We start from the raw sequence: 56,662 nt of genomic DNA on the forward strand, positions 1-56,662 counted from the left end.
TAGACAGCTCGCACTCCACTCGGAGGTCTTCGTTTTGTCACCTCACCACGCCGTCACCAACGTCCGTGGTCAGTACAGCTAGCCGAGCGCTGCTGAGCGACGGTCGCCATCGCCAGCTCCAGCGGGTGGAAGGCGGCTAACTGGGCGGTCTCCACCGAGTTGATCAGGCGCTTGGTCATCTCCATCGCCGCGGAATCGGCCTGTGCCAGTTCGTCGAGAACGACGAGCGCACGGTCGACCGCGGCGCCGGGCTCGGCGAGGTCGGTGACCAGGCCGACGTCTGCAGCGTCGGACGTCGCAAGTCGTTTGCCGCGCAGCAGCAGTGCGGCGGCGCGCTGCCTGCCCAGCTGGTGGGTCAGCCGCCAGGCCAAGCCGCCGTCCGGGACGACCGCGCGAGCGACGAACGGAGCACTGAAGAACGCGTCGGTTGCGGCAACGACGAGATCACACGACAGCGCGAGGCTCCACCCGAGGCCCACCGCGGCGCCCTCGACCGCGGCGACGGTCGGTACCGGGAGCGCTTTGAGCTGCTCCATGACTCGCTGTGCATGCTCGACCCGGCCCGCCGGTGCGAGCGGGCCCCCACCGTGCGCCGGACCGATCTTCAAATCCCCGCCCGCACAGAAAAATCCGGCTGCACCGGCCAGCACGACGCCACGCACATCGGGGTCGGCAGCCACCGAAGTCAACTGCTCGGACAACTCGGTCCACGACTCATATCGCAATGCGTTGCGCTGCGCCGGGCGGTTCAGCACCAGCAGCGCGACGGCGCCCCTGTCCTCGCGTAACACCAGCGGTGTCGTGCCATCGGACATCACGTCACCGATTGAGAAACTTGTCGATCGCGGCCCGGTGCTCTTCAGTGGTGAAACACTCTGTCTCCGCGGAGATCCCGTAGTCCAGGATCGCCGTCACCGCGCGCTCGGCATGCAGGTTCAACGTCCGCTTGGTGTCTTGGACGGCACGTGGCGGCAGAGCCGCCAGCCGGTGCGCCAGCGCCAACCCCTCCTGTTTGATCGCGTCGTGCGATACCACCCGATTGGCCAGCCCGAGTTCGACGGCCTTGGCCGCCGGAATGCGTTCACCCAGCAAGAGGTATTCCTTTGCCTTCATCAGGCTCATCATCAGTGGCCAGAGCACCGAGCCACCGTCACCGGCGACCAGCCCGCTGGCGACGTGGGTGTCGGCCAGGAATGCGCGGTCCGACATCAGCGTGATGTCACACAACACGGCGATGCTGCAACCGAATCCGACGGCGGGACCATTCACGGCGGCGACGATCGGCAGCGGAAAGTCGATCATGTCGCGCACGATGCGGCGGGCGTCGCGCATCCCCTCGCGCCGGGTGACCGGGTTGTTGACATGCGTCTCCAGCCACTCCACCAGGTTGCCACCCGCCGAGAAGTAGTCACCCGTGCCGGTGATGAGCACGGCGCGGGCCTCGGAGTCCTCGCCCAGCGTGGTCCACAGCCGGGCGAACGCGCCATGCATCGCATTGTTGACGGCATTGGCATCACCGGGGTTGTTCAGGGTCACGATCCGGACGGGACCGTCACTGGCCACCAGGATCTCGTTACATCCAGTGAGGTCCGAAGAGCCGATCGGCAGTTCTGTCAACGGCAGCTAATCCTTTCGGGAGTCAGACGGCATCCACGCCGACCGACGGGTCTGCACGAATGCATCACGATCCGAGTTCACCGACCAACGCGGCGAACGCTTTTCGAGGAAGGCGGAGAACGCCTCGATCTGTTCGGAGGTTCCGATCGACGACCAGTAGCCGCTGACGTCGACCGCGGGCAGGGCACGTGCCATTTCGCGCTTCATCGCCGCACGTGCCGCGGGGCCGGTGTTGCGGACCCGCTCCAGTAGCGCCTGTGTTTCTGCGGCGAGGCTGTCGTGGGGCACGACCTTGCCGACCAGCCCGTAACGCTCGGCGTCGGCGGCGTCGAGCCAGTCATTTTCGTAGATCATGTGGTTGGCGCGCAATGTTCCGATGCGTTGCGGGATACGAGCGGCGACGAAAGCTTCGTAGACCCCGCGGGTCAGATCGGGAACCCGGAGGCGGGCCCGGTCCGACGCGATCACGAGGTCGGCGAACAGCGTCATCACCAGGCCGCCGCCCATTGCGATGCCGTTCACGGCGCACACCACGATCTTCGGAATCTTGCCGAGTACTTCGAAAGGTGTCGCGTCGTACGCCTCGGTGAACGCGTCCCACGACCGGTCCGGATTGCTCACCGAGTTCATGTCGCCACCGGCGCAGAAGACGTCGCCGGTTCCGGTGATGATCAGGAACTGGAGGTCTGGTTCGTCGGCGACGATCATCGCGGCGCGTTTGATCCCGTGGTAACCGTCGGCGGTGACCGCGTTCCGTTTCTCCGGACGGTTGATGGTGACGGTGAGCGTGTCGCCGGCGATTTCGCCGATCAGCTCGGGTGCCCCCAGGTCGACCGTCAAGGCGTCCGGTAATCCGGTCATGAGATCACGGCAACGAGTTCGCCGACGCCGTAGGTGCCCCCGACTTCCACCTTCCACGACACCACGCCGGACGCTGGTGACTCGACGTCCATTTCGGCCTTGTCGGTGGCGATGGCATACAGGGGATCACCTTCGACCGCGGACTCGCCGTCGGCGACGTACAACTCTGTCACCTCGGCTTCGGTGATCGCATCTCCCGGTTTGGGCATCCGAACCTCTGTCACACGACCCTCCTCACGGCGTCGACGAGCTGGGCCGCGTTCGGCCGACAGGCCGCCTCCAAGGTCGCGGCCCGCGGAACCGGGGTATAGGTGCCCGCCACGCGCTGGATCGGCGCCGCGAGCTCGCCGAACAATTCGGCGCCGACGGCGGCGGCGATTTCGGCGCCGGGCCCGCAGAAGCCGACCGATTCGTGGGCCACGACAAGGCGTTTGGTCTCTCGCACCGAGTTCAGAACGGCCTGGAGGTCCAGCGGGACGAGGGTCCGTAGATCGACGACCTCGACCGAGATGCCGTCGCTCTCGAGCGTTTTCGCCGCCTCCAGGGCCGCGTGCACCATCACGCCGTACGTGCAGATGGTGACGTCGCTACCGGCGCGCTTGACATCGGCCTGTCCGAGCGGAATGACGTAGTCGGCCACCGGAACCGGGCCCTTGCCGCCGCCATAGTAGAGCTTCATCGATTCGATGAACAGGCACGGGTCGTCCTCTCGCAGGCACGCATTGAGCAGACCGGCGGCGTCCGCTGCGGTACTGGGCCAGACGACCTTGAGCCCCGGGGTGTGCATCGCCCAGGCCTCGACGGCTTGCGAATGCTGGGGGCCGGCACCGGTTCCCACCATTGTCCGGATCACCAACGGCGCGCCTCGACGGCCGCCGGACATGTAGCGGACCTTCGCCGCGTGGTTGGCGATTTGGTCCATCGCCACACCGAGGAAGTCCATGAACATCAGTTCGGCGACGGGGCGCAATCCGGCCAGCGATGCACCGAGCGCCGCCCCGATGATCGACGACTCCGCGATCGGAGTGTCACGCACCCGCAGCTCGCCGTACTTGGCCGAAAGCCCGGCGGTGATCTTGAACATGCCGCCGCCGGAGCGATCGCCGATGTCCTCGCCCAGCAAGATGATCGACTCGTCAGCGGCCATCGCTCGGTCGAGGGTGCGATGGATGGCCTGCACCAACCCGAGGTCCTCGGTCTCCCCGTCGGGCAGCGGCACACGCGTCGCCGTGCCGGTGGCCAACTCAGACCCGTTGTCCGCGAACACATCACGCGTGAGTTCCTCGGCCTCGGGTGGATCGGCGTCGCGGGCGGCCGCGAAGGCGGATTCGACCTTTTCCGATACTTCGGCGTCGATCCGATCAAGATCGTCGGCGGTGGCGATCCCCTCCTCGACCAGTCGCCGCCGGTAGCGATCGAACGGCGGGTCGGCGCGTTTGGCAGCCAGTTCGTCGGGATCGGCGTAGGCCATGCCGTCACCGAAGTAGTGGCCCTGCAGCCGGTAGGCGACCGCCTCGACGAATGTGGGGCCGTCGCCCGTTCGTGCGCGCCCGACCGCCTCTGACACGGCGTCGTGGACGGCCTGGGGGTCGGTGCCGTCGACCGTCACGCCGGGCATCCCGTACCCGCCCGCACGGTCGGACAAGTCAACGGTCCGGGTGTACCGCGACATTGCCGTGCACTCCGCCCACGCGTTGTTCTGGCAGAAGAACACCACCGGCAGTGACCACAGCACCGCCATGTTCATCGCCTCGTGTACGTAGCCGATGCTGGTGGCGCCGTCGCCGAAGCTGACCAGTACCACCTGCCCGGTGCCGCGGACCGACGCGGCCAGTGCGATGCCGTTCGCGAACAGCGGACCCGCCCCCACGATGCCCGTGGTCCACGCGATGCCATGGTCGGGATCGGAGATTCCCATCGCGCCGGCCTTACCTCGAGACAGCCCGGTGCTGCGACCGAGGATCTCGCCGAAATAACCGGCCAGGTCGATGCCCTTGGCGACGACGTCGCCCAGGCCCCGGTACGTGCTGACGAGTTGATCGGTGTCGGACAGCGCCAGCGCGGCACCGGCCGACATCGCCTCCTGACCGTCGACGGGCCAATAACTCATCGCGATCTCACCCGAAGACAAGCCTTTTCGGACCCGCTGATCGGCGTGATGCACCTTGCTCATCAGGCGGTACAACTCGATCGCGCGATCGTTGGTCGATGACTGCGCCTCGGTGTCCAACTGGGTGGCCATTGAATCTCCTTGCCCGCGCACTTCGGCTGCGGTGATTCTACAACATGACGAAATATGTTCAGTCGTTCTGTTTCTTGACGCCCTTCACTTGATCGGCGAACAGCATCCGATCGAAATAGCACCGCTCGAGAATCAATCCTTCGCCGTCGAATCCGAAAACGTTGACGCTGAGCATGTCGATGCTGGTGCCCGCGCAGGTCGTTCTGGTCTCCACCACCAGCCCGTCGGGGCCGTGATAGATCGCCTCGGCGGCGTAATGCATCCACGGCAACTCGTCCCACTGTCGCAGGATCATCGTCCTGACCGCCGCGTCACCATCGTAAACGGTTGCACTGGGCACGATTTCGTACCGGGGGTGAGCGAAGGTGGCCATGATCGCCTCGAGATCGCGAGCGTTCTCGCCTGCGACGTGGCGCAGCACAATCTCCTCGCGGACCCTGCGCAGCCGGTCCTCACTCATCGGGGTTCGAACGTCGGGAGGTTGCGCCCGTCGTCGAGCGGTAACCATGCGACGGACACCTCGTCACCCACCGCCGGGGACGGCCCGAACACGTTCGACATGATGCGCGCCCCCTCCGCCAGGTCGACCAGGACGACCGAATAGGGCACCCGGTCGGCGAATGCCGGATGCGCGCCGCGGTGGTGCACGCTGACCGCGTGGACCACGCCCTGCCCGCTCAGTTGCTCCCACTGCAGCGCGAGGCCTCCGCAGTGCGGGCACACGTGGCGCGGGTACCACACCAGCCGTCGGCAGGCGTCGCAACGCTGCATGACCAACCGATGCTTTTCGGTGGCCGCCCAGAACGGTGCCGACACCGCACTGGGCCGCGGCACCGGGAACCCTTCGCTCATAGCACTGCCTCTATTCCGATGATGACGGTGGAGGTCGCCGACAGCACACCGCCGGTGCCGTGTGCCAACGCGGTTTGCGCGCCGGGAACCTGTCGCTCACCGCATTCCCCCCGCACCTGGCGGACGGCTTCGACAAGCAGGAAGGCACCGAACGCGCCCGGATGCGTGTACGCAAGCCCTCCCCCGGTGGTTTGGCCGGGAAGGGCACCGCCGGGCGCGAGCACACCGTCGGCGACGAACGGTCCGCCCTCGCCCTTCTTGCAGAACCCGAGATCCTCCAAGGCCAGCAACACGGTGATCGTGAACGAGTCGTACAACTGCACGACGTCGATGTCGCCGGGACTCAGGCCGGCGGCGGCGAACGCCGCGGGTCCCGACACCGCACCCGGAGTCACGGTCAGGTCGGGCATCTGCGTGATCATGGCGTGCGATGCCGCCGACGTCGCGCCGAGCACGTAGGCCGGGTCGTCGAGGTCGCGGGCCCGTGCGGCGCTGGTGAGAACGATCGCGGCGGCGCCGTCGGTGACCAGGCAACATTCCAGCTTGTGGATGGGTTCGGTGATGTAGCCGGAATTCAGGACATCGTCGACGGTGATCGGATCGCGTTGATTGGCGCGGGGATTGCGTGCCGCCCATCGCCGGGTGTCGACCGCGATCTGCGCGAGCTGTTCGGCGGTGGTGCCGTACACCGCCATGTGCCGGTTGGCGGCAAGCGCGTACGCACTGAGCGGAAGCATGACGCCGAACGGGGTCTCCCATTCCAGCCGTTCGGGGGTGGCGAACACCCCGAGGCCCTTGTCGCCGCGCTTGCGGGCCGCACGTGGGGTCGACGCGTAAACGATGACGACGGTTTCGGCGAGGCCGGCGGCGATCGCGGTGGCCGCGTGTTCGACGTACAGTCCGTAGCTCGCGCCCCCGGTCTGGGTGGTGTCGGTGAATCTCGTTGTGATGCCGAGGTATTCGGCCAGTTCGACCGAGTGCATGAGAGTGCCGCCGGTGCACGTGCACAGACCGTCGACATCGGAGAGCGACATGCCCGCATCCGCGAGTGCCGCGGTGATGACGCGGGCCTCGAGCTCACGTAGCGGCATGTCGATGACGCCGGACGGCGACACCTCATCGGCCACGCCGACGATGGCGGCGGCGCCGCGAAGGTTGTCGTTCACGTCAGCTCCTGTTCGAAGAGTTCGCGCAGTGCGGGCTGGCTCACCTTCAGCGATGGAGTCCGGGGCAGCTCATCGACGACCAGCAGCCGCGCAGGCACCTGATATCGGGTGAGCCGCTGACGAACGAAATCCATCAGCTCCTCGGGCTCGACGTGGGCGCCGTCAGCGAGTTCCACCGCGCCAACCGGCACAGCACCCAGTCGCCTGTCGGTGATACCGGTGACTCCCGCGTCACGCACGGCGGGGTGGCTGCGCAGGGCGTCGACAACATCGGCGGGGGCAACCTTGAATCCGCCGCGGATGATCACGTCGTCGGCGCGGCCGTCCACGAACAGGAAACCGTCCTCGTCAAGGCGGCCAAGGTCGGTGGTCCGCACCCATTCACCGCCGCGAGTCCGCACCTCGATGCGCCCTTGGACTCCGGCCGGCACCTCACGACCATCGTCGGTCGAGACGATCCGGACCTCGCGACCGCCCTGCGGGCGGCCGACGCTGCCCCGCTTGGTCTTCGCCCACTCGCGGTGCAACGCCAGGTTCCAGCCGGCGACGCCGCCGGCGAACTCGGTGGCCCCGTAGGAGGGCAGCACGGCGACGTCGTAGCGTTCCTCGAACGCTTCCTGCAGGTCCGCCGGAAGCGGCGCCGTGCCGGCGGTGACGACCTGCACACTGGAGAAGACGTCCGCCGGCACTCCTGCGTCGAGCACCATCGCCAGCGCAGATGGCACCAGGCTCACCGCCTTTGGCCGGTGCCTCACGACGAGATCGACAAATGCCTCCACGCGAAACCGCTCGAGCAGCGCGATCCTGCGCCCCTCACAGACGTTGAGCAGAGTGCGGAACAGCCCGGACATGTGGACCAATGGGGAACTGACGATGGCGACCCCGGAACGCAGCCGAAGGTGTCCCGGTTCGCCGCTGCCGTAGTGAGCGCCCGCGGCGTCGATAGTATGCTCAAACGCTGAATAGGACAGAGGGATTCGCTTTGGCGGTCCGGTGGTGCCGCTGGTGAGCATCTCGACTGCGACACCGGCCTGCCGCCGGCGGAACGGACCCGGACCAGGCTCGTCGAGCCCGTCGACCGTCCGCAACGCAACCGGGTCGGCGCCGACTTCCAGACCGAGCGCGCCCGAGGCCGCCGCCGTGATCGCGGGTCGACGCCAGTCCGCACCGAGTGCGATCACCGCGGGCAACCGGAGCTGCTCGATGTCGGCGGCGAGCCGGGTGTCCCCGCTGCTGGCGTTGATCGTGACGACGCAACCGTCGACAAGGAGGACTCCCAGTAGCGCCGCCACCATGGCCGGGTGGTTGCGAAGGAGCAGGCCGACCGGTGCACCGCTGCCCAGCCCCGCTGCCGTCAAACGGTTTTCCACTGCGGACGCGATATCACCGATCGTTTTCCAGTCGGTCCAGCTGCCTTCGTACTCGATGGCCGGCGCGGTCGGATCCAGTGCCAACACGGCACGGATACGGGCTTCGATCCGCCGGCTCAAGCCGACGCTGCCGCGAGTTCGGTCGCCGCCGGAATCACCTCTTCGGCGAACAGCTTCATGGAGTCGCGGACCTTTGCGCGGTCCATCGCACCGCCCCGCGACATTCGCAACATGATGTTGCGCCAGCCCATGTCGACGACGGTACGCATCTTCTCGACGATCCGGTCCGGATCGCCCATCAGGGTCAGATGGGAGTTGAGTACCTGCTCGTAACTCTGCTTGTCGTGCTTGTCGAACCAGTCGGCGTACGCCTTGTAATCGGCCGGGATGTCCCCGCCGCGCTCGAAGGGGCTCGAATACTTGCGGTGCGTCACGATGGACAACTCGACGCTCTCGCGCGGGTATGTCCGCGCGAACCCGTCGTCTTCGTGACAGAACGCGTTCAGCAGGGCCCAGACGTTGCCGGTGGCCGCGGTGAGCCCCTTCTTCTCCTGTGTCTGAAGATAGATGTCCAACGCACCCTGCAGGTCCGGGTCGACCTGGTACGGGTTGCCGATGATGGCGCCGAAGCCCTTGTCCGCCAACCATTCGAAACTCGACGGCGTCTTCATCACCGTCCCCCACACCGGAATCGGCTGTTGCACCGGGCGGGGATGGATGGTGACATCCTGCAGTTGCCAGTACTTTCCGTCGTAAGTGACGTTCTCCTCGGTGAGCAACCGGTTGACGATCTCGACGCATTCCTGGTATCGCGCGGTGGCCTCATCCATCGGGATGCCGAACCCCTTGAATTCGTGGGCCTGGTAGCCCCGCCCGAAGCCGGCATCGAATCGACCCCCGCTGAGGTTGTCCGCCATGGCGATTCGTTCCGCGAGATGGATGGGCTCATGGAAGGGGGCGACCATGCAGGCCGTGCCGATGCGGATCCGATCGGTCTGCGCGGCGATCGCCGCCGCGACCAGCGGAAGGTCCGCCAGGGCCCCATACGGCGAGAAGTGGTGTTCGGCCAGCCATACCTCGTCGTAGCCGAATTCCTCGGCCCAGCGCGCCTCCTCGAGCACGTTGGCGAATACCTCCGCATGGCTGAGGTGATTGGGTTTGTCACCGAGGATGAATACGCCGAACCGCACGCCGCTGCCTCCGCCGAGAATATAGTTGCAGTTACTGCGACTATATTGCACGATTGAACAAATATCGTCAATCCGTTCTATCACTGGAGGCCGCGTGACCGCACGTGCGACCCTCTCCCCCGCCGCGGTCGGCACCCGGCTGCCCCCGACGACACATCGCTGGACGCCGACCGATGCCATCCTCTACGCCCTGGGTGTCGGAGCACGCCCGCCTGCAGAGCGCCATCTGCTCGACGAACACGTCGGCCCCGCCGTGTTGCCGACCTATGCGCTGGTCGCCAACTGGTGGGCGGTCAAGGATCTGCGCGCGATCCTCGACCTCGGCGCGTCTCCGATCGTGCATGCGGCGCAGTCCTTGAGCCTCGAGCGTTCCGTGGCCGCCAGCGGCGAGGTTTCCGTCGCTGCCGAGGTGACCGCGCTGTGGGATACCGGCAAGCACGCGGTCATCGAGGTGACATCGACGGGCACTGACGCCGACGGTCCCCTTTTTCACGCCTCCTCGCAGACGATGGTGCTCGGCGAGGGCGGCTTCGGCGGGACGCGTCCGGCCTCGACCGCCCCGGCACCGCACCGCGCTCCCGACGGGGTCCATGCCGACGAGGTTCGACCCGAGCAGGCGGCGATCTACCGGCTGAGCGGAGACCGCAACCCGTTGCACATCGACCCCGCCGCTGCCCGCAGATTCGGGTTCGACGATGTGTTCCTGCACGGTTTGTGCACGCTGGGCTTCGCGGCCAGGGCGCTGATCAACGTTGCCGGCAATGGTGATCCGGCGTCGCTCACCTCGATCAGCTGCCGCTTCGCCAAACCGGTGAAGCTCGCGTCCGAACTGCGCACCGAGATCTGGCGCGACGGCTCCGGTCCGGTTCGGTTCCAGACCCTGCAGGGCGATATCGTTTCCCTCAGTTCGGGCACCGCGACGTTGACAGGATGCTGACCATGGACCAACGCCGCGCCCGGGGCCGACGAAACCGCGATGCGCTCATCTCAGCCGCCATCGAACTGTTCACCAGCAACGGCTACGAGCAGACCACCGTCGAACAGATCGCCGAGCTGGCAGCCGTATCGCCGAGAACGTTTTTCCACCATTTCGCCGCGAAGGAAGACATCCTCTTTCACGGGTATGCCGAGCGCCTCACGGAAGCCACGCGTCGATTTCGCGCCGTGGACAAGGGTTCTCTGGGTGACGCACTCGCCGAGACGTCGGAAGCGGTCGCCGCGGCCATCACCGAGAACCCGGACATCTTCTTGGCCCGGGCCAGAATGTACCGCGACCTGCCTGGCCTGCGCGCCACGATGCTGCGCATCAACGACGATTGGATCGACCAGATGACGGCGGAAGTCGCGCGGCGGCTGGACGCCGATGCCACGGTCGATGTGCGGCCGCGCCTGGCGGCCACGGTGATCAACGGCGCAAATCGGGCCGCGATCGATCTCTGGGTCGGCGACGGCGGGGTGGGCAATCTGGTCGCGATGATGGCAGATGCCGTTCGCCTGGTGCGTCCGACCATCGACCGGATCGAGCGTGAGGCAAGGAACATTCGGAGTCGCCGTCGTGTCGGATGAGACGCCACCGGTCGCGGTGGTCACCGGAGGAGCGCGCGGCATCGGGGCAGCTATCGCGCAGACGTTGCTCGACGCCGGCTACCGCACGGCCGTCGTCGACGTGAATGAAAAGGCGATCGCGCGCGCACAAGCCTCAGACGCCGCGCGGGACGGCCGACTAATCCCTCTGCTGCTGTCGATCACCGATCGGCAGGGGGTAGAGCGGGCGATGGGCGAGTTGGCCGCCGCTCACGGACCGGTCCGGGCGTTGGTCAACAACGCCGGAATGACTCTGCCCGGCAGTTTCCTGGACCAGACCGACGAGGACTGGGACCGCATCGTCGCCGTCAACCTCAAGGGCGCGTTCGTGATGGGGCAGGTGGTCGCGCGCCAGATGGTTCGGGAGAAGTCCGGGACGATCGTCAACATCAGCTCGGTGTCGGCGCACGGCGTCCGGACCGGCCCGCCGGCGTACGCGGCCGCGAAAGCGGGTGTGGAGGGTCTCAGCCGACTGATGGCGGTGCAGTTGGGACCGTTCGGCGTCAGGGTGAACACGGTGGTGGTGGGAACCACGGAAACGCCGTGGCTGCTGTCGCGAAAGACCGACGACGAGCTCGACGATATGCGCGGATCGACACTGATGGGACGTCTCGGCGAACCGGAGGACGTCGCGCGCACGGTCGCGTTTCTGTGCTCACCGGCGGCCAAACACCTAACCGGCCAGCTCATCTCGGTTTCAGGTGGCCAGTGGATGCCGTAGTAACCCACAGAACGATGGAACATGCACTGATAGTCCGTTCATCACCGCATGCGGTTCGAGCCCAGGGGATTCGATGGATCTGAAGAGGATTCTGTTCGACGTCAGCGACCACGTCGCGACGATCACCATCAACCGTCCCGAGCGGCTGAATGCCACCGACGATCTGGCACGCACGGAACTCGGCTGGGCTTGGGGTCGGGTACGCGATGACTCCGACATCCGGGTGGCGATCATCACGGGCGCAGGCGACCGGGCGTTCTGCGCCGGACAGGACATCCGCGCCACCGCCGAAGGCGGAATTCGCAACAAGGTCCCTGGATCCCGGCTGCACCACAACGTGTGGAAGCCCGTCATCTGCGCGCTCAACGGTATGGCGGTCGGTGGGGCGTTGCATCAGGTAGCCGATGCCGACCTCATCATCGCCGCCGAGCATGCCGAACTGATCGACACCCATCTACAGGTCGGCAACGTGTTCGCGCTCGAGCCGGCGGTGCTGCTGCGGCGCATGCCGTTGTCGATGGTGATGCAACTGGGACTGATGAGCAGAGACGGCCGCATCACCGCGCAGCGGGGGCATGAGATCGGCCTCATCAACGAGGTGGTGCCGGCGCAGCGACTCCAGGAACGTGCCCGCGAGATCGCCTTGTCGATCGCCAAGCTGTCGCCGGCGACCGTACAGGCGTCGGTCAAGGCGATGTGGGCCAGCCTCGACGTCGGCCTGCACGCCGCCAACGACGTGGCGTACCGCTACGTCCTGCAGCACCAGATGACTCACCCCGACTATCACGAGGGGATGGCCGCGTTCGCCGAGAAGCGGGAACCCCGCTGGGTGGTCGAATGACGCCAATGCCACTGACGACACCGGTGTTCCGATACGAACCGCTCCCTTACGACGCGGTCCTACCGGCCATGCTGTCCGCCGTCGTCGGTGCCTACGGCCCAAACGATCTCGTGGTCACCGCCACCGCCGACGGCGCCGTGGAACGGATCACCTACGCCGAGGCGCAAACCCGTTCGGCCGACATGGCGGCCCGACTGCTCGCCAGCGGCGTCACCAAGGGCGTCCGCGTCGGCGTACTGGCACCCAACGGCGCCGATTTCGTCACGGCTTTCCTGGCGATCACCCGCATCGGGGCCGTCGCGGTACCGATCAACACCTTCTTCCAGCACGCCGAGTTGCACTGGGTGCTACGCGACGCCGACATCCACACCCTGCTCGCGGTGCAGACGCTGCTCGGACGAGATGTGCTCGACCGGATCGAGACCGCTACCGGCGAGTGGCAGGTGGTCAACGGACAACTGCGCACCGAGCGACTCCCCCAGTTGCGCAACGTCTTTCCCCTCGGTGAGACAACTCGCAGCTGGCCGGCCGGATGGCCCGACCCCGTCCCACCGAGCTTCCGCGAAACATGCGAGGCGACGGTGCGGGCCGCCGACGACCTGCTCGTCATCTACACGTCAGGCAGCACGTCGAATCCGAAGGGCATAATCCACACCCACGGCACGGCGATCACCCATTCCCGATTCATCGCCACCGCCCACGACTGGGACGCCAGCGACCGCATCTACGTGCCCATGGTGTTCTTCTGGGTCGCCGGACTGGTCTTCGGATTTCTCGGCCCCATGCAGGTGGGCGCCACGATTCTCACGGAGCACAAGTTCGACGCGGGGATGGTATTGCGTCTTCTAGAAAGTGAAAAAGCAACCTATACAACGGGATTCCCGCATATCGGTCCGGCGCTGAGCAATCATCGCGACTTCGCGTCGACCGACCTGTCCACCCTGCGTGAGGGCTACCAACAGGTGCTGCTGGCACCCGGACGACGCACCCCGGACCCGTCGCTGCGCGTGGCACAACTCGGGATGACCGAGACCTGCAGTTCTCACACCTGGTGGCCGCCGCACGAGCAACTGCCCGAATCCAAACGGGGCTCGCTGGGCGTCGCCGCGCCGGGCTTTGAGCACAAGATCGTCGACGATGCCGGTAACGAGGTACCCAACGGCGTCACCGGCGAAATCTGTGTGCGTGGTACGGCGATGATGCGCGGAATGGTGGGCAAGCAGTGGCACGAGGTGGTCGACCGCGACGGCTGGCTGCACACCAAGGACGCCGGCTACCGTGACGACGACGGTCACTTGTATTTCGCGGGCCGCCTCGACGAGATGATCAAGACCTCCGGAACCAACGTCGCGCCCATGGAGGTCGAGGCCGCACTGGGGCGAATCGACGCGGTGCGCATCGCCTACGTCATCGGAGTTCCCGACGCCGACAAGGGCGCGATCGTCGGCGCCGCGGTCGTGCTCAACGAGGGGCACACGGCGACGGCGGCCGATCTGGTGACCGAATGCCGAAAACGGCTTGCGGCATACAAGGTGCCGAAGAATTGGGTGATCCTTGACGATCCGAGCCTCCTCCCCTACACCACCACGAACAAGATCGACAAGGCGCGCTTGACGGCGTTGATGGCGGCCGGAGAACTCTCGTGACGTCCCTGACCGATCTCGAGGCGCGAATCGAACGCCTCGAAGCGCTCGATGAAATCCGCCAGCTCGCAGCGAAATACGCGGTCGCCTTGGACATGCGAGACCTCGACGCGCTGGTCAATCTCTTCGTCGATGACGTGAAAGTGCCCGGAAAACTGCACGGCCGTGCCGCATTGCGCGACTGGTATGACACCGAACTCCGCCACAACCTGCTGGGCAGTGCGCACGGGGTGCTCGGACACGTCATCGACATCCATGACACCCTCACCGCCTCCGGACTCGTCTACTCCCGCAACGACCTCGAGACGGAGTCGGTGTGGGTGATCGAGATGCTCGCTTATTTGGACAGCTACGAGCGCCGGGAAGGTCACTGGTACTTCCTCAGGCGCACACCCCTGTTCTGGTACGAGTCCGATATCACCGACCCACCGGTGGGCGCGCAGAAGATGCGGTGGCCGGGCCGGCCCCGGCACGACGGAAACCTGCACGACGCGTTCCCGTCGTGGCGGGACTTCTGGGACGCCGACCCCGGTCGCCGCGGTACGCCGGTTCGCGCGCCCGCACCTGTCGGCGCGTGGCTGCGCGCCCTTCGCCGCGACAGCCCCGATCCTCGTGTCGACCCGACCGGACGCGAAGCAGGGAGCCGTTGAATTGTCCGGCATCACCGACGGTTTCGCAGCGACCGACGAGCAGGAAGAGTTGCGCCGGACGGCCCGCGCATTTTTCGAGCTGAAGTCACCCGAGCACGAAGTTCGCCGCGTCATGCAGACTCCCGAAGGCTACGACCGCGAGGTGTGGCGCCAGATGGCCGACCAACTCGGGCTCCACGGGTTGGCCATTGGTGAGGAATTCGGTGGAAGCGGTTATGGCTACGCCGAATTGGGCGTGGTCGTCGAGGAGTCGGGGCGCGCCCTGTTGCCCGGCCCGTTCTTCGGCTCCGTCGTGATGGCGGGCAGCGCCTTGATGTGCTGCGACGACAAGGGCGCCCAGTCTCGATACCTTCCACGCATCGCGACGGGCGAGACCATCGCCGCGCTGGCGCTGACCGAGCAGTCTGGCCGGTGGAGTGCGGAGACGATCCACACCAGCGCGCGTCGCCGCGGACCACGATGGTTCATCAACGGCAGCAAGACTTTCGTCTTGGACGGTCACATTGCCGACCTGCTGTTGGTCGTAGCCCGGACGGACACCGGTGTTTCACTGTTCGCGGTGGATGACACCGAGGGACTGTCGCGCCGGATGCTCTCGACGCTTGACGCGACGCGGCGCCAGGCCCGAATCGACTTCGACGACACCCCGGCCGAGTTGATCGGCACTGAGGGGCAGGCCTGGCCTGCGTTGTCGCAGGCGCTCGACATCGCGGCCGCCTGTCTTGCGGCCGAACAGGTCGGGGGCGCACAGCGGTGCCTGGAAATCGCCGTCGGCTACGCGAAGACGCGCCGTCAATTCGGCAGGCCGATCGGGTCTTTCCAGGCGGTCCGGCACAAGTGTGCCGATTTGATGCTCGAGATCGAGTGCGCTCGAGGCGCGGCGCAATACGCGGTGCACACCGCTGCGCAGCGACTGGACGAACTTCCCGCCGCCGCCTCGTTGGCCAAGGCCTACTGCTCGGACGTCTACACCAAAGCGGCCGCGGCGAACATCCAGATCCACGGCGGAATCGGCTTCACCTGGGAGCATCCCGCGCACATGTACTTCAAGCGGGCGAAATCGTCGGAGCATCTTCTGGGCGATCCCGCCTACCATCGCGGCCTGCTCGCCCACCGGGTCGGGATCTAGAAGTCGGTCCCGCCGTCGATGTTGATCGCTGCGCCGGTCATGTACGCCGCCCGATCGCTCAACAGGAAAGCGATCAACTCCCCGGCCTCATTCGGGCGGCCTCCGCGGTCGAGGGCCACCCGCATGTTCCAGGCGGGATTGCTGGACAGGTGGGTGTAGATCGCGTCTTCCTCCGGCACGTTGTACTCCGCTGCCCGCTGGGCGCGGATGAAGTCGTTCACCTCGGTGTCGAACAATCCAGGACAGACGGTGTTCACCCGGATGCTGTCGGGCCCATGCGTTTTCGCGAGAATTTTCGACATTGTCAGGACGGCGGCCTTGAGCGCGTTGTACGGCGGTATCAGGACTTTCGGTGCGCGCACCGAATACGCGGCCGTCGTCACCACCGTGCCGCCGCCGGTGCGTTGCAGGTGCGGAATGATCGCGCGGCAGGAGCGCACAGTCGCCATCAAGATCATCTGGTAGTACCAGTCCCACGATTCGTCGGTGTGCTCGAGGAACGGCCCCTGCTGCTTCATCGGGCCCGCCGTCACTGCCAATCCCCGCAGATCGCCGAGCCTGTCGGCGGCCTCATCGACGGCGCGTGCAACACCGTCGCCGGGGGCCGCGGCGTCGACGCTGATCCCCACCGCACGGACGCCATGTCGGCTGGACAACAGAGACGCCTTCTCGACGGCACGCTCACCGTCGCGCGCCAGTAGCGCCACGTTGGCGCCGTCGTGGGCAAGTTGTTCGGCAGCGGCAAACCCCATGCCGGTCGTTCCTCCGACGATGACGAAGTTGCGGCCCCTCAACCCGAGGTCCACGACAAACCTCCCTCGTCATCTCGCGACACCCGCGCCCACGGAGTGTAACAATTGAACGTGATGTGTCACTATGATCAGTAGCCGCCGAGCGTCTCCGCCTGCCACCGGGACGGTGCGCCGGAACGCCTGAACACGAGCTGTCACGTAGCATAGAAGGGTTCAAAACTGCTTGATCCCAGCGACGAGGGAGCGACATGGCGACTGAGCGGGCCACGGCCGAGCTCGACGAGCAGCAGGAGTCCGACCGCCGAGACCAGATCCTCGAAGCGGCGAACTTGTGCTTCTCGCAACTGGGGATCCAACGCACGAGCGTGCAGGATGTCGCCCGGGTTGCGAACGTGTCGCGGGGCACGGTGTACCGCTACTTCGAGGACCGCACGATTCTCATCGAGGCGGCCATCGAGTACGGCGCCCAGAAGTTCTACCAGGAAGTCGCGGCGGCGATGGCGAAGAAGCCCACGCTGGCCGAGAAGCTCGGCGCCATGGCAGAAACCCACGCCAGAATCCTGCTCGACCATCGGACGCGGAACCGCCTGATGGCTGACGACGCCGAATTGATGCGGCACATGATCGCCGACGGCGATTCGGCTGTCCGGCGCACGACCGAGTTTCTCGTACCCTACGTGCGGGAGGCCCAGGAGCGTGGCGAGGTCGGGGCGAACATCGACGTCAAGGCCGCCAGTGAATGGCTTGCCAGGATCATCTACTCATTCTCGACGGTGAACAAAGCTCAGACCTTCGACATGTCCAAGCCCACCACTGTGCGTCGTTACGTCGAGAAGTTCGCGGTCAACGGCCTGCGCTGATCCTTCAATCGCGAACAGTGATACATAATCTGTAATAATGTTCTATTTGGGGCCGTAGGCTTCGAGGAGCATGAAAGCAGAGGTGGCATGGGTGAGCTGTCGCTAGCCGGCAAGAGGGTGGTCGTGGTGGGCGCATCCGCCGGCATCGGGCGCTCCTTCGCCGTGCGGGCGGGCAAAGACGGCGCCGAGGTGGTCCTCGCCGCGCGCCGCGTCGACAAGCTCGATGAGGTGGTTGCGGAGGCGGGCCGTGGAGTCACGGTAGCGGTTGACGTGCGCAACCCTGCCGATTGCGCACGACTCGCCGAGGTGGCCGGTGAGGTGCTGGACAAAGTCGACATCCTGCTGATCTCGTCGGGATACGCACCTCTGAAGATGTTCTCCGACACCGGCGCAGAGGACTGGCGAGATGTGTTTGAAACCAACGTGATCGGCGTACACGAACTCATCCGAGCCCATCTTCCGATACTCGACCCGACGGCGATCGTCGCAGCGCTGTCGTCGGATTCGGTGCGCCATCCGCACACGGCGCTCGGCGCCTACTCCTCGAGCAAGGCGGCGATGGAGCGCTGCCTGGTCTCGTGGCGTCTGGAGAAGCCGGGATACCGGTTCAGCTGCGTGGAGATCAGCGGCACCGTCCCGACGGACTTCACCTCACAGTTCGACCCCGACCTGCTCGGCACAGCGCTCACCGAATGGCTCGCACGCGGACTCGTCCAAGAGAGCCGAATGACGCCCGACGCTGTCGCAGACGTTCTCGCAGGCACTTTCGCCAGCGCCATCGACAATCCCGATGTCGGCCTGGAGTCCCTCGTTCTCAAATCACCGACGGGGCCGATGCGGTCATGACCGAACAAGTCGAGTCGGCTTGGCCGGCGCACCCCGACTACCGGATCGGCATCGAGCGCAGTCCCTTCACCGGGCAGGTGTGGCTCGGGAACCTGCTCGTCGCCGAGAGCGAAAAGTGCCTTGTGGTCACCGAAAGCGATCACGTCGACCGGCTGTACTTCCCGAAGGCGGACGTGCGATGGGAGCTGCTCGAGCCCAGCGAGCACACGACCGTTTGTCCATTCAAGGGCCGCGCTTCCTACTGGAGCCTGTCGGCCGAGGGCCAAATGATCGACAACGTCGCGTGGAGCTACCCGACGCCGCTGCCCGAAGTTGCGGGAATCGCCGACCACATCTCGTTTTACGACGACCGGCTGCGCATCGTCGTCGTGGAGCACTGGCCCGACGGGGCGTTGGTGCCCACGAGATTCCCGCTGTGGGGCGATGCCGCCGAGCTGGTGCGGCTCATCGACGTGGAACCGCGCGGCGACAACCACTTCGTCGGCCCCGCGCACGGCCCGACGCAGCGCGACGTCGTCGAAGGCGGACAGCTGCTCGCCGAAGCCATCGTCGCGGTGTCCAAAACCCTTCCCGAGCAACGGGTCACATCCGCATCGATGGTCTTCCTCAAGGCAGCTTCCTTCACCGCGCCGGTCGAGCTGTCCGTTGACCTGCTGCGTAAAGGTCGCACGTTCTCGACCGCCGAAGTTCGTGCCACGCAGCACGACACCCTCCGCGGCGCCGCCATCCTGCTTTGTGATTCGGGGTCCGGCGATGTCATCGGTCACGCGATGGCGATGCCGGACGTCCCGAAGCCGTCGGACGCCGAGCCGTTCGAAGGCTTCGGTATGCCCGGTCGCGAGATCCGGGTGGTAGACGGCGCGTACGACTCGAACCCCGATCGGGTGGGACCGCCGGAGATCAACGCGTGGGTTCGGTTCCGGGACGCACCCGACCGGCCCTACCTTCATTCCGCCTTGTTGGCTCAGTCCAGCACTCATTGGACGATCGCCGCGGGCATGTTGCCGCACAGGGGGTTTGGCGAGGCCCTTGCACATCGCACCTTGTCCACCGGGATCATGAAGGCCACAATCGCATTCCACGAAGATGCGGACGTCACAGACTGGCTGCTGTATACCAACCGCGCGTTCTGGGCCGGACGCGGACTGGTCCAAGGTGACGGCCACGTGTTCACGGAGGGCGGGCGGTTGGTGGCGTCCTACACGATCCAGGCAATGGTCCGTGAATTCCATACCCGGCCGGAAGCCATGGGCCACGACGAACGGACCGTTATGTGAGGTTGGGTGCCGATGGTCGCGAAAAAAACTGCTGTACCGACCTTCTCATCGGTGTGCGCCCTGACGCCGTCCTGTGGCGAGGCCTGTCGGCTGTATGACAGATTTACAGTTTGTGTTCTATCATCCAGCGTGGTGGACCGACGTCCTAGCGCATGGGAGAGCTGAATGAACCGTCTCACAGGCAAGGTGGCAGTGATCACCGGCGCAGCGCGGGGCCAGGGGCGCAGCCACGCCGTACACATGGCCGATGAGGGCGCCGACATCATCGCCCTGGACATATGCGCAGACATCCCCTCCAACGAGTATCCGTTGGCCACCCCGGCCGACCTCGACGAGACAGCGACGCTGGTCGAAAAGGCGGGACGGCGCGTCGTCACGGCAGCGGTGGATGTCCGCGACCGACCTACCCTGAAGAAGGTGCTCGATGACGCCGTCGCCGAACTCGGTGGCTTGCACATCGTCGTCGCCAATGCCGGAATCTGCCCACAGGGCAGCCACATTCCGTACCGCGGCTTCATCGACGCGTTCGACGTGGACTTCGTGGGCGTGGTCAATACGGTTCACCTCGGGCTCGAGCATCTCGGGCAGGGCGGGTCCGTGATCGTCACCGGATCGATCGCGGGCCTGGTCGAGCAGAAGGATCTCGCCACCGGCGGTGGACCGCAGGGACCCGGCGGTGCGGGGTACGGCATGGCCAAGAAGATGATCCGCGAATACACGAAGGCACTCGCACTCACGATGGCGCCACACGGGGTTCGGATCAACACGGTCCACCCGACCAACGTGAACACCGACATGCTGCACAACCTGCCGATGTACCGGACGTTCCGACCGGATCTGACGGACCCGTCGCGCGAGGATGCCGAACTCGTCTTTCCCGTTCTGCAGGCGATGCCCATCCCCTATGTCGAGCCCGAAGACATCTCGCATGCCGTGGTCTACCTCGCCTCGGACGAATCGCGTTATGTGACGGGGCAGCAATTGTTCGTCGATGCCGGCGCCAGCCTCAAGCTGGGTATCTGACGCGGGCCAATCGGCGAGCCGAGCACAAATTGGTTGACACCTGTCATTGACGATCGTCAGTGACAGGAATATCGTATCGCCATGCCGCCCGTCGCAGCCGCAGTCAGTACGCGTGAAGCGCGGCGACTCGAAACACGAGCACGGTTGTTCGACGCCGCGGTCGCCGAGATCGGTCGGATGGGGCTGGGAGGCGCTGATGTGAGCGCGATCGCGCGCGCAGTCGGTGTCGCGCGGGGGACGTTCTACTTCCACTTTCCAACCAAGGAGCACGTCCTCGCCGAACTGCAGCACAGCGAAGAAGCCAGAATCGTCGCAGGCCTCGAAAAGCGTTCGTCTCCACCGAGTTTGGAGTCAGCCCTTTCCGACGTGGTCGCCGAGGTCTTGGTTGCGGAGCGACGGCTCGGCGAAATGATCTTTCGCGAGATGTTGGGACTCGTGTTCTCCTCGACGCGACCCGCTGAAGCGCAGCTCGATGAGCACCCACTCGCCGACTATGTCCTCGGGGTCCTGACACGCGCACAACATGAGGGTGCGTTGTCAGCATCCGCGCAACCGCGGGATATGACCGTCATCTTTCTCAACGGGATGTTCGCCCTTCTGACGACCCTCGCGGCGTCCGCCGGCACCCGCAGAAAGCTGCTGGACCAATACGTGAAGACGATGGTGACCGGAATGGAGGCATTGTGAGGACAGGTATCGACGGATATATGGATTACCTCATCGAGCGGGACGGCGAAGCCGACGCCCTCAACCGGCGCCTCTCCAACCGCGAGGAGTACTTCGCCGACATCGAAAACAATCCCGTTCGGTCGAACCGCCACATCGACCCGGACGTGTTCAACGCCAACCTCAAACGGCGTCGGCCGGAACCCGGCCTCAGCCAGGAGATGCTCTTCGTCCTGGCCACCGCGAAGCTCAATCAGACCGAGCGTTTCGGGGTCAGCCTCGGCGAGGCCTACGGGATCAACAGCGGGAAGGATCGGCCGCTCGAGCGCGTGTACATCGAACTCGAGGAGCACTACCACACCAGGCTTCTCGCGTATGTTCTCGACATCTTCGGACTGCAATTCCAGGTGGCGCCGCCTCCGCTTGTGATGCGACAGTTCGTCAAGCTCAACGTGTTCACGCCCGAGCGACTGGGGGTAGCGGCCGTCGGCGCCGGTGAGATGGCCGGGTGCGTGATGTTCGATCAATTGCGGCGCGTGGGAGTCGAACTGTTCGCCGACGAACCGGCCGTAGCGGCACGCATTGACTCCCTGTACCGCGAGATCCTGACCGACGAAATCGGGCACGTCGGTTACTGCGCCGCCACCTGCACCGCCGCCGAACGAGCGATCATGCGTCGGCTCTATCCCTACCTGGGCCGGCTCTTCGCCCACCAGACCGCTGAGATCAGTCAGCTCGTCGACCGCGAGCAATTGCACGCCCTGCTGGACCGGCCGTTCGACGTCGAGGCGCTCTCGGCCGGCCTGCCGCACAGAACGTTCCTCGCTGCACACCCGTAACGCGGCCGCTGAGGCGACCGGTATCAATCGCGTGCCGTGATTTGCACTGGGAGCGAGTCGATCCCGATTCCAACATTGTGGACCGGTCCCGCCCCGGTCCACACCGGCGGACCTGCCAACTCGATGTCGTAGCCGGCCGCCAGAGTCCCGAGCACCACCTCGATCTCCTTATGGGCGAGGTTCGCGCCCAGGCAATAGTGCACGCCTCCCCCGCCAAAGGCCAAGTGCGGGTTGGGAGAGCGGTGAATGTCGAACCGGAAGGGATCGTCGAAAACGGTTTCGTCTCTGTTCCCCGACGGGTGCCAGAACACGACGCGGTCGCCCGCCTTCACATTCTGGCCACCGATGGTGACGTCTGTGGTTGCGGTCCGGCCGAAGATCAGCACCGGGCTCGACCAACGTAGAACTTCGTCGGCGGCAGTGCCGAGCAGACTCTGATTCGATCGCAACTCAAACATCTGATCTGGGTTTTGAAATAGTGCGATGAGTCCCAATGACAGCGCGTTGCGGGTCGTCTCGCTCCCCGCGAAGGACAGGATGAGAAAGAACATCTCCAACTCGAACCCGTCGAGCCGGGCGGCCAGCTTGGTCCACACATCATCCGCCGGGTTCGCACGCTTGTCCTTGGTGATGCGCTGCGCGTAGTCAAACAATTCCGTCAGGTACCCGGCACGATCGTCTTCGGAGTACTCGCTGTACGGATTACCCGACTTAAGGAGATGATCGGTGCGCTCGAACACCCATGAGCGATCGGATTCTGGGATGCCGACGATGTCCGCGACCAAGTGCATCGGCACCTGATACGCGACATCATGCACGAAGTCGCACGTGCCACCTGCCACTGCATCGAGTATCTGGGCAGTGCGATCGCCTATACGCTGCTGGAGTCTGCCGATCATGCGCGGCGTGAATTCCGCCGAGATGATCTTGCGCATCTCGGTCTGTTCGGGCGGATCCGAGCTGAGCAGGGTGCGCCCGGTCGGCATCAACGGATCGGGTCCCAGGAGCGGGCCGTCGGTGGCCGCGAACGTCTTCCAGTCGCGATTGGCTTGTTGGATCTCTGGGTGCGTGACGATTGACCAGAACGGGATCGGCGGTATGCCGGGGCGTCCCTCCGCTGCGGGGTGAAGGTGGACCGGCCCGTGACGGCGCAACTCGGTGAAGACGTCGTGCGGAAATCCGTTCGTGTACAGCAGCGGATCGGTGAGGTCGACGTCCAATGTCCGGGTCATGCATCCTCCTCGGTGCTGGTGCGTGCTGAGCAGCTCCGGACGACTTGTCGGACCAGCGCGCGTATGTCCGCCGCGTCTGTGGTCGCGCCGAGAAGCAGCCTTCGGTAGACGAGCGCACCTGCGAGCATGTCGACGAGCATCTCAGCGTCTGTCGACCGCAGGATTTCCCCGCGTTGCCGTGCTCGTTCGACCGCGCCGATCGCCTGCCGACGCGATTGTGCGACAAAGGATTTCAATGTCTCACGAATGGCGCCGTCGTTCGCGGCCTCCGCGAGAAGAGGGGGAAGGAGTGCCGCGATCTCCGGTTGGGTCAGAGTGTCCGCCATCCGCAGCGCGGCGGTGAGAAGATCATCGGCGAACGAGCCGGTGTCCACGTCTTCGGAAGGGCGCGTGACGGCTGCCGCGGCGTGCTGGAAGAGCTCCTGCTTGCTGGCCCACCGGCGGTAGATCGAGCCTCGACCGACTCCTGCACGTGCTGCGATTCCCTCGACTGTTGCGCCTGCCCACCCCTTGGCTCCGACCTCGGCAATTGTGGCCTCGACGATCGCGGCGTCCAACCGGTCGTCGCGCGGGCGTCCGCGCCGAGGCGCTTGGCGAACGGCCCGCACGTGCGCCGACGCTGCGGTGATTGCCATCACTCGATACTGAACCGGATGGTTCCGGAAATCAAGCGTTCCGTAATTATGGAACTGGGTTCTACGACACGTCGACGCCGGCGATCTGGGCGTTTCTTGGGGGTGCGGCGGCAAAATGCGGCCGCAACGAAAACGGCCAGAGCGAATACGCTCTGGCCCTTTCATTCTCGAAGTGGAGCTGCCGGGAATCGAACCCGGGTCCTACGGCGTTCCCTCAAGGCTTCTCCGTGCGCAGTTCGCTATGCCTCTACTCGGATCTCCTGATCACGCGAACAAGTCAGGATGACGATCCCAGTCGCTGTTTGATGTCCCGATGAGTCCCGCGACCGGACCCACCGGTTTATCCCTCTAGCTGATGCCAGACACCGGGTCGAGGGCTCTCCCGGGCTGACAGACTAGCTGTCGCTTAGGCAGCGAGAGCGTAGTCGCGCTGATTGGAATCGGCGCTTAATTGGTTGCAACGACGCTTACGGTGGTCTCTTGCCTGCACCGGCACGCTTCCCTTGATTCGACGCTCGAAGTCGAAACCGTTCAGCCCCTGTGTAGTTGTCTAACAACGCGCCCGCCGAAGTACGGCAGGACATTTCATCCTACGCGACCTACAACACCACACACCACGCGTTTATGCCCGTGTCGGCCCAAAACCGCTGGTCAGATCACGTAGTTGAGGTGATCGACGACACGCCTGCCGACCTCCTCGTCGCCGCCGTAAGCGATCGCGTCGTGATCCAACGCGACGCGCCCGCCGGCCAGCCGCGCGAACAGCAGCGCATCGAGCGTGATCGTCGCCGTGGGTTCAGCGTCGCCGAAGTCCTCGACGACCTTGCCTCGGCCCTCGACCGCGACGTTGATCGTCCTGGCCAGAGGCCCGGTCAGCTGGATGGATACCCGAGAGCCGTCGGGCGCCCCACCCAGTTTCCCGACCACAAAGCCCATACTGGCCGCCATTTCGTCGAGCGCGAACAGCGCGGGCGCCCCGGTCGGGTCGGATGCGGGCCGCCCGAGCGCATCGCGAATGTCGTGCTCGTGCATCCAGCAGTCGAAGATCCGCACCCGCATGAATCGGCCGTAACTGTCCGGGCCGGCCGGCGTCGCCGTCACCTGGTTCCAGTCGTCGTCGTTCAGCGCGGTCAGCGCCGCGCGACGCTCAGCGGTGATGGCCCGGAAGCGGTCCAGCAACTCCGCGCCGCTGATCGTCCGCAACTCGAGCACCCACCGCTCGTTCAGCACACCGATGTCGTTGCGTACGTGCTCGAATGACGACACGTCCACATCTGCCTCCGGGGTGTTCATCCCCGCCAACATCGATTCGGTGCCGACCATGTGGGCCGTCACGTCGTGCACCGTCCAGCCGGGCAGCGACGTCGCCGCTTCCCAGTCGGAGTCGGCCAGACCCGCCAACAAGCCTTCGATCGTGTGCCACTCGGCGAACAACGCATCGAGGACCGCGGTCTTGTCGAGCTTCGTCACCGGACGCGAGGGGCTGCTCACCGCCCGACCGTACCGCTCGTCACCGACCGCCGTGTACAGAACGTAGGCGCTACGGCGTGTCAGCGGCCAGGGGTTCCGCGGCATGATCGGCAAGCGCGGCGGGCAGCCCGAACAGGTATCCCTGAGCCAAGGAGCAGCCGGCGAGGAACACCGTCTCGGCCTGCTCGACGGTCTCGATGCCCTCGGCGATCACTTCAAGGCCCAACGGATCACACACCGCGATCACCGATCGGTACAGCGTCGCGGCCTGCGCGCGTTCTGGTCCGGCCAACAGGCTGCGGTCGAGCTTGACGATCTGAATGGGTAACGCGTGCAGGTAGGTCAGCGAGTTGTATCCGGCGCCGAAATCGTCCAGTGCCACCTTGACCCCAATGGCGTTGAGCCGCCGTATTTGTGAAGCCGCCTCGTCGAGGTCGACGATCGGCACGGTCTCGGTGATCTCCAGCGTCAACCGGCTGGGCGCCATGCCGTAGCGCGCCAACGTAGCTGCCACCACGTCACGGAACTCGCCGTCGCGCAGGCGTGCCGCCCCGATGTTGACCTGCAGATCGAGACCCCCACCGGCCGCGGCAACTTGCCGGCAACTCAGATCCAGCACCATCGCGTCGAAGGCATCGCCGAGCCCCGCAGCCTCCGCGGCGGCGACGAACGTCTCGGGTGGAATCTGCGTGCCGTCGGGCGCGGTCCACCTCGCCAGCGCCTCGAAGGCGACCGGAGTCTCCTCGGGCAGCCGAACGATGGGCTGATAGACCAGGCCGAACCCGGCCGGCGGACCACCGTCGGCGTTTCGTAACGCGGTGGGAAAGTCCACCGCCCGGCCGGTCATCGACGGGTAAACGACGGCGATGTCTTTGCCCAGGCGCTTGCCCTCATACATCGAGTGGTCGGCCTTGCGCAGCAGATCGTCCGGGGTCTGGCTGTCTTCGTCGGCTTCCAGCCGAACCAGGCCCATGCTCGCACGGATCCGCACGCTCGAGCCGTGCACGGCGAACGGCTCCCGAAGCGCCGCCTGGATGCGGCCGGCGACGACTTCAGGTGCCGCCGCGTCGCTGTTGATCAGAATGGCGAACTCGTCACCGCCGATGCGTGCCAGGGTGTCGGTACCCCGCACACATCGACGGAGGCGTTCGCCCACGGCACGCAGCAGCTCGTCACCGCCCGCGTGCCCGAACCGATCGTTGACGTCCTTGAAGTCGTCGAGGTCTACGAAGATCAGAACGAAACCGCCTCTGGCAGAAGCGGTTTGGAGTTCCTTGCCGAAGAATAGCCGGTTCGGCAGCCCGGTCAACGCGTCGTGATGCACCTGGTGCGCGAGCAGCCGCTGAGCGTCGAACAGCCGCACCGTCAACCTGTGCTGCGCGCGCATCGCGAAGGCCTGGCGCGCCGCGACGAGCAGAACCATCAGCACCGCCCCGACGACCAGCACCGCGTCGAGCTCCCGATCGATCAGCACGTGGTAGCCGTAAAGCATTGCAATACCGGCGAATCCGGCAAACGGCAGGATCAACTGCACCCAGTCCATCACCCGATCGCCGGCCTGAGCGGCGGCCTCCGACAGGGGCACCGGTTCGGCCAGTGCGTAGATCACCAGCACCAGCCCGAGAATGAACGCGCCGCCGCCCCACAAGTCACCGTTGTGCAAGCCGACGGTCCGGAAATAGGCCACCATCCGGTCGGCGGACGCGAGCAACATGACCCCGCCGGTCAACAGCAGACACTCCGCCCGATGTGGCCGCCCCGGCCGGTAGAGACTGGCGAAGAAGACCCCCGCCACCACCGCGCACAGCTGGAGCAGCGAATAGGTCACCAGGATCGGGGGATTGTCCGACCGGGGGAACGCCGCTGCGGCCAGTGCCCCGTATCCGGCCAGGTAGGACAGCAGCGAAAACGAGATCGCCGCCACGATCGCGTCGAGGACGGACGCGACGAGCGAGTACTGATGCACCGGGTCGGGGGTGGTGCTGCGCCCGACTCCGACGCGCCCGAGCACCACCACCGCCGTGAAAATGAGCACCGCGGGAAGCAGATACGCCACGGTCTCCCTGCCGCCGGCCACTCGACCGGGATCAGAGCCGCCGCCCGTCCACCACAGCAGCTCACCGATGAGCCAGCTCAGGCACGACGCAGCGATGAGGACTCGCCACCATCGGGACGGGCCGTCGACCTTGCGGGCAACCATGAAGCCGCGGACGACGATCACCGCGCCCAGGACCGCCTGCACCGCGATCATCCCCGCCTCGGCGCGGTCGTATCCCCACGGGGCCAGCGCGTTCACCACGACCAGCAGCAGCAGGGCCACCACGACGCCGTAACGCCAACGATGACCCCTGAGCGACACGCCTTCCCCGCCTTTCCGTTCGTCATGATGCCTTATGCAGCGAAGTGCTTATACCGGCTCGGCCCAATTTCCGTGTTGATCAACCGGCGGCGATCATGGCCACCGCAGCGAGCGCCAACACCATGCCGAGCGCCTGCCAACGCGTCACCCGCTCCCGCAGCACCACGATCGCGAGCAACACCGTCGCCGCCGGGTACAACGACATCAGCACGCCCGCAAGCGACAACAACGCCGCCTGAAGTGCCAGCAGCATCGCGATGTTCGCGCCGACGTCGAGGAACGCCGCCAGCACCGCCAGCTTCAGCGGGTTGCCCGACGGCGGTCGCAGGTTGCGGCTCAGCAGCGCAATGACGACCACCAGCCCCGTCGCCGACGCACGCGCGAACACCAGCGGCCACAGCTTGGCTTCCACCGGCGCCTGGTCGATCAACACGAAGTTCAACCCGAACGCCACGCCGGACCCGATCGTCAACCAGGCCACCGTCGGGGTGAACCGGTGCTCAGTGAAGTCCTCGTCAGAGGCTTCCCGGCTGACCAGCACCACCGCGATCAACGCCAGAACGACGCCCACGCCGGCGAGCAGCCCCGGCCGCTCCCCCAGCGCCAGCCCGAATCCCACCGGGATACCGGCAACCAGGATCGCGGTGAGCGGGGACACCACCGAGATCGGACCCGAACCCAGGGCCGCGTAGAACCACCACACCCCGAACGCCTGCGACACCCCGCACAACACGCCCCAGAGCACCGCGCCCTGCGACACGACCCCGCCGATCGGGACCGCCAGCGCCGCGAGCACGACCAGCGCGATCGGGTAGGAGACCAGCACGACCCGCAGCGCGGCGACCCGGCGCGAGGCCAGTCCGCCGACGAAGTCGCTGATCCCGTAGCCCAGCGCTGACGCCAGCGCCAGCGCGACTCCGATCAGGTCATGCCCTTGGCGCGGCGCCCCAGCTCACGGGTGATCTCGCGCTGCGCGTCCCGACGCGCCAAATCCTGCCGCTTGTCGCGGGCCTCTTTACCGCGGGCCAGCGCAAGTTCCACCTTCACCTTCCCGTCGGTGAAGTACAGCGACAGCGGCACGAGCGTGAGATTGCCGTCGCGGATGCGGCCGATCAACTGATCGATCTGCCTGCGGTGCAACAACAGCTTCCGGTTGCGCCGCGGCACGTGGTTGGTCCAGCTGCCGTGGTGATACTCGGGGATGTGGACGTTGCGCAGCCACACCTCGCCGTCGTCGACGGTGGCGAAGGCGTCGGCCAGCGACGCCTGCCCGTCGCGCAGGCTCTTCACCTCCGTGCCGACCAGCTGGATACCCGCCTCGAACGTCTCCAAGATCGAATAGTTGTGGCGCGCTTTGCGATTGGTCGCAACGACTTTGTTGTTGCTGGACCGGGACGGGTCGGCTTTCCTGGCGCCCTGTTTTGGCATGGCTACCTTCGTATGTACAGGCGCAGCGTGACATAAGCGGTGATGCCCGACATCGCCAAGCCCAGGAACAGCATCAGCGGAGCGCTGAAGTACAGCACGTCGGCATAGTCCACCTTGGCGATCAGATTCGCTTGATAGAACTGGTTCAACGCGTTCTCCAGGAACAGCGCCCGTACCACTATCAGGCCGATGATCGCGATCACCACGCCTATCAAGGCCGCAAGCATCGCCTCCACGAGGAACGGCAACTGGGTGTACCAACGACTGGCCCCGACCAGACGCATGATGCCTATCTCGGTGCGTCTGGTGTACGCCGCGACTTGAACCATGTTGGCTATCAACAGGACCGCGCCGACCGCTTGAACCAACGCCACCGCGAACGCGGCGTTGCTGATGCCGTCGAGTACGGCGAACAGGCGGTCGATCAGCTCCTTCTGATTGAGCACGTTGAGCACACCGGGCCGGCCGACCATCGCCTCGTCGAATTCCTTGTGCTGCTCGGGATCTTCGAGCTTGACGATGAACGACGCCGGAAACGCATCGCGCCCAGCGACGTCCTTGTACTGCGGGAACTTCGTGATCGCATCCTCGTAGGCCTCATCGCGATTGAGGAACCGCACCGAGCGCACGTCGTCACGGTCCTCGATCTGCTGGCGCAGCGCCTTGCACGGGTCGGCGTCACACGACGGGTCGTTGGCCGAGACGTCGTTGGTCAAAAAGACCTGGCTCTCGACGCGGTCGAGGTAGATGTTGCGGGACTGGTCTGCCAGCCGGACGACGAGCAGGCCGCCGCCGAACAGGCCGATCGAGATGGCGGTGGTCAGGATCATCGCCACGGTCATGGTGACGTTGCGACGAAATCCCGTGAGGACTTCGTTGATCAGGAAGCCGAAGCGCACTAGCGATCCATTCCGTAGACGCCGCGCTGCTCGTCGCGAATCAGCCGGCCGAGTTCGAGTTCGACGACCCGCTGGCGCATTGAGTCGACGATGTGGTGGTCGTGGGTGGCCATCAACACCGTGGTCCCGGTGCGGTTGATCCGCTCGAGCAGATCCATGATGTCCTTGCTGGTCTCCGGGTCCAGGTTGCCGGTGGGCTCGTCGGCGAGCAGCACCAGCGGCCGGTTGACGAATGCCCGGGCGATCGCGACTCGCTGCTGTTCGCCACCGGACAGCTCGGCGGGCAGCCGATTGGCCTTACCCGACAAGCCGACCATCTCCAGCACGTCGGGCACCACCCGGTTGATGGTCTCGGCGCGCTTTCCGATGACCTCGAGGGCGAAAGCGACGTTTTCGAAGACGGTCTTCTGCTGCAGCAGCCGGAAGTCCTGGAACACGCAGCCGATCACCTGGCGCAGGCTGGGGATGTGGCGTCCGGGCAGCTTGTTGACGTGGAACTTCGACACCTGGATGTCGCCGTGGGTCGGAGTCTCCTCGGCCAGCAGCAGCCGCATGAACGTCGACTTGCCCGAACCCGACGGCCCGATGAGGAAGACGAACTCACCCTTGTCGATCTTGACCGACACGTTGTCGAGCGCGGGCCGCGCCGACGACTTGTACTGCTTGGTCACGTTGTTGAGGGTGATCATCACGGCACGCCAGTGTAGCGGGGAAGCACAGGCGGCCTAGCTGGGCGGAGTCGCCGGTGGCGGCACCAGTTGCGGGAGCGGCGGTAGCAGGGGCTCCTGGGTGGTCGGCGGCGCCTGCTCGGGGGCGATGGTCTGGGTGGTCGCCGGTCGCGGCCCCCAGCCGTCGGGGTCGATCACCGTCGTGGTCGGAGTCGGGCTGGTCGTCGTGGTTTCGGTCGGGCTCGTCGTGGTGGTTGTGGTCGGGGTCGTCGTCGTGGTCGTGGTCGTGGGTTCGGTGGTCCGGCGCACGTTGGTGCGCGGCACCCAGGTGTAGTTCGGGTCCGGTACGAAGCCGGGCGGGACCACCGCAGGCGCGGGTGCGGGCGCTTCGGGGGGTTTGGCCTCAAACGTCTGATTCACCCAGAACAGCGCGACGAACGCCGCGATGAGCACCACCGTCGACACTCGCATCCGGCCGAAACGGGCCGTCAGCCAATGCCTCACTTCTTCTGCTCCGCCGAACCCTGTGTTTCCTGTTCGGCTCCGCCGGCTGTCGCCGGGTGGACGATGGCACCCACCATCGGCGTGGCCCCATCGGCCGGTGACACGATCCCCGCCCGGCGCAAAGCGGCAATCACCAGGACCCGGATGCGCCGGCCGACCTCGAACTGCTTGCCAGGAAGTGTGCGCGCGACCATCCGCAGGTTCACCGTCTCGAGCCCGATGCTCTCGACCCCCATCAGCTGTGGCGCGTCGAGCATGAGTGCGCTGAGTTCGGGATCGTCGGTCGCGTTCTGCGCGACGTTGTGCAGGAGATCGTTGACCTCGTTGAGGTCCGAGCCCGTCGGCACCGGAATGTCGATGACGGCACGCGCCCAGTCCTTCGACAGGTTCAGCGATCGAACGATGTTGCCGTTGGGGATGGTGTACATCTCGCCTTCGGCGGTGCGGAGTTTGGTCACCCGCAGCGTGACTTCTTCGACCGTCCCCAGCGACTCCTCCGGCGCACCGACCATGCTGAGCTGCACCAGATCACCGAAGCCGTACTGCCTCTCGGTGATGATGAAGAAACCGGCCAGCAGGTCCTGGACCACTTTCTGCGCACCGAAACCCAGCGCGGCGCCCAGCACCGCGGCGGGCGCGACCAGCGACCCGATCGGGATCGCGAGCGTCTCGGTGATCTGGACCGCCACGATGACGAACAACAACGCGACGGTCACCCACGAGATCACCGACGCGACGGCCTGACGGTGTTTGGTGCTCTCCGAACGGACCAGCTGATCGCTTTCCAGGTATTCGGCGTCGATGCGGGTCACGATCCGCCGCGCCGCCCAGTTGATGAACCGCGCCGCCAGCAGACCGCCGATCAACAACAGTGCGATCGTCACACCGCGGTCGAGGATCCAGTTGCCGATGTTGCCCTGCCAGAAGCCCTCCCAGCGCTCCCCCAGGGATAAAGCGATCAGGTTGTCATCCATCATCTTGACTCTTGCGCCAACGGATTCCGGCTTCCAGAAACCCGTCGAGGTCGCCGTCGAGCACCGCCGCCGGGTTGCCGACCTCGTACTCGGTGCGCAGATCCTTGACCATCTGGTAGGGGTGCAAAACGTAAGAGCGCATCTGGTTGCCCCACGAGCTGCCGCCGTCGCCTTTGAGGGCGTCCATCTCGGCGCGCTCCTCGAGACGCTTACGTTCCAACAACTTCGCCTGTAGGACCCGCATCGCCGAAACCTTGTTCTGCAGCTGCGACTTCTCGTTCTGGCAGGTCACCACGATACCGGTCGGGATGTGGGTCAGCCGGACCGCCGAGTCGGTGGTGTTGACCGACTGCCCGCCGGGGCCACTGGACCGGTAGACGTCAACGCGCACATCGCTTTCCGGGATGTCGATGTGGTCGGTGGTCTCCACCACGGGCAGCACTTCGACGTCGGCGAACGACGTTTGCCTGCGACTCTGGTTGTCGAACGGGCTGATCCGCACGAGCCGATGGGTGCCCTGCTCGACCGACAACGTGCCGTAGGCGAACGGCGCGTGCACCGCGAACGTCGCGCTCTTGATCCCCGCCTCTTCGGCGTAGGAGATGTCGAACACCTCGACGGGATAGTCGTGCTGTTCGGCCCAGCGGATGTACATGCGCATCAACATCTCGGCCCAGTCCGCGGCGTCCACCCCGCCGGCGCCCGATCGGATCGTGACGACGGCCTCGCGCTCGTCGTACTCGCCGGAGAGCAGGGTGCGGACCTCCATCGCCTCGATGTCCTCGCGCAACTTCGCCCGCTCGGCGTCGGCTTCGGCGAGCTCTTCCTCGCTGCCGTCCTCGGCGGCCAGCTCGTACATCACCGGCAGATCGTCGAGGCGCTGCCGGAGTTCCTCGACGCGTCGCAGCTCCCCCTGGGTGTGCGACAGCTCGCTGGTGACCTTCTGAGCGCGCACCTGGTCGTCCCACAGGTTCGGGTCGGAGGCCTCGTGCTCGAGCTTCTCGATGCGACCGCGGAGGCCTTCGACGTCGAGCACCCGCTCCACCGTCGTGAGGGTGGAGTCGAGGGCAGCGAGGTCGGCTTGACGGTCAGGATCCACGGGAGTTCAGGTTACCCGTGGGCCGATACGCGCCGGTTCTCGCGACTGGCGGCACCGAGAGCGGTCCGCGTTCTAGCATCGGATGGGTAACCAGCCGGCCCCGACGCGACAGCCCCTTGCGCGAGGCCGGGCAGCGATGAGGAAGCTTCGACAAAAGGTGTCCATGCGCCCCTACCATGTGGCGATCGTCGGCTCAGGGCCTTCGGGTTACTTTGCCGCGGCGTCGTTACTCAAGTTCGCCGATTCCCAAGACGACTCCGACGTACGCGTCGACATGCTCGAGATGTTGCCGACCCCCTGGGGTCTGGTGCGCTCGGGTGTGGCGCCCGACCATCCGAAGATCAAGTCGATCAGCGCCCAGTTCGAGAAGACAGCGTTGGATCCGCGATTCCGCTTCTTCGGCAACGTCGCGGTCGGCGAGCACGTCCACCCGGCCGAGTTAGCCGAACAGTACGACGCGGTGATCTACGCCGTCGGCGCACAGTCGGACCGAGCGCTGGGGATCCCCGGTGAGGACCTGCCCGGCAGCGTCGCCGCCGTCGATTTCGTCGGCTGGTACAACGCCCACCCGCACTTCGAGGAGATCGCACCGGACATCTCCAGCGGTCGAGCCGTCGTGATCGGCAACGGCAACGTCGCGCTGGACGTAGCGCGGATCCTGGTCACCGATCCTGACGTGCTGGGTGCGACCGACATCGCCGACCACGCGTTGAAGTCACTGCACGACCGCGGGGTGGAGGAGGTGCTCGTCGTCGGCAGACGCGGACCGTTGCAGGCGCCGTTCACCACGTTGGAGCTGCGCGAGCTCGGGCACCTCGAGGGGCTCGGTGACGTCGACGTCATCATCGATCCCGCCGACTTCGCCGATATCACCGATGACGATCTCGAGGCGGCGGGCAAGACCGTGCGCAACAACATCAAGGTGTTGCGCGGCTACGGCGAACAGACGCCGAAGAACGCCAAGCGGCGCATCGTCTTCCGATTCCGCACCTCCCCGATCGAGATCAAAGGGAACGGCCGCGTCGAATCCATCGTGCTCGGCCGCAACGAGCTGGTCGAGGAGAACGGCCGCATCGTGGCCAAGGACACCGGTGAACGCGAGGAGGTGCCTGCCCAGCTGGTGGTGCGCGCCGTCGGCTATCGCGGTGTGCCGACGCCCGGCCTGCCCTTCGACGAGCGCAGCGGCACGATCCCGCACACCCACGGGCGTGTCGAAGGCAGCCGCAACGAGTACGTCGTCGGTTGGATCAAGCGCGGGCCGACGGGCGTCATCGGCAGCAACAAGAGCGATTCGCAGGAGACCGTCGACACGCTGATCGCCGACCTGGCCGGCGCGCAGCTGTCCGATTTCGATGAGGACCATCCGCGGCGGTTGGCCGAATGGTTGGTCGAGCGGCAGCCAAAGGTCGTCACCGACGACCACTGGCGGCTGATCGACGAGTACGAGCGGTCAGCGGGTGAACCGCACGGACGACCGCGGGTGAAGCTGACCACCGTGGCCGAGATGCTGAAGATCGGGCACGGCTGAGCTTCGGCTCGTTTTTGCGCCGAGGGTTGTGGTCGGCGCGAATCGACGAAACTTCAGGAGTACGGCGGCGGCGCGGGCGGCGGCATTGCGCCCGGTGGTGGGGCCTGCGGCGCGAATCGCCAGTTGTCCGGGTTTTTCGGCGAGTAGACGACGGGAAACAGTTGGCCCATCGTCGGCCAGTTGTCGACGTCGACCTCGAGCCGCTGGTACACGACATGCTCGTTGACCGTGGGCCCGTTGATGACTCCGGTGATCGTGACGTACTGCGGGCCGGTGACGTCGGTCGGGCGCGGGCTGACGCCGGTGACCAGCAGTTGACCCGCCGGCCAGTCAGTCGGGGTACCGCGACGGCGCATCAGCATCGGTCGGGCCAGCAGCACCAGCGCACCGACCAGCAGCAGTATCACCGCGAATTCCCACATCCCGACATGGTAGGACGACAGGCATGAATCCCGAGGCGGACGACCTCACGCTGGCACTCTCATTGGCCGACGAGGCCGATGCCCGGACCATGGCCCGCTTCGGCGCCGTCGACCTCGTCGTCGAGACCAAACCCGACCTGACCCCGGCCACCGACGCCGACCTCGACGTGGAATCGATGATCCGGAAACGACTCGCCGAACAGCGCCCGGACGATTCGGTGTTCGGCGAGGAGTTCGGCGGCACCCAGGAGTTCGGGGGCCGACAGTGGATCGTCGACCCGATCGACGGCACCAAGAACTTCGTCCGCGGGGTGCCGGTGTGGGCGACGCTGATCGCGCTGTTGCACGACGGCATACCCGTGCTCGGCGTGGTGAGCGCACCCGCGCTGCACCGGCGGTGGTGGGCGGTGACCGGACGCGGTGCGTACGCGAAGGTGTCCGGGCAAGACGAGCGACGACTGAGCGTGTCGAAGGTCGACGAGCTCGGCGCGGCGAGCCTGGCGTTCTCCAGCCTTTCGGGGTGGGCCGACCGCGGCATCCGCGACCGGTTCGTGGCGCTGACCGATGCGGTGTGGCGGGTGCGCGGATACGGCGACTTCTACAACTACTGCCTCGTCGCGGAGGGCGCCGTCGACATCGCGATGGAGCCGGAAGTCTCGACGTGGGACCTGGCGCCGCTCGACATCCTGGTGCGCGAGGCCGGCGGCCGCTTCACCAACCTCGCAGGTGAGGCCGGACCGCACGGCGGTAGCGCGGTCGCGACCAACGGGCTGCTGCACGACGTGGTGCTGCGCAGCCTGTCGGCACCCGGGCTGTGAGTTCGACAACAACTTACCGATGAGTCAGTTCGGATACCTTACTCTGGAGTCAGTTCGACGAGTTCGGACGTCACCAATCAAAGCGAGGCAGTCGAAATGAGCAAGAACCTGCCGTCGAAAAACGGATCCAAGTCGAAGCGAAGCGACAAAGAGAGCGCCGTCGGCCTGAAGAAGCACAAGCGTTCCGCGACCGATCTCGGACTCGCGCTGATCACTCCCCTGGTCGGGCAGGAATTCCTGGACCGCCACCACCTGCGCGATCCGCTCAACCGTGGGTTGAAGTACGGCGTCAAGCAGGTGTTCTCGTTCGCGGGCGCGGCCGGCAGGCAGTTCAAACGCGTCTCGGGCAACCAGAGCGGGCCGACGCGGCTGAAGAAGAGCGGTTCGGATTACTTCGACCTCACCCCTGACGACGAACAGCAGATGATCGTCGAGACGGTCAGCGAGTTCGCCGAGGAGATCATCCGCCCCGCGGCACGCGAAGCCGACGAGGCCGCCGACTACCCCGTCGACCTCGTCGCGAAGGCATCCGAACTCGGCATCACCGCGATCAACGTGCCCGAGGACTTCGAGGGGATCGCCGCGCACCGCGCAGCCGTGACCAACGTGCTGGTCGCCGAGGCGCTGGCATACGGCGACATGGGCCTGGCGCTGCCCATCCTGGCTCCTGCGGGTGTCGCGTCGGCGCTCACGCACTGGGGCAGCGCCGACCAGCAGGCCACCTACCTCAAAGAGTTTGCGGGCGAGAACGTTCCGCAGTCCTGCGTGGCGATTGCCGAACCGCGAGCGCTGTTCGATCCCACCGCCTTGAAGACCACCGCGGTCCGGACCCCGAGCGGTTACCGCCTCGACGGGGTCAAGTCGCTTGTGCCGGCCGCCGCGAACGCCGAACTGTTCATCGTCGGGGCCCAACTCAACGGCAAGCCGGCGCTGTTCATCGTCGAATCGGGGTCGAAGGGTCTGCGCATCACGCCCGACCCGGGTATGGGCATCCGTGGAGCGGCGATCGGCCAGGTCGCACTCGACGGGGTCACCGTGCCGCTGTCGGCGCGCCTCGGCGAGGACGGCGCAAGCGACGAGGACTATTCGGAGGCACTCGCGCTGTCGCGGCTCGGCTGGGCCGCACTTGCCGTCGGCACCGCCCACGCGGTGCTCGACTACGTCGTTCCATATGTCAAGGAGCGCCGCGCATTCGGTGAACCGATCGCGCACCGTCAGGCGGTCGCGTTCATGTGCGCCAACATGGCGATCGAGTTCGACGGTCTGCGCTTGATCACCTGGCGCGGCGCGTCACGGGCTGATCAGGGTCTGCCGTTCGCCCGCGAGGCCGCGCTGGCCAAACGGTTGGGCACCGACAAGGGCATGCAGATCGGCCTGGACGGCGTGCAGCTGCTCGGCGGCCACGGCTACACCAAGGAACATCCCGTCGAGCGCTGGTACCGCGATCTGCGCGCCATCGGCGTCGCCGAGGGCGTCGTCGTCATCTGAGTCATCATCTGAGACTCACGAGCGAAAGTCGAACCATGGCAATCAATCTGGAACTGCCGCGAAAGCTCGAGGCGGTCATCGAGAAGGCCCATCAGGGGGCCGCGGAGATGTTGCGTCCGGTCTCCCGCAAGTGGGATCTGCGCGAGCACGAATACCCGGTCGAGCTGGACACCCTGGCCACCCTCTTCGAGGGCATCCAGGACGCGAAGGCGTTCGCGTTCGCGGGCGCCGAGGCGTTCGCGGGCGGTGACGAGCCCAGGGACGCCAACCACAACGGCGCGAACATGTCAGCAGTGCTCAACGTGATGGAGATCAGTTGGGGTGACGTGGCTTTGATGCTGTCGGTGCCTCGTCAGGGGCTCGGCAACGCGGCGATCTCCAGCGTGGCCACCCCCGAACAGCTCGAGCGACTCGGCAAGGACGTGTGGGCCGCGATGGCGATCACCGAGCCGGACTTCGGCTCGGATTCGGCGGCGGTGTCGACGACGGCCCGGCTTGACGGCGACGAGTACGTGATCAACGGCGAGAAGATCTTCGTCACGGCCGGCTCCCGGGCCACCCACATCGTGGTGTGGGCGACACTGGACAAGTCGCTGGGCCGCGCGGCCATCAAGTCGTTCATCGTTCCGCGCGAGCATCCCGGTGTGACAGTCGAGCGACTCGAGGACAAGCTCGGCATCAAGGCCTCCGACACCGCGGTGATCCGGTTCGACGACGTCCGCATCCCCAAAGACAACCTGTTGGGCAGCCCGGAGATTCACGTCGAGAAGGGTTTTGCCGGGGTCATGGAGACCTTCGACAACACCCGGCCCGTCGTCGCCGCCATGGCTGTGGGCATCGCGCGCGCCGCCCTCGAGGAGGTGCGCAAGATCCTCACCGAGGCCGGCATCGAGATCTCCTACGACAAGCCCTCGCACGCGCAGAGCGCACCCGCAGCGGAGTTCCTGCGAATGGAATCCGAATGGGAGGCGGCGTATCTGCTGATGGTCCGCTCGGCGTGGCAGGCCGACAACGACATTCCGAACTCCAAGGAAGCGTCGATGGGCAAGGCGAAGGCCGGTCGGGTGGCCAGCGACATCACCCTGAAGGCAGTCGAATTGGCCGGCACCGTCGGGTACTCGGAGGTCACGCTGCTGGAGAAGTGGGCGCGCGACAGCAAGATCCTCGACATCTTCGAGGGCACCCAGCAGATCCAACTGCTGGTGGTCGCGCGCCGGTTGCTCGGTCTGTCGTCGGCCGAGCTGAAGTAATCTCGGCCCGGTCGTGAATCTGATGACGCAAATCGCCGAAAAGCGGCGCTGAATTCACAACCGGCGGCTTGATCGACCTAGAAGCCGTCGTGCACGACCACCCGGGTGCGGCCGGTGACGCCGCCGCCGATGATCGCGCGCAAGGTGTGCGGCGCCTCCAGAATCGTGACGTCCTTCGTGATGTCGCTGAGATGCTTCGGCTTGAGCCCGCCCTCGATCTGCCTCCAGATCTCGCGGCGCGGCCCGATCGCGAGCTGAACGGAGTCGATTCCGGCGAGGGTGACGCCGCGCAGGATGAACGGCATCACCGTCGTAGGGAGGTCGGGCGACCTCGCCAACCCCGAAACCGCTGCCACGCCAGCGTATTTGAGGGTGCTCAGCGTGTAAGCGAGGGTGTCGCCGCCGACGCTGTCGACGACGGCGGCCCACTTCGACTTGCCGAGCGGGCGGACCTTCTCCCCTTCCTCGGGGACGCGTCCGATCACCTGGTAGGCGCCCAGGCCCATGAGATAGTCGTGCGCCTCGGCCTTGCCGGTGGATGCGATCACCTCGTAGCCCAGACCGGCCAGCAGGTCCACACTGATGCTGCCGACACCACCGGTGGCACCGGTGACCAGTACGGGCCCGTCCTGCGGGCGCACACCGTGCGCGCGGATCGCGTTGACGCTCATGGCCGCGGTGAAGCCGGCGGTCCCGATCGCGGCGGCCTCCCCCGTCGTCAACCCGTCGAGCTTGACCAGATAGTCGGCCGGGAAGCGGGCGGTGTCGGCGTATCCGCCGTGCCTGCCGGTTCCGATGTCGTAGCCGTGGGCGACGACCCGGTCACCGACGGCGAACTCCGATGACGACGACGCCGTGACCGTGCCGGCCGCGTCGATGCCCGGGATGAGCGGATACGACCGGGCCACACCGCCTTTGGGCGTCACGGCGAGGGCGTCCTTGTAGTTGATCCCCGAATACTCGACGGAGATCGTGACCTCACCCTCCGGCAGGAAGGTGTCGTCGACGACTTCGTGTCGGAGGTCGATGTCCCCTTGCGCGTCCTGATGTGCGACCAAGGCGTTGACTGCGCTCACGACGCCCATTGTTCACCTGGGCCCACGCGGAAGCCGGGGAACGCAAAAGTCCCCGGACGCGCGCGGCGCCCGGGGACTCCTGACGTGCCTTACGAGCCGAGATGCGAGATCAGGTCAGGCTTCATCTCCTGCAGCTGCTGACCCCAGTACTCCCAGCTGTGCGTGCCGTAGGGCGGGAAGTTGAACACCCCGTTGTTGCCGCCCGCGGCGATGTAGTTGTCCCGGAACGTGATGTTCGTGCGGATCGTCAGGCCCTCGAGGAACTCGGCGGGCAGGTTCGCGCCACCGAGCTCGTTGGGTGTGCCGTTACCGCAGTACACCCAGAGTCGAGTGCCGTTGGCCACGATCTGCGGGATCTGCACCATCGGGTCGTTGCGCTTCCAGGCGCTGTTCGGATCCTCGGTCGGACCCCACATGTCGTTGGCCTTGAAGCCGCCCGCGTCACCCATCGCCATGTTGATCAGGAACGGCCACTGCCCTTCCGACGGGTTCAGGAAGGCCGAAAGGGAGCCCGCGTAGATGAACTGGTCGGGGTGGTAGACCGACAGGATGATCGCGGAGTTACCCGACATCGACAGGCCTACCGCGGCGTTGCCGGTGGTGGACACGCCCCTGTTGGCGGCCAGCCACTGCGGCAGCTCGCTGGTCAGGAATGTCTCCCATTTGTAGGTCTGGCAACCGGCCTTGCCGCACGCCGGCGCATACCAGTCGGAGTAGAAGCTCGACTGCCCGCCCACCGGCAGGATGAGCGACAGCGGCGTCTCGTAGAACCACTCGAACGCCTGGGTCTCGAGGTCCCAGCCGTTGTAGTCGTCGCGAGCACGCAGGCCGTCGAGCAGGTACACCGCCTTGGAGCCGGTGCCCTTCTGGAACTGCACCTTGATGTCGCGTCCCATCGACGGTGACGGCACCATCAGGTACTCGACCGGCAGGCCGGGCCGGGAGAATGCCCCAGCGGTGGCTGACTGGCCGGCCAGGCTCACGAAACCGGGTAGCAGGGCCGCCGCGATGGCCGCCACCGCGAAGCGCCGCGCCCATGGGCCGCGAATCTTGTCAATCAAGCTCATACTGAAAGTCCATCCATCTTCCGGTTTGCCACGTTGGGGGCCGTTCCGTCTGCGATCGAGCGATCGCCATCGACACCGCAGCATTGTGTGCACTGCGCTGTCATGCCCGCTCGACTGAGCCCGGGGCCGCCGAACGGACCGAGAAAATTTCAGTTGTCGCGTGTGCAGTAAAACACGATGATCAGCGCAGGAGAAACCCAGGGCCGTGTCGCGCGCCGGATTTTTTGAGCAAATCGCCATTGACGCGACGGTCGAAAATGCCTTCGACCGGGCATCGGGGCTGGGTCGCGGCACCCGTAGGCTGCGGTCATGGCACCGGCCCGTACGCCGCGACTGTCCGTCGACGATTGGATTCAGGCCGGGTACGAGATCCTCGCCGAGCAGGGCATCAAGGCACTCAAGCTGGACGCGCTCTGCGAGCGCGCCGGCGCCACCAAGGGCAGCTTTTACTGGCACTTTCCCGATATGGCCGGCTACCGCTCCGCGCTGGTCCGGGCGTGGGGTGAGGTGCGCGACGACGACCGGCGACATTTCGCGGCGCTGAGCGACCTGCCGCCCCGCGAGCGGCTCTCGCGAATGATGAGTGCGCTGGTCGACGCCCGGCACCGCACGCTGGAACGGGCGATGCGGGAATGGGCCCGAACCGACGAAGAGGTCGCCGCCGGGGTGCGGGCGTCGGACCGGCGGGTCCTCGAGGCCGTGCGCCAGGCGTTCGTCGAGGACGGCTTCGACCCCGAGGAGGCCGACCTGCGTGCGAACGCCACCTTCGCGGCGGGAATCGGCTTCTTACATCTGTCCGGCGCGAAAGCCAGCGCGAAAGCCGCGGCCCGGCGGGAGCGGTTCCTCGAGATCATGCTCGCGCGGTAGTCCGCGCCCTCTCGGTAGTTCGCGCACCCTCGGCGCGGACGAGCGTCCGCTTGGGGTCGGAATCCGGCGGCGAGTCGGGTACAGACACGGTCGCTCGGCGTTCAAGGGTGCGGCCGCGGCCGACGAGACTTTCCATACAACTTTCCATACAAAAAAGTATGGTAGCGTTCGGGCCATGACAGCCGCTCCGGCTCTCCCCCTCGTCGACGCCGATTTCGTCGGCCGGCTCGCCGAACGGGCACCGGAGGCCGAGCGACTGCGCCGATTGCCGGCGGCGACGGTCGACGAACTGACCGCATCGGGGCTCACCGACCTGCTGGTGCCCGCGCGATACGGCGGTATGCAGGCACCGCTGCCGGCCATCTTCGATCCGGTCCGCCGGATGGCGCACGGCTGCCCGTCCAGCGCGTGGACCATCGGCTTCTATGTCCTGCACAACTGGATCCTGGCGCTGTTCGACGAGCAGGCCCAGGAGGAGGCGTTCGCGGCCCGCCCCTTCCTCGCCCCCGCTCCCCTGGCCCCTACGGGTCGAGGGCTGCCGGTGGACGGCGGGATACGGCTGAGCGGCCGTTGGTCGTGGGCCACCGGCGTGATGCACGGGAACTGGATCATGGTCGGCGCGCTCTGCGGTCCCGACGACGCGATCTTCCCGGCGCTCGCGCTGCTGCCCATCGAGGACGTCACGATCCAGGACGTGTGGCACACCGACGGCATGCGCGCCACCGGCTCAAACGACGTCGTGATCAGCGATGCGTTCGTCCCGGAGCACCGGTTGGTCCGCGTCGTCGACATCTACACCGGCACCGCGCCCGGCGCGGCGCTACACGACGCCGACACCTACCGATGGCCGATGGTGCCCGCACTGGCGCTGCTGGCGGCGATGCCCGTCCTGGGCGGCGCCGAACGTGTCGCCGAGATCTACGCCGAGCGGTTGTCGCAACGCGTGCTGGCATACGAGGGCGTCATGCAAAAGGACAAGCCGATCGCGCAGGCCCGCCTCGGAGAGGCCGAGGTGCGCCTGCGGGCGCTGCGCGCCCTCCTTGCCGACACCGTCGGGGAGATCGAGACCATCGTCGCCACCGGTGATTCCGTGCCGCGACCCGTGCGCGGGGCGGCCCGGATGGCGGCGGCGCACATCGTTCACGAATCGCGCCAGGTAACCGGGCTGTTGCTCGAGGCGTCGGGGGCCAGCGCGCATTTCGTCGACAATCCACTGCAACGGATCAAGCGCGACGTCGACGTTGCGGCCGGGCACGTGGTCTTCGACTACGACACGAGTCGAGAGCTTGCCGGAGCCCTGAGCCTGGGTATGAAGGTGTCACGAACCGCGATGGTGTGATCGGAGGGAACCATGGCAGAGGACTTGCGCGACCAAGTCACCAAAGCGTTCCAGAAGAACGTCATGAACCCGATGATGCGGCTCCTGCCGTTCCAGACGTTGCTGGAGACGACGGGGCGCAAGAGCGGCCAACCCCGACGCACTCCGCTGGGCGGGCGGCGCGTGGGCAACGAGTTCTGGTTCGTCTCCGAGTTCGGCGAGAAATCGCAGTACGTCAAGAACATCCAGGCCGATCCCGCCGTGCGAGTCCGGTTGAACGGCAAGTGGCACAAGGGAACCGCGCACATCGTGGCCGACGACGATGCGCATGAGCGGTTGCGCAAGCTGCCGCAGTTCAACAGCTTCGGCGTGCGGACCTTCGGCACGAACCTGCTCACCATCCGGGTCGATCTCGAGGATTGACTCGGGTCTTAAGTAAAACTAAAGTCAGTTTTAGTTCTTGGTCGGGCCGCCCCCGGCCCCCGCCGTCATCGTCGATGGAGCGAAATCATGGAATCGTTTGTCCACCTGCGCAAAGGCCGGACTCCCAAGCGCCTGCACGCCGATCTGGACGGGCTCAAGGACGATGAACTCGGCCGCGGCGGATTCGTCGGCCGCACCGCGAACATCTACCGCCGCCACGACCCCACCGCGTACCGGGCGTCGGGACCGCTGCGGCCGGTCGACGTGATGACCAGCGAGCTCAAGCCCAGCGACGCCACCGATGCCGCGGGAACACCGCTGCTGCTGTTCAGCAACCCGGACTGCCGGATCTCGCTGAGCCGGCGCAGCGAGGAGATGCCGTTCTACGTGCGGCACGTCGACGGGGACCTGCTGTCGTTCGTGCACCGCGGTTCGGGTCGGCTCGAGACGGAGTTCGGACCCTTGCACTACCGCGAGGGCGACTGGGTCTACGTGCCGAAGGCGACGACGTGGCGGCAGGTTCCCGAAGAGGAGACCACGCTGCTGATGATCGAGGCCACCGCCGAGTTCCGCGTCCCGCCGCCGGGGCCCCTCGGCAGGCACTTCCCGTTCGACCCGTCGCAGGTCACCGTGCCCGAACCGCAACCGATCGAGGACGGCGACGGGCCTGCGGTCAACGGCGAGTACGAGGTGCGGCTTGTCCACGATGGTGGGCCGACATCGCTGTTCTACCAACATAATCCGATCGATGTCGAGGGCTGGCGTGGCGACAACTTCCCGTTCACCTTCAACATCGCCGACTACAACGTCATCGCCAGCGAGAGCGTGCACCTGCCGCCGACCGTGCACTTGTTCATGGAGGCGACGGGAGTGGCGGTGATGAATTTCCTGCCCCGGCCCGCCGAGAGCGTTCCCGGTACCGAGCGTCCGCCGTGGTACCACCGCAACGTCGACTACGACGAGGTGTCCTTCTTCCACGGCGGCGACCTGTTCGGCATCCCGATGCCACCCGGGCTGGTCAGCCACGCCCCGCAGGGTGTGCACCACGGCGCACCGGAGAAGGCCCGCGAGCGTGCGCGGCGCAAGTTCGACGAACAGGACCGTGTCGGTTGGTACGTCATCTCCGTCGACACGACCCGGCGGCTGACGCCGTCGGCCGAGGTCCTGGCCAACGATTTGGGGCAGCACGCGTGACGACGGCCGTGAAGCACGAGTACGACCGCATTCCGTATCTCGTTGCCTACCAGAACACTTCGGGCGTTCGCGACGTGTACGGCGGGGTCGCCGAACTGGTGGTGCTCGAGAGCCACCTGCTGCGGCCCAAGGACAAACCCTCCGATACCGTGCTGGTGTTCATGCACCCCATCGGCGGCGGTGCCTACCTGCCGATGATGAACGGGCTCGCCCGGGCGGGACACCACGTCATCTACTGCAACAGCCGGTTTCGCGGCACCGACTCGGCGCTGTTGATGGAGAAGGTCGTCGAGGACCTCGGCGAATGCATCAAGGACGCCAAGAGCCGCTTGGGCTATTCGAAGGTGGTGCTGGCCGGATGGAGCGGCGGCGGCTCGCTGTCGGTGTTCTACCAGCAGCAGGCCCAGCACCCCACGATCACCGCAAGCCCGTCGGGCGACGGGCCGGACCTGACGAAACTCGGCCTCGTGCCCGCCGACGGGCTGATGCTGCTGGCCGCCCACATCAGCCGCCACGGCACCTTGACCGAGTGGCTCGACGCGTCGATCCTCGACGAGGCCGATCCGACCAAGCGCGATCCGGAACTGGATCTGTACAACCCGGACAACCCGAACCAGCCGCCTTATTCGCAGGAGTTCCTCGACCGCTACCGAAAGGCGCAGATCGACCGTAATCGGCGAATCACCAAGTGGGTCAAGCACAAGCTCGCCGAGCTCGAGGCGGCGGGCCGACCCGACGACGAGTTCGCGTTCGTCGTGCACGGCACCATGGCCGACCCCCGCTGGCTGGACCCCGCCGTCGACCCGAACGGACGCACACCCGGCACCTGCTACCTGGGTGATCCCCAGGTGGTCAACAACAGCCCGGTCGGGCTGGCGCGGTTCTGCACACTGCGCAGCTGGCTGTCGCAGTGGAGCTACGACGACGCCAACGGCGACGCCGTGGCGTGCGGTCCGGACATCGCGGTGCCGACCCTGGTGATCGGCAACCTCGCCGACGACGCCTGCACACCGAGCCACACCCGCAGGCTGTACGAGGCGATCGGGCATCATGACAAGGAGATGCACGAGATTCCGGGCGCGAACCACTACTACGCCGGCCCAGACCAGCGCGACAAGCTGCGCGAAGCCGTCGGCGTCGTCACCGACTGGTTGCACAGGCACGGCTTCTCACTATGAACGTGACCGGTCCGCTGGACGGTATCCGCGTCATCGAGGTCGGCACGCTGATCTCGGGGCCGTTCGCCGGGCGCCTGCTCGGCGACATGGGCGCCGAGGTGATCAAGGTCGAGCCGCCGGGCGCCCCCGACCCCCTGCGCACGTGGGGCCAGGCCGAACTGGACGGGCATCACTTCTTCTGGACCGTGCACGCGCGCAACAAGAAAGCCGTCACGCTGAACCTGCGGACCGAAGGTGGCCGCGCCCTGTTCCTCGATCTCGTCGAGCGCTCCGACATCATCGTCGAGAACTTCCGACCGGGCACGTTGGAGAAGTGGAACCTGGGCTACGACGTGCTGCGCAAACGCAATCGCGGGATCATCCTGGTCCGCGTCTCGGGTTACGGGCAGACCGGGCCCGAGGCGCACAAGGCGGGCTACGCCTCGGTCGCCGAGGCGGCCAGCGGCCTTCGGCACATGAACGGCTTTCCCGGTGGCCCGCCCCCTCGGCTGGCGCTGTCGCTGGGTGACAGCCTGGCGGGCATGTTCGCCGCGCAGGGCGCGTTGGCGGCGCTGTACCGCCGCTCGGTGACCGGGGACGGTCAGGTCGTCGACGCGGCGCTCACCGAGGCCTGCCTGGCGGTCCAGGAATCCACCATTCCCGACTACGACGTCGGTGGCGTGGTGCGCGGTCCATCGGGCACGCGACTGGAGGGCATCGCCCCGTCGAACATCTACCGCAGCGCCGACGGCAGCTGGGTGGTGATCGCGGCCAACCAGGACACCGTGTTCCGTCGACTGTGTGAGGCCATGGGCCGCCCCGAACTGGCCACCGACGACCGATTCGCCAATCACGTTGCCCGCGGACGCAACCAGGACGAACTGGACAAGATCATCGGCGACTGGGCCGCCGAACGCCAGCCCGGCGACATCATCGAAACCCTCAGCGCCGCAGGTGTGATCGCCGGACCGATCAACACCGTCGCCGAGGTCGTCGAAGATCCCCAGCTGCAGAGCCGCGGAATGCTGGTCGAACACTGGGACGAGCGGGTCGGACGGTCCGTGCTGGGTCCCGGCGTCGTGCCGGTGCTCTCGGAGACTCCCGGGACCGTTCGCTACGCCGGGCCGGCCGCGCCCGGCCAACACAACGACGAGGTCTACTGCGGCCTGCTCGGCAAGAGCCCGGCCGAACTCGACGCACTCAGGGCGGAGGGGGTGCTGTGAACCAATTACCCGAACACGTGCGGATACGCGACGTCTCGCTGCGCGACGGTCTGCAGATCGAGGATCCGATTCCGTTGTCGGCCAAGCTCGAACTGCTGGCCGCCGTCGCCGCCACCGGGGTGCGCGAGATGGAGGCGACGGCGTTCGTCTCGCCGTCGAAGGTGCCCGCCCTGGCCGACGCCGCCGATCTCGCCGCGCACCTGCAGGAGTACCGCGACTCGCACGGCATCGAGTTCTCCGCGCTGGTGGCCAGCCCGAACGGCGCCAAACGCGCGATCGCAGCGGGATTGTCGTCGATCGAGTACGTGGTCTCGGCCGCCGACGGTCACAGCCGCGCCAATGTGGGCCGCACGTCGGCGGAGGCGACGGCCCTGATTCCGGAGATCATCGCGATCGCACACGACAGCGGGGCCAGCGTCGAGGTCATCGTCGCGACCACGTGGGACTGCCCGTTCGACGGTCCGACGCCTCATCAGCGCGTTGTGGATGTCATCACGACCGCGTTGTCGAGCGAGGTCGACCGGTTGGCGATCGCCGACACAATCGGCACCGCGACCCCGCGGCGGGTGAGCGAGACGGTCGATGCGCTGCGCCCGTTGATCGGTGAGATACCGCTCGGCGCGCACTTCCACAACACCCGCGGCGCCGGGCTGGCCAGCGCCTACGCGGCCGTCGAGGCGGGCATCACCCGACTGGACGCCTCGGTGGGCGGGCTGGGTGGCTGTCCGTTCGCGCCCGGTGCAAGCGGCAACATCGCCACCGAGGACCTGGTGTACCTGTTGCGCGACAGCGGGATCGGGGTCGACGTGGACCTGGACGCGGCGATCGAGGCAGCGGGTGTGGCACAGCGCCTGGTCGGACACGATCTTCCGAGTTCGCTGCTGCGCGCCGGCGACCGAATCCTGAACTGAGCAGACGTGCCCACCGGACCGTCGGCAACACTGAGCGCCAAGGGCCGCCAGACCCGCGAGGCCATCGAAAAGGCGGCGCGGAAACTGTTCGCCGAGCGGGGTTTTCACGGGACGACGCTCGGCGACATCACCTCGGCGGCGGGTAAGTCACCCGCGTCGTTCTACCGCTACTTCGCGGACAAGGAAGACCTGCTGGCGGTGCTCGCGCAGTCGTTCCTGCGCGAGGTGGTGGCACCGTCCGGCGGGGCGCTCGACCTACCGGAATCGCCGGATGACGACGCGTTCTTCCGCGCCGTGGTCACCGGCTACTGGAACATGTTCAAGCAGAACATCGGGATCATGATCGCCGTCGCGCAACTGGCCGCGACCCAACCGCGGTTCGCCGCGGTGCAGAACGAATTCCGTCGATTGGGAATGGATGTCGTGGCCGCGTCGGTGCGCCGGGCTCAGGAGCAGGGCTACGGCGCCGAACTCCATCCCGAGCACACCGCGGCGGCCATCGCGCTGTTGTTCGAGAACTTCACCACCGTCTTCGTCGGAACATCGGGCCTTGGCATCGAGCTGACCGACGAGGATGCGATCGCGACGCTGTCAAGGATCTGGAAGAAGACGCTGTACGGTTTCTGAACCCCGGAAAGGAAATCAACGTGGATTTCGCCCTGCCCGACCATCTGCCCCAACTCCTCACCGAGATGGACGCCTTCATCGAGGCGGAGATCAAGCCGCTGGAACGCGAGAACATCCAGTACTTCGACAAGCGTCGCGAACACGCGCGCACCGACTGGGACAACGACGGGATCCCTCGCCGGGAGTGGGAGGACCTGCTCGGCGAGATGCGCAGGCGTGCCGACGCGGCGGGCTGGCTGCGCTACGGGTTGCCGTCGCGGTTCGGCGGCCGCGACGGCAGCAACATCGACATGGCCGTCATTCGCGAACATCTGGCGCACAAAGGCCTTGGGCTGCACAACGACCTGCAGAACGAGTCGTCGATCGTCGGCAATTTCCCGCAGGTCATCATGATGGACCGGTTCGGCACCGAGGCGCAGAAGGCCGAGTGGACCGAGGCGTTGATCACCGGGGAGCGTTCGATGGCCTTCGGCCTCACCGAACCCGGGCACGGCTCGGATGCCACGTGGATGGAGACCACCGCGGTACGTGACGGCGACGAGTGGATCATCAACGGCGCCAAGCGATTCAACACCGGCGTGCACCGCGCGACCCATGATCTGGTGTTCGCCCGCACGTCCGGCGACGCCGGGCAGGCCCGCGGTATCACCGCGTTCCTGGTGCCCACCGACGTCCCCGGATTCACCGTGCCGTACTACTGGTGGTCGTTCAACATGCCGACCGACCACGGCGAGGTCGAGCTGAAGGACGTCCGGGTGCCCGCCGACGCGGTGCTCGGTGAGATCGACCGCGGCCTGGAGGTGGGCCAGACATTCCTGCACGAGAACAGGATTCGCCAGGCGGCGAGCAGCCTCGGCGCCGCGCAGTACTGCATCGATCGTGCCGTGCAGTACGCGGGAGAGCGCAAGGTCTTCGGTAAGCCGCTGGCGGTGAACCAGGCCGTGCAGTGGCCGCTGGTGGAGCTGCAGACCGAGGCGCAGATGGTGCGGCTGCTGGTGTATTACGCGGCAACGGAATTGGACCGCAACCACCACATGGAGGTTTCGGACAAGGTGTCGATGGCCAACTACCGGGCCAACCGGCTGGTCTGTGACGCCGCCGACCGCGCGATGCAGGTGTTCGGCGGCATCGGCTACAGCAGGCACGAACCGTTCGAGCACATCTACCGCCACCACCGGCGCTACCGGATCACCGAGGGAGCCGAGGAGATCCAGATCCGGCGGGTTGCGCAGCGGCTGTTCGGGTTCGGCAAGCGTTGAGCCGCGAACTCGCCGAAAGCCTCACCGGGGTTCTCGGCCCGGTGCTCGGCGAGGGCGTCGCCGTCGAGAACCTGCACGCACTGACCGGCGGCGCGAGCCGCACGACGTGGGCATTCGACGCGGTCGCCGACACCCGCCGCGCCCTGATCCTGCGCACCGGCCCGCCCGACGACATCCACGCGAGCATGGAACTCGAAGCCGCCGTTCAGCAACGGGCGGCCGCCGCGGGAGCACCGGTACCCCACATCCTCGCCGCCGACAACTCCCCCGCCGCACTGGGTAATCCCTACCTGATCTGCGACGCCATCGGTGGCGAAACGATCGTGCGCAGGATCTATCGATCGCTGGACGATCCCGGTCGCGAACGGTTGCTGATCCAGTGCGCTCGGGCGCTTGCCGCCATCCACCGCGCCGACCACCAGGGGATCGAGGTACCGCCCTCGGATCAGCTGTCCGAATGGCGGGCTCGCCTCGACGAAATGGGCGATACCACAGCGACATTCGAGTGGGCGTTCCGCTGGCTCGAAGGCAACCGCCCGCCGGCGTCGCCGCAGGTGCTGGTGCACGGTGACTTCCGGATGGGCAACCTGATCGTCGACGACAACGGGCTGGCCGCGGTGCTGGACTGGGAACTCGTGCACATCGGGGAGGTCTACGAGGATCTGGCCTGGTTCTGTATCCGGGCATGGCGTTTCGGCGCGCCGGAGCATCACGGCGCCGGTGGTTTGGGCAGCGTCGAGGCCTTCCTGTCCGCCTATGAATCGGCGGCGGGCGTGACGCTGGATCGGGCGGCGTTCCGGTGGTGGTTGACCGTGGCCACCCTGCGGTGGGGGGTCATCTGCCGGTACCAGGCCGAGCGTCATCTGTCGGGTCAGACGGAGTCGGTCGAGCTGGCCGCGATCGGACGGCGCGTCAGCGAAACCGAGTGGGACGTGCTCGATCTGCTCGAAGGAGGAGGACCGCGATGAGCTGGCTGTACGGGCGGCCGACCGCGGCGGAACTCGTCGCCGCCGTCGCCGGCTTCCTCGAGAAGGACGTTCGCGCCGCCACCGGCCCCGACAGTCGGGGCGAAGCGGCTGACGGTCGGCCCGCCGACCTCGGCCAGGTCAACTTCCACGCCCGCGTCGCGGCCAATGTGTTGCGCATCGTCGAACGCGAACTGCTCGACTCTTCGGCCGGCCAGGTCGTCGATGCGCTGCGCGGTATCGGTTACCGCGACGAACCGGAACTGGCCGCGGCGATCCGCTCGGGCGACCTCGACGGGCGTGCCGCAGAGCTGTTGCCGGTGTTGCGGACGCTCGTGCGGCACCGGCTCGACGTCAACCACCCCGGCTACTGACGCGATTTGTGAGTGAAAACGATCGCTGAGCGAACGGAATCACGCACAAATCGCTCAGGAGAGGCGGCGGCGGATCCGGGCCAGCCACGCCGGTTCGTCGACCAGCGATCCGGCCGGCAAGCCGATGGCGTCGGCCTGGGCGGGCTGAACCACCCCGCGGTAGGTGGTCTCCACCAGCGACTCCAGCACCCAGCCGTCGCCGAACGCGCCGCGGATGTCGGATTCGCTGACCTGCGGGCCGAATCCGCGACCGCGGTCGGAGAGCGCGAGCACATGGACCAGACCGCCCGGCCGGCACGCCGCGTGCAGGCTGCGCACGTACCGGGCGCGGTCGGTGTCGTCGAAGATGTGAAACAGCGCGCTGTCGACGATGGTGTCGTAGGCGGCTTGCCCGAGATCCATGGCGTCGGCGACCTCGAACCGCGCGTCGGCGCCCTTGGCCTCGGCGTTTCTGCGCGCGTACTCGACCGCCGATGGCGCGTAGTCGACGCCGAGCACGTCATAGCCGAGGCCGGCGAGCAGGATCGTGTGCTCACCGGCGCCACAGCCGACGTCGAGCACCGTGCCCCGGATCAGGCCCGCGCGTTCCAGGTCGACGATCGCCGGCTGCGGCTCGCCGATCACCCACGGCGCGGTTCCGCTCTTGTAGGCGTCGTCGAATAGCGAGAGAGTAGGTGTCACGTCCATGCCGCCCAGTGTTCAACCTCAATCGGTGTTGAGGTCAAGGAGGATCACGTGACCGTTGCCCACGACACCGTCACCGACGTGGCCGACCGCCTGTTCGCCGCGATCGAGACCGGCGACCGCGACACCATTTCGCGGCTGTGGCACGACGACATCGTGGTCTGGAAGGTCGCCGACCGCGACCGCGACAAGGATCGGGCACTTCGCGTGCTGCACTGGTTCATCGACACCACCTCACAACGCCGATACGAGGTCATCGATCGCCAACTGTTCGAGGCAGGGTTGGTCCAGCAGCACATCCTGCACGCCACCGGACACAGCGGTGGCGTCATCGCGATGCGCGTGGGCATCATCATCAAGCTGAGCGCCGACGGGCGGATCAGCCGGATCGACGAGTACTTCGACCCCGCGGAGATCGCTCCGCTGCTCGAGCCCGTCAAGTGACCCCATCGGCGAGCCGACAACTGACCCAGGAGACGACATGGCAAGTCTGAGCGAACTTTTCAGCGATCCCGCTTCGGCGGGCACGTGGACGCTGGACCCCAGTCAGTCCACGATCACGGTCCGCAGCAAGTCGATGTGGGGCCTCGTACCCGTCAAGGGCCGGTTCACCGAGTTCCGCGGTGATGGTCAATTGTCCGCTCCGCAAACGGTTTCCGGACACGTCGAGATAGCCGCCGCGTCGCTGCGCACCGGCATCCGCAAGCGCGACGAACACCTGCACTCCGCCGACTTCTTTGAAGCAGAAACCCATCCGGAGATCAGCGTGCTCATCACCGGGGCCGACGCCGTCGACGGTGACACCATCGACCTGAAAGCCGAACTGACCATCAAGGGCACGACCAAACCCCTGACGCTGCGCACCAAGGTCACACCGGTCGGTGACGGAGGGATGCGGCTGGTCACCGAGGCCACCGTCAACCGCCAGGACTTCGGGGTCGACGGCAACCTGGTGGGCATGATCGGCGACAAGTCGACGATCTCCGGCGACTTGGTGTTCCGGCACACCCGCTAGCCGTACGATCACGGCATGGCCGAGTCATCGCGTCCGTTGCGGGTCCTCGTCTACAGCGACAACCCCAGGACCCGCGAAGAGGTACAGCTGGCGCTCGGAAGGCGGGTGCACCCGGAGTTGCCCGAGCTGACGTACATCGAGGTGGCGACCGGCCCCATGGTGATCCGCCAGATGGATGAGGGCGGGTTCGATCTGGTGATCCTCGACGGTGAGGCCACCCCGGTCGGCGGGATGGGAATCGCCAAGCAGCTCAAGGACGAGATCGCCGACTGCCCGCCGATCCTGGTGCTCACCGGCCGCCCCGATGACGCGTGGCTGGCCCGCTGGTCGCGCGCGGAAGCCGCGGTTCCCCACCCGATCGATCCGATCCGGCTGGGCGACGCCGTGGCATCGCTGCTGCGCACCCTGGTGCAATAGCCAGAAAACACGTAAACACCTGTCGCACTTGCCTATTGGAGGCATGACGACATAGCCACGCGTTGCCAATAGCGATACTAACCAAAAGGTGTGGCGCGCATCCCAAAGGGCGCTAGGGTGTGGGTAAGCTCACATCGAACAGCCCACGAGGGAGCGTTTGCTCGGTATGGATTTGTACACGCCAATCCTGGTGCTTGGCGCTATTGCTGCTGCGTTCGCGGTCGGCTCGGTTGCCATTGCTCTGCTGGTCGGACCGCGTCGCTACAACCGGGCCAAGCTCGAGGCCTACGAATGCGGTATCGAACCGGTGCCGCACGGGGGTGCGTCCGGTCAGCCGACCGGCCAGCGGTTTCCGATCAAGTACTACCTGACCGCGATGTTGTTCATCATCTTCGACATCGAGATCGTCTTCCTGTACCCGTGGGCGGTTGCGTTCGACAATCTGGGGCTGTTTGCGCTGGTGGAGATGCTGCTGTTTATGGCGACGGTGTTCGTGGCCTACGCCTATGTGTGGCGACGGGGAGGTCTGGCATGGGACTAGAGGAGAAACTGCCGGGCGGGATCCTACTGTCCACGGTCGAGAAAGTGGCGGGTTACATCCGCAAGGGCTCGCTGTGGCCGGCGACCTTCGGGTTGGCCTGCTGCGCGATCGAGATGATGGCCACTGCCGGTCCGCGATTCGACATCTCCCGCTTCGGCATGGAGCGGTTCTCGGCCACCCCCCGTCAGGCCGATCTGATGATCGTCGCGGGGCGGGTCAGCCAGAAGATGGCACCGGTGCTGCGCCAGATCTACGACCAGATGGCCGAGCCGAAGTGGGTTCTGGCGATGGGGGTCTGCGCATCCTCGGGCGGGATGTTCAACAACTACGCAATCGTCCAGGGTGTCGATCACGTCGTCCCGGTGGACATCTACCTGCCCGGTTGCCCACCGCGCCCGGAGATGCTGCTGCACGCGATCCTGAAGCTGCACGACAAGATTCAGGAGATGCCGCTGGGCGTGCATCGGGAAGAGGCGATCCGCGAGGCCGAGCAGGCCGCGCTCGCTGTCACCCCCACCATCGAGCTCAAGGGGCTGCTGCGATGACCAGCGGCCCGGGTGAAGAGCAGTCGAAGATGAACGCGACTGACGGCAACGGCGCGGCGGGCGAACCGAAGATCATCGGCGTGCGGCGGGGAATGTTCGGAGCCAAAGGGTCGGGCGACACCTCCGGCTACGGGCGCCTGGTGCGACCCGTCGCGCTGCCCGGCAGCTCGCCGCGTCCCTACGGCCGCTATTTCGACGAGGTCATCGATCGGCTCGCCGAGGTGCTCGGCGAGGACGGTTATGCGGCATCGATCGAGCGCGTCGTGGTCCACCGCGACGAGCTGACCCTCGAGGTCCAACGCGACCAGCTGCCTGTCGTGGCTCGCGCGCTGCGCGACGATCCGCAGTTGCGCTTCGAGTTGTGTCTCGGGGTCAGTGGGGTGCACTACCCCGACAAGCTCGGGCGCGAACTGCACGCGGTGTATCCGCTGATGTCGATCACCCACAACCGGCGGATCCTGATCGAGGTCGCCGCGCCGGACGACGACCCGCACATCCCGTCGCTGTTCGAGGTCTATCCCACCACCGACTGGCACGAACGCGAGACCTACGACTTCTTCGGCATCATCTTCGACGGGCATCCCGCCCTGACCCGCATCGAGATGCCCGACGACTGGGTCGGGCACCCGCAGCGCAAGGACTATCCGTTGGGCGGCATCCCGGTGGAATACCACGGCGCCGAGATTCCTCCGCCCGACCAACGGAGGGCCTACAGCTGATGAGCATTTCGCACGTCCCGCCCACGCAGGGCGGCGCTTCGTCCTCGGGCGCGCCGGACAACGAGACGGTAGTCGTTGTCGGCGGCCAGGATTGGGACCAAGTGGTCCAGGCCGCCAAGGATGCGGCCGCCGCGCACGCGGGTGAACGCATCGTCGTGAACATGGGGCCGCAGCACCCCTCCACCCACGGAGTGCTTCGCCTGATCCTGGAGATCGAGGGTGAGACGGTCATCTCCGCCCGGTGCGGAATCGGCTACCTGCACACCGGAATCGAGAAGAACCTCGAGTTCCGCAACTGGACGCAGGGCGTCACGTTCGTCACGCGGATGGACTATCTGTCGCCGTTCTTCAACGAGACGGCCTACTGCCTGGGTGTCGAGAAGCTGCTCGGTGTCACCGACGCGATCCCCGAGCGCGCCAGCGTGATTCGCGTGATGATGATGGAGCTCAACCGGATCTCCTCGCATCTTGTCGCGCTGGCGACCGGCGGGATGGAACTGGGCGCGATGAGCGCGATGTTCTACGGCTTCCGCGAGCGCGAACTGATCCTGTCGGTGTTCGAGACCGTGACGGGCCTGCGGATGAACAGCGCCTACGTCCGGCCGGGCGGCGTGGCGATGGACCTGCCCGATGAGGCCATTCCGCAGATCCGTGAGTTGCTCGAGCTGATGCCCAAGCGACTCAGGGACCTCGAGGACCTGCTCAACGAGAACTACATCTGGAAGGCCCGCACCGTCGGCGTCGGTTATCTCGACCTGACCGGGTGCATGGCGCTCGGGATCACCGGGCCCTGCCTGCGTTCCACCGGGCTGCCGCACGACCTGCGCAAGGCCCAACCGTACTGCGGCTACGAGACATACGACTTCGACGTGATCACCGATGGGGGCTGCGACTCCTACGGCCGGTATCTGATCCGAGTCAAGGAGATGCACGAGTCGCTCAAGATCGTCGAGCAGTGCCTGGACCGCCTTCGGCCCGGACCCGTGATGATCGAGGACAAGAAACTGGGTTGGCCGGCCGACCTGAAGGTCGGCCCCGACGGGCTCGGTAACTCCCCCGAACACATCGCCAGGATCATGGGTCACTCAATGGAGGGGCTGATCCACCACTTCAAACTCGTCACCGAGGGAATCCGGGTGCCAGCCGGGCAGGTCTACGTCGCGATCGAGTCTCCGCGAGGCGAACTCGGCGTGCACATGGTCTCCGACGGCGGAACCCGCCCCTACCGGGTGCACTATCGGGACCCGTCGTTCAACAACCTGCAGGCCGTCGCCGCGATGTGTGAAGGCGGCATGGTCGCCGATCTGATCACCGCGGTGGCGTCGATCGACCCGGTGATGGGAGGCGTGGACAGGTGAGCGTATTCCTCGAGCTCGG

At 66.2% G+C, this 56,662-nt stretch carries 62 protein-coding genes, 1 other RNA gene and 1 pseudogene (1 of these 64 cut by a window edge); 37 read left to right on the plus strand and 27 right to left on the minus strand.

The window, feature by feature from the left end; translation table 11 throughout:
• Positions 1-53: 53 nt before the first annotated feature.
• The 10 genes from AU197_RS11820 to AU197_RS11865 are packed head-to-tail and all read right to left on the minus strand — an operon-like array spanning position 54 to position 9,298.
• Positions 54-815 (minus strand): enoyl-CoA hydratase/isomerase family protein, encoded by a 762-nt coding sequence (locus tag AU197_RS11820; protein ID WP_064402972.1) that lies wholly within the window; start codon positions 813-815, stop codon positions 54-56.
• 4 nt (positions 816-819) lie between these two features.
• Positions 820-1,563 carry an enoyl-CoA hydratase/isomerase family protein gene (locus tag AU197_RS11825; RefSeq protein ID WP_231744899.1) on the minus strand — a complete coding sequence of 248 codons (744 nt, stop codon included), beginning with the start codon at positions 1,561-1,563 and terminating at the stop codon, positions 820-822.
• A gap of 60 nt (positions 1,564-1,623) precedes the next feature.
• Positions 1,624-2,478 (minus strand): enoyl-CoA hydratase/isomerase family protein, encoded by an 855-nt coding sequence (locus AU197_RS11830; RefSeq protein ID WP_064402897.1) that lies wholly within the window; start codon positions 2,476-2,478, stop codon positions 1,624-1,626.
• A complete protein-coding gene (locus AU197_RS11835; RefSeq protein WP_082696632.1) occupies positions 2,475-2,702 on the minus strand; it encodes a biotin/lipoyl-containing protein in 228 nt (75 codons plus the stop codon). Before AU197_RS11835 ends, AU197_RS11830 begins: the two co-directional genes overlap by 4 nt.
• Positions 2,699-4,720 (minus strand): alpha-ketoacid dehydrogenase subunit alpha/beta, encoded by a 2,022-nt coding sequence (locus AU197_RS11840; RefSeq protein WP_064402899.1) that lies wholly within the window; start codon positions 4,718-4,720, stop codon positions 2,699-2,701. The genes AU197_RS11835 and AU197_RS11840 overlap by 4 nt, the downstream gene beginning before the upstream one ends.
• Before the next feature lie 58 nt (positions 4,721-4,778).
• Positions 4,779-5,180, minus strand: coding sequence for a nuclear transport factor 2 family protein (locus tag AU197_RS11845; RefSeq protein ID WP_064402900.1), 402 nt, complete (start codon positions 5,178-5,180; stop codon positions 4,779-4,781).
• Positions 5,177-5,572 carry a Zn-ribbon domain-containing OB-fold protein gene (locus tag AU197_RS11850; protein WP_064402901.1) on the minus strand — a complete coding sequence of 132 codons (396 nt, stop codon included), beginning with the start codon at positions 5,570-5,572 and terminating at the stop codon, positions 5,177-5,179. The genes AU197_RS11845 and AU197_RS11850 overlap by 4 nt, the downstream gene beginning before the upstream one ends.
• Positions 5,569-6,738 carry an acetyl-CoA acetyltransferase gene (locus AU197_RS11855; protein WP_064402902.1) on the minus strand — a complete coding sequence of 390 codons (1,170 nt, stop codon included), beginning with the start codon at positions 6,736-6,738 and terminating at the stop codon, positions 5,569-5,571. Before AU197_RS11855 ends, AU197_RS11850 begins: the two co-directional genes overlap by 4 nt.
• Positions 6,735-8,228 (minus strand): class I adenylate-forming enzyme family protein, encoded by a 1,494-nt coding sequence (locus AU197_RS11860; RefSeq protein WP_231744900.1) that lies wholly within the window; start codon positions 8,226-8,228, stop codon positions 6,735-6,737. Before AU197_RS11860 ends, AU197_RS11855 begins: the two co-directional genes overlap by 4 nt.
• Positions 8,225-9,298: an LLM class flavin-dependent oxidoreductase gene (locus AU197_RS11865; RefSeq protein ID WP_064402904.1), complete on the minus strand. Its 1,074-nt coding sequence runs from the start codon at positions 9,296-9,298 to the stop codon at positions 8,225-8,227. The genes AU197_RS11860 and AU197_RS11865 overlap by 4 nt, the downstream gene beginning before the upstream one ends.
• 94 nt (positions 9,299-9,392) lie before the next feature.
• Here AU197_RS11865 and AU197_RS11870 point away from each other — a divergent pair, with 94 nt between their 5' ends.
• From AU197_RS11870 to AU197_RS11900, 7 genes are all read left to right on the plus strand, one after another.
• Positions 9,393-10,235, plus strand: a complete 843-nt coding sequence (locus AU197_RS11870; RefSeq protein ID WP_064402905.1) for a MaoC/PaaZ C-terminal domain-containing protein — start codon at positions 9,393-9,395, stop codon at positions 10,233-10,235.
• Between the two features lie 2 nt (positions 10,236-10,237).
• Entirely contained in the window at positions 10,238-10,864 is a 627-nt protein-coding gene (locus AU197_RS11875; RefSeq protein WP_064402973.1) for a TetR/AcrR family transcriptional regulator, read from the plus strand.
• Positions 10,824-11,603, plus strand: a complete 780-nt coding sequence (locus AU197_RS11880) for an SDR family NAD(P)-dependent oxidoreductase (RefSeq protein WP_231744901.1) — start codon at positions 10,824-10,826, stop codon at positions 11,601-11,603. The genes AU197_RS11875 and AU197_RS11880 overlap by 41 nt, the downstream gene beginning before the upstream one ends.
• 73 nt (positions 11,604-11,676) lie before the next feature.
• Positions 11,677-12,444, plus strand: a complete 768-nt coding sequence (locus AU197_RS11885) for an enoyl-CoA hydratase-related protein (RefSeq protein WP_064348876.1) — start codon at positions 11,677-11,679, stop codon at positions 12,442-12,444.
• Entirely contained in the window at positions 12,441-14,090 is a 1,650-nt protein-coding gene (locus AU197_RS11890; RefSeq protein WP_064402907.1) for a class I adenylate-forming enzyme family protein, read from the plus strand. Before AU197_RS11885 ends, AU197_RS11890 begins: the two co-directional genes overlap by 4 nt.
• Complete coding sequence (locus AU197_RS11895; protein WP_064402908.1) at positions 14,087-14,737, plus strand: nuclear transport factor 2 family protein; 651 nt, start codon at positions 14,087-14,089, stop codon at positions 14,735-14,737. The genes AU197_RS11890 and AU197_RS11895 overlap by 4 nt, the downstream gene beginning before the upstream one ends.
• A 1-nt stretch (position 14,738) precedes the next feature.
• A complete protein-coding gene (locus tag AU197_RS11900; RefSeq protein ID WP_231744902.1) occupies positions 14,739-15,866 on the plus strand; it encodes an acyl-CoA dehydrogenase family protein in 1,128 nt (375 codons plus the stop codon).
• On the opposite strand, the gene AU197_RS11905 is transcribed toward AU197_RS11900, so the two are convergent.
• Entirely contained in the window at positions 15,863-16,672 is an 810-nt protein-coding gene (locus AU197_RS11905) for an SDR family NAD(P)-dependent oxidoreductase (protein WP_064402909.1), read from the minus strand. The two genes, AU197_RS11900 and AU197_RS11905, sit on opposite strands and share 4 nt — an antisense overlap.
• A gap of 194 nt (positions 16,673-16,866) precedes the next feature.
• Here AU197_RS11905 and AU197_RS11910 point away from each other — a divergent pair, with 194 nt between their 5' ends.
• The 6 genes from AU197_RS11910 (at position 16,867) to AU197_RS11935 (ending at position 22,129) form a co-directional block, all read left to right on the plus strand.
• Positions 16,867-17,478 (plus strand): TetR/AcrR family transcriptional regulator, encoded by a 612-nt coding sequence (locus AU197_RS11910; RefSeq protein ID WP_064402910.1) that lies wholly within the window; start codon positions 16,867-16,869, stop codon positions 17,476-17,478.
• Between the two features lie 87 nt (positions 17,479-17,565).
• A complete protein-coding gene (locus tag AU197_RS11915) occupies positions 17,566-18,324 on the plus strand; it encodes an SDR family oxidoreductase (RefSeq protein WP_064402911.1) in 759 nt (252 codons plus the stop codon).
• A complete protein-coding gene (locus AU197_RS11920) occupies positions 18,321-19,601 on the plus strand; it encodes a DUF427 domain-containing protein (RefSeq protein WP_064402912.1) in 1,281 nt (426 codons plus the stop codon). Before AU197_RS11915 ends, AU197_RS11920 begins: the two co-directional genes overlap by 4 nt.
• A gap of 165 nt (positions 19,602-19,766) precedes the next feature.
• Positions 19,767-20,624, plus strand: a complete 858-nt coding sequence (locus AU197_RS11925; protein WP_064402913.1) for a mycofactocin-coupled SDR family oxidoreductase — start codon at positions 19,767-19,769, stop codon at positions 20,622-20,624.
• A gap of 81 nt (positions 20,625-20,705) precedes the next feature.
• Positions 20,706-21,311 carry a TetR/AcrR family transcriptional regulator gene (locus AU197_RS11930; protein WP_064402914.1) on the plus strand — a complete coding sequence of 202 codons (606 nt, stop codon included), beginning with the start codon at positions 20,706-20,708 and terminating at the stop codon, positions 21,309-21,311.
• On the plus strand, positions 21,305-22,129 hold the full coding sequence (locus AU197_RS11935) for a hypothetical protein (protein ID WP_064402915.1): 825 nt from the start codon (positions 21,305-21,307) through the stop codon (positions 22,127-22,129). The genes AU197_RS11930 and AU197_RS11935 overlap by 7 nt, the downstream gene beginning before the upstream one ends.
• Before the next feature lie 23 nt (positions 22,130-22,152).
• Here the strand turns inward: AU197_RS11935 and AU197_RS11940 are convergent, their stop codons facing one another.
• The 11 genes from AU197_RS11940 to AU197_RS11985 all read right to left on the minus strand — a co-directional run bounded on the left by AU197_RS11940 (position 22,153) and on the right by AU197_RS11985 (position 32,271).
• Positions 22,153-23,361: a cytochrome P450 gene (locus AU197_RS11940; RefSeq protein WP_064402916.1), complete on the minus strand. Its 1,209-nt coding sequence runs from the start codon at positions 23,359-23,361 to the stop codon at positions 22,153-22,155.
• On the minus strand, positions 23,358-23,918 hold the full coding sequence (locus tag AU197_RS26265) for a TetR/AcrR family transcriptional regulator (protein WP_197415520.1): 561 nt from the start codon (positions 23,916-23,918) through the stop codon (positions 23,358-23,360). The genes AU197_RS11940 and AU197_RS26265 overlap by 4 nt, the downstream gene beginning before the upstream one ends.
• Positions 23,919-24,166: 248 nt before the next feature.
• Positions 24,167-24,535: a transfer-messenger RNA gene (ssrA, locus tag AU197_RS26010) on the minus strand.
• 112 nt (positions 24,536-24,647) lie between these two features.
• Positions 24,648-25,487 (minus strand): maleylpyruvate isomerase family mycothiol-dependent enzyme, encoded by an 840-nt coding sequence (locus AU197_RS11950; RefSeq protein WP_064402975.1) that lies wholly within the window; start codon positions 25,485-25,487, stop codon positions 24,648-24,650.
• A gap of 49 nt (positions 25,488-25,536) precedes the next feature.
• A complete protein-coding gene (locus tag AU197_RS11955) occupies positions 25,537-27,825 on the minus strand; it encodes a putative bifunctional diguanylate cyclase/phosphodiesterase (protein WP_082696636.1) in 2,289 nt (762 codons plus the stop codon).
• Between the two features lie 79 nt (positions 27,826-27,904).
• The gene (locus AU197_RS11960) at positions 27,905-28,750 is read right to left on the minus strand and encodes a DMT family transporter (RefSeq protein WP_197415523.1); all 846 of its coding nucleotides are present in this window, start codon (positions 28,748-28,750) and stop codon (positions 27,905-27,907) included.
• Positions 28,747-29,253 carry an SsrA-binding protein SmpB gene (gene smpB, locus AU197_RS11965; protein WP_064402920.1) on the minus strand — a complete coding sequence of 169 codons (507 nt, stop codon included), beginning with the start codon at positions 29,251-29,253 and terminating at the stop codon, positions 28,747-28,749. Before smpB ends, AU197_RS11960 begins: the two co-directional genes overlap by 4 nt.
• A gap of 2 nt (positions 29,254-29,255) precedes the next feature.
• Positions 29,256-30,152, minus strand: coding sequence for a permease-like cell division protein FtsX (gene ftsX, locus AU197_RS11970; RefSeq protein ID WP_064402921.1), 897 nt, complete (start codon positions 30,150-30,152; stop codon positions 29,256-29,258).
• Positions 30,152-30,841: a cell division ATP-binding protein FtsE gene (gene ftsE, locus AU197_RS11975; protein WP_064346044.1), complete on the minus strand. Its 690-nt coding sequence runs from the start codon at positions 30,839-30,841 to the stop codon at positions 30,152-30,154. The genes ftsX and ftsE overlap by 1 nt, the downstream gene beginning before the upstream one ends.
• Positions 30,842-30,877: 36 nt before the next feature.
• Entirely contained in the window at positions 30,878-31,324 is a 447-nt protein-coding gene (locus AU197_RS11980) for an Rv3103c family proline-rich protein (protein ID WP_064402922.1), read from the minus strand.
• Positions 31,321-32,271: a mechanosensitive ion channel family protein gene (locus AU197_RS11985; RefSeq protein ID WP_502687875.1), complete on the minus strand. Its 951-nt coding sequence runs from the start codon at positions 32,269-32,271 to the stop codon at positions 31,321-31,323. Before AU197_RS11985 ends, AU197_RS11980 begins: the two co-directional genes overlap by 4 nt.
• Here AU197_RS11985 and AU197_RS26825 point away from each other — a divergent pair.
• A pseudogene (locus AU197_RS26825) lies at positions 32,237-32,308 on the plus strand (hypothetical protein); the annotation flags it as partial. The gene AU197_RS11985 and the pseudogene AU197_RS26825 sit on opposite strands and share 35 nt — an antisense overlap.
• Here the strand turns inward: AU197_RS26825 and prfB are convergent.
• Positions 32,291-33,397: a peptide chain release factor 2 gene (gene prfB, locus AU197_RS11990; protein WP_064402924.1), complete on the minus strand. Its 1,107-nt coding sequence runs from the start codon at positions 33,395-33,397 to the stop codon at positions 32,291-32,293. The pseudogene AU197_RS26825 and the gene prfB overlap by 18 nt on opposite strands.
• Before the next feature lie 163 nt (positions 33,398-33,560).
• Between prfB and AU197_RS11995 the strand changes: the two genes are divergently transcribed.
• Positions 33,561-34,925 carry an FAD-dependent oxidoreductase gene (locus tag AU197_RS11995; RefSeq protein ID WP_064402925.1) on the plus strand — a complete coding sequence of 455 codons (1,365 nt, stop codon included), beginning with the start codon at positions 33,561-33,563 and terminating at the stop codon, positions 34,923-34,925.
• 53 nt (positions 34,926-34,978) lie between these two features.
• Here AU197_RS11995 and AU197_RS12000 read toward each other — a convergent pair whose 3' ends face one another.
• Positions 34,979-35,347, minus strand: coding sequence for a hypothetical protein (locus AU197_RS12000; protein WP_064402926.1), 369 nt, complete (start codon positions 35,345-35,347; stop codon positions 34,979-34,981).
• Between the two features lie 23 nt (positions 35,348-35,370).
• Between AU197_RS12000 and hisN the strand changes: the two genes are divergently transcribed.
• From hisN to AU197_RS12015, 3 genes are all read left to right on the plus strand, one after another.
• Positions 35,371-36,165, plus strand: coding sequence for a histidinol-phosphatase (gene hisN, locus AU197_RS12005; RefSeq protein WP_064402927.1), 795 nt, complete (start codon positions 35,371-35,373; stop codon positions 36,163-36,165).
• Between the two features lie 96 nt (positions 36,166-36,261).
• Positions 36,262-37,653 carry an acyl-CoA dehydrogenase family protein gene (locus AU197_RS12010; RefSeq protein WP_064402928.1) on the plus strand — a complete coding sequence of 464 codons (1,392 nt, stop codon included), beginning with the start codon at positions 36,262-36,264 and terminating at the stop codon, positions 37,651-37,653.
• Positions 37,654-37,688: 35 nt separating this feature from the next.
• Positions 37,689-38,903 (plus strand): acyl-CoA dehydrogenase family protein, encoded by a 1,215-nt coding sequence (locus AU197_RS12015; protein WP_064402929.1) that lies wholly within the window; start codon positions 37,689-37,691, stop codon positions 38,901-38,903.
• Between the two features lie 77 nt (positions 38,904-38,980).
• Here AU197_RS12015 and AU197_RS12020 read toward each other — a convergent pair whose 3' ends face one another.
• Positions 38,981-39,979, minus strand: a complete 999-nt coding sequence (locus tag AU197_RS12020) for an acrylyl-CoA reductase family protein (RefSeq protein ID WP_064402976.1) — start codon at positions 39,977-39,979, stop codon at positions 38,981-38,983.
• An 89-nt stretch (positions 39,980-40,068) separates the two neighbouring features.
• Positions 40,069-41,046: an esterase family protein gene (locus AU197_RS12025; RefSeq protein WP_064402930.1), complete on the minus strand. Its 978-nt coding sequence runs from the start codon at positions 41,044-41,046 to the stop codon at positions 40,069-40,071.
• Positions 41,047-41,355: 309 nt separating this feature from the next.
• Here AU197_RS12025 and AU197_RS12030 point away from each other — a divergent pair, with 309 nt between their 5' ends.
• The 11 genes from AU197_RS12030 to AU197_RS12080 all read left to right on the plus strand — a co-directional run bounded on the left by AU197_RS12030 (position 41,356) and on the right by AU197_RS12080 (position 51,364).
• Entirely contained in the window at positions 41,356-41,913 is a 558-nt protein-coding gene (locus AU197_RS12030) for a TetR/AcrR family transcriptional regulator (protein ID WP_064402931.1), read from the plus strand.
• Positions 41,914-42,088: 175 nt separating this feature from the next.
• Entirely contained in the window at positions 42,089-43,252 is a 1,164-nt protein-coding gene (locus AU197_RS12035) for an acyl-CoA dehydrogenase family protein (protein WP_064402932.1), read from the plus strand.
• A gap of 12 nt (positions 43,253-43,264) precedes the next feature.
• On the plus strand, positions 43,265-43,654 hold the full coding sequence (locus AU197_RS12040; protein WP_064402933.1) for a nitroreductase/quinone reductase family protein: 390 nt from the start codon (positions 43,265-43,267) through the stop codon (positions 43,652-43,654).
• Positions 43,655-43,741: 87 nt separating this feature from the next.
• Positions 43,742-44,848, plus strand: a complete 1,107-nt coding sequence (locus tag AU197_RS12045; protein WP_064402934.1) for a homogentisate 1,2-dioxygenase — start codon at positions 43,742-43,744, stop codon at positions 44,846-44,848.
• A gap of 8 nt (positions 44,849-44,856) precedes the next feature.
• Complete coding sequence (locus tag AU197_RS12050; protein ID WP_197415524.1) at positions 44,857-46,026, plus strand: alpha/beta hydrolase family protein; 1,170 nt, start codon at positions 44,857-44,859, stop codon at positions 46,024-46,026.
• Complete coding sequence (locus tag AU197_RS12055; RefSeq protein WP_064402936.1) at positions 46,023-47,228, plus strand: CaiB/BaiF CoA transferase family protein; 1,206 nt, start codon at positions 46,023-46,025, stop codon at positions 47,226-47,228. Before AU197_RS12050 ends, AU197_RS12055 begins: the two co-directional genes overlap by 4 nt.
• Positions 47,225-48,139 carry a hydroxymethylglutaryl-CoA lyase gene (locus AU197_RS12060; protein WP_064402937.1) on the plus strand — a complete coding sequence of 305 codons (915 nt, stop codon included), beginning with the start codon at positions 47,225-47,227 and terminating at the stop codon, positions 48,137-48,139. Before AU197_RS12055 ends, AU197_RS12060 begins: the two co-directional genes overlap by 4 nt.
• 6 nt (positions 48,140-48,145) lie before the next feature.
• Entirely contained in the window at positions 48,146-48,766 is a 621-nt protein-coding gene (locus AU197_RS12065; protein WP_064402938.1) for a TetR/AcrR family transcriptional regulator, read from the plus strand.
• Positions 48,767-48,786: 20 nt separating this feature from the next.
• Entirely contained in the window at positions 48,787-50,025 is a 1,239-nt protein-coding gene (locus AU197_RS12070; protein ID WP_064402939.1) for an acyl-CoA dehydrogenase family protein, read from the plus strand.
• Positions 50,022-50,993, plus strand: coding sequence for a phosphotransferase family protein (locus AU197_RS12075; protein ID WP_064402940.1), 972 nt, complete (start codon positions 50,022-50,024; stop codon positions 50,991-50,993). The genes AU197_RS12070 and AU197_RS12075 overlap by 4 nt, the downstream gene beginning before the upstream one ends.
• Positions 50,990-51,364 carry a DUF6285 domain-containing protein gene (locus AU197_RS12080; RefSeq protein WP_064402941.1) on the plus strand — a complete coding sequence of 125 codons (375 nt, stop codon included), beginning with the start codon at positions 50,990-50,992 and terminating at the stop codon, positions 51,362-51,364. Before AU197_RS12075 ends, AU197_RS12080 begins: the two co-directional genes overlap by 4 nt.
• A gap of 54 nt (positions 51,365-51,418) precedes the next feature.
• Here AU197_RS12080 and AU197_RS12085 read toward each other — a convergent pair whose 3' ends face one another.
• On the minus strand, positions 51,419-52,051 hold the full coding sequence (locus AU197_RS12085) for a class I SAM-dependent methyltransferase (protein WP_064402942.1): 633 nt from the start codon (positions 52,049-52,051) through the stop codon (positions 51,419-51,421).
• Between the two features lie 48 nt (positions 52,052-52,099).
• On the opposite strand from AU197_RS12085, the gene AU197_RS12090 reads away from it, so the two are divergent.
• From AU197_RS12090 to nuoE, 8 genes are all read left to right on the plus strand, one after another.
• Positions 52,100-52,492: a nuclear transport factor 2 family protein gene (locus tag AU197_RS12090; RefSeq protein ID WP_064402943.1), complete on the plus strand. Its 393-nt coding sequence runs from the start codon at positions 52,100-52,102 to the stop codon at positions 52,490-52,492.
• Positions 52,493-52,529: 37 nt separating this feature from the next.
• A complete protein-coding gene (locus AU197_RS12095) occupies positions 52,530-53,063 on the plus strand; it encodes a YceI family protein (protein WP_064402944.1) in 534 nt (177 codons plus the stop codon).
• Between the two features lie 15 nt (positions 53,064-53,078).
• Positions 53,079-53,480 carry an Rv3143 family two-component system response regulator gene (locus tag AU197_RS12100; protein WP_064402945.1) on the plus strand — a complete coding sequence of 134 codons (402 nt, stop codon included), beginning with the start codon at positions 53,079-53,081 and terminating at the stop codon, positions 53,478-53,480.
• Between the two features lie 166 nt (positions 53,481-53,646).
• Complete coding sequence (locus AU197_RS12105; RefSeq protein ID WP_064402946.1) at positions 53,647-54,021, plus strand: NADH-quinone oxidoreductase subunit A; 375 nt, start codon at positions 53,647-53,649, stop codon at positions 54,019-54,021.
• Positions 54,012-54,566 (plus strand): NuoB/complex I 20 kDa subunit family protein, encoded by a 555-nt coding sequence (locus tag AU197_RS12110; protein WP_015305533.1) that lies wholly within the window; start codon positions 54,012-54,014, stop codon positions 54,564-54,566. The genes AU197_RS12105 and AU197_RS12110 overlap by 10 nt, the downstream gene beginning before the upstream one ends.
• Before the next feature lie 29 nt (positions 54,567-54,595).
• A complete protein-coding gene (locus AU197_RS12115; protein ID WP_064402977.1) occupies positions 54,596-55,285 on the plus strand; it encodes an NADH-quinone oxidoreductase subunit C in 690 nt (229 codons plus the stop codon).
• Positions 55,285-56,643, plus strand: a complete 1,359-nt coding sequence (nuoD, locus tag AU197_RS12120; RefSeq protein ID WP_064402947.1) for an NADH dehydrogenase (quinone) subunit D — start codon at positions 55,285-55,287, stop codon at positions 56,641-56,643. The genes AU197_RS12115 and nuoD overlap by 1 nt, the downstream gene beginning before the upstream one ends.
• Positions 56,640-56,662, plus strand: the start of a protein-coding gene (gene nuoE, locus AU197_RS12125) for an NADH-quinone oxidoreductase subunit NuoE (protein WP_064402948.1). It continues 841 nt past the right edge of the window; only the first 23 of its 864 coding nucleotides appear in the window; the start codon lies at positions 56,640-56,642; its stop codon lies beyond the right edge, outside the window. Before nuoD ends, nuoE begins: the two co-directional genes overlap by 4 nt.

It is taken from the genome of Mycobacterium sp. IS-1590 (assembly GCF_001500025.1).
In the GTDB taxonomy this organism is placed as follows: domain Bacteria; phylum Actinomycetota; class Actinomycetes; order Mycobacteriales; family Mycobacteriaceae; genus Mycobacterium.

Excerpts from the sequence above, each read along its gene's own strand:
- AU197_RS11845 (WP_064402900.1), bottom strand. The coding sequence starts at position 5,180 with ATGAGTGAGGACCGGCTGCGCAGGGTCCGCGAGGAGATTGTGCTGCGC.
- AU197_RS11995 (WP_064402925.1), top strand. The coding sequence starts at position 33,561 with ATGCGCCCCTACCATGTGGCGATCGTCGGCTCAGGGCCTTCGGGTTAC.
- AU197_RS11830 (WP_064402897.1), bottom strand. The coding sequence starts at position 2,478 with ATGACCGGATTACCGGACGCCTTGACGGTCGACCTGGGGGCACCCGAG.
- AU197_RS12035 (WP_064402932.1), top strand. The coding sequence starts at position 42,089 with ATGACAGCCGCTCCGGCTCTCCCCCTCGTCGACGCCGATTTCGTCGGC.
- AU197_RS11930 (WP_064402914.1), top strand. The coding sequence starts at position 20,706 with ATGCCGCCCGTCGCAGCCGCAGTCAGTACGCGTGAAGCGCGGCGACTC.
- AU197_RS12115 (WP_064402977.1), top strand. The coding sequence starts at position 54,596 with ATGAACGCGACTGACGGCAACGGCGCGGCGGGCGAACCGAAGATCATC.
- AU197_RS12015 (WP_064402929.1), top strand. The coding sequence starts at position 37,689 with ATGGCAATCAATCTGGAACTGCCGCGAAAGCTCGAGGCGGTCATCGAG.
- ftsE (WP_064346044.1), bottom strand. The coding sequence starts at position 30,841 with ATGATCACCCTCAACAACGTGACCAAGCAGTACAAGTCGTCGGCGCGG.
- AU197_RS11915 (WP_064402911.1), top strand. The coding sequence starts at position 17,566 with ATGGGTGAGCTGTCGCTAGCCGGCAAGAGGGTGGTCGTGGTGGGCGCA.
- AU197_RS12100 (WP_064402945.1), top strand. The coding sequence starts at position 53,079 with ATGGCCGAGTCATCGCGTCCGTTGCGGGTCCTCGTCTACAGCGACAAC.
- AU197_RS11910 (WP_064402910.1), top strand. The coding sequence starts at position 16,867 with ATGGCGACTGAGCGGGCCACGGCCGAGCTCGACGAGCAGCAGGAGTCC.
- hisN (WP_064402927.1), top strand. The coding sequence starts at position 35,371 with ATGAATCCCGAGGCGGACGACCTCACGCTGGCACTCTCATTGGCCGAC.
- AU197_RS11850 (WP_064402901.1), bottom strand. The coding sequence starts at position 5,572 with ATGAGCGAAGGGTTCCCGGTGCCGCGGCCCAGTGCGGTGTCGGCACCG.
- AU197_RS12080 (WP_064402941.1), top strand. The coding sequence starts at position 50,990 with ATGAGCTGGCTGTACGGGCGGCCGACCGCGGCGGAACTCGTCGCCGCC.
- AU197_RS11885 (WP_064348876.1), top strand. The coding sequence starts at position 11,677 with ATGGATCTGAAGAGGATTCTGTTCGACGTCAGCGACCACGTCGCGACG.
- AU197_RS11890 (WP_064402907.1), top strand. The coding sequence starts at position 12,441 with ATGACGCCAATGCCACTGACGACACCGGTGTTCCGATACGAACCGCTC.
- AU197_RS11875 (WP_064402973.1), top strand. The coding sequence starts at position 10,238 with ATGGACCAACGCCGCGCCCGGGGCCGACGAAACCGCGATGCGCTCATC.
- AU197_RS11820 (WP_064402972.1), bottom strand. The coding sequence starts at position 815 with ATGTCCGATGGCACGACACCGCTGGTGTTACGCGAGGACAGGGGCGCC.
- AU197_RS11920 (WP_064402912.1), top strand. The coding sequence starts at position 18,321 with ATGACCGAACAAGTCGAGTCGGCTTGGCCGGCGCACCCCGACTACCGG.
- AU197_RS12030 (WP_064402931.1), top strand. The coding sequence starts at position 41,356 with ATGGCACCGGCCCGTACGCCGCGACTGTCCGTCGACGATTGGATTCAG.
- AU197_RS12110 (WP_015305533.1), top strand. The coding sequence starts at position 54,012 with ATGGGACTAGAGGAGAAACTGCCGGGCGGGATCCTACTGTCCACGGTC.
- AU197_RS11925 (WP_064402913.1), top strand. The coding sequence starts at position 19,767 with ATGAACCGTCTCACAGGCAAGGTGGCAGTGATCACCGGCGCAGCGCGG.
- AU197_RS12045 (WP_064402934.1), top strand. The coding sequence starts at position 43,742 with ATGGAATCGTTTGTCCACCTGCGCAAAGGCCGGACTCCCAAGCGCCTG.
- AU197_RS12095 (WP_064402944.1), top strand. The coding sequence starts at position 52,530 with ATGGCAAGTCTGAGCGAACTTTTCAGCGATCCCGCTTCGGCGGGCACG.
- AU197_RS11840 (WP_064402899.1), bottom strand. The coding sequence starts at position 4,720 with ATGGCCACCCAGTTGGACACCGAGGCGCAGTCATCGACCAACGATCGC.
- AU197_RS12085 (WP_064402942.1), bottom strand. The coding sequence starts at position 52,051 with ATGGACGTGACACCTACTCTCTCGCTATTCGACGACGCCTACAAGAGC.
- AU197_RS12025 (WP_064402930.1), bottom strand. The coding sequence starts at position 41,046 with ATGAGCTTGATTGACAAGATTCGCGGCCCATGGGCGCGGCGCTTCGCG.
- AU197_RS11940 (WP_064402916.1), bottom strand. The coding sequence starts at position 23,361 with ATGACCCGGACATTGGACGTCGACCTCACCGATCCGCTGCTGTACACG.
- AU197_RS12055 (WP_064402936.1), top strand. The coding sequence starts at position 46,023 with ATGAACGTGACCGGTCCGCTGGACGGTATCCGCGTCATCGAGGTCGGC.
- AU197_RS12000 (WP_064402926.1), bottom strand. The coding sequence starts at position 35,347 with ATGTGGGAATTCGCGGTGATACTGCTGCTGGTCGGTGCGCTGGTGCTG.
- AU197_RS12105 (WP_064402946.1), top strand. The coding sequence starts at position 53,647 with ATGGATTTGTACACGCCAATCCTGGTGCTTGGCGCTATTGCTGCTGCG.
- AU197_RS12040 (WP_064402933.1), top strand. The coding sequence starts at position 43,265 with ATGGCAGAGGACTTGCGCGACCAAGTCACCAAAGCGTTCCAGAAGAAC.
- smpB (WP_064402920.1), bottom strand. The coding sequence starts at position 29,253 with ATGCCAAAACAGGGCGCCAGGAAAGCCGACCCGTCCCGGTCCAGCAAC.
- AU197_RS12010 (WP_064402928.1), top strand. The coding sequence starts at position 36,262 with ATGAGCAAGAACCTGCCGTCGAAAAACGGATCCAAGTCGAAGCGAAGC.
- nuoD (WP_064402947.1), top strand. The coding sequence starts at position 55,285 with ATGAGCATTTCGCACGTCCCGCCCACGCAGGGCGGCGCTTCGTCCTCG.